Source organism: Mesonia sediminis (assembly GCF_042684705.1).
GTDB lineage: Bacteria > Bacteroidota > Bacteroidia > Flavobacteriales > Flavobacteriaceae > Mesonia > Mesonia sediminis.
The window spans coordinates 934,110-991,780 of sequence record NZ_JBHULZ010000041.1; the positions used below are offsets into that span (position 1 = coordinate 934,110).

57 protein-coding genes and 1 tRNA gene (2 of these 58 cut by a window edge) are annotated in these 57,671 nt (G+C 37.3%); 18 read left to right on the forward strand and 40 right to left on the reverse strand.

Annotated elements, in window-relative coordinates; translation table 11 throughout:
- A protein-coding gene (locus ACFSQ0_RS12350; RefSeq protein WP_379048705.1) for a helix-turn-helix domain-containing protein crosses the window boundary here: on the reverse strand, positions 1–235 show its 5' portion. 125 nt of this gene lie to the left of the window's left edge; 235 of the gene's 360 nt are visible here — the first part of the coding sequence; its start codon is at positions 233–235; its stop codon lies beyond the left edge, outside the window.
- Positions 236–329: 94 nt separating this feature from the next.
- Here ACFSQ0_RS12350 and ACFSQ0_RS12355 point away from each other — a divergent pair, with 94 nt between their 5' ends.
- A complete protein-coding gene (locus ACFSQ0_RS12355; protein ID WP_379048707.1) occupies positions 330–941 on the forward strand; it encodes a hypothetical protein in 612 nt (203 codons plus the stop codon).
- Positions 942–1,031: 90 nt separating this feature from the next.
- Here ACFSQ0_RS12355 and ACFSQ0_RS12360 read toward each other — a convergent pair whose 3' ends face one another.
- The 3 genes from ACFSQ0_RS12360 to ACFSQ0_RS12370 form a co-directional block, all read right to left on the reverse strand.
- Positions 1,032–1,391: a heavy-metal-associated domain-containing protein gene (locus ACFSQ0_RS12360; protein ID WP_379048709.1), complete on the reverse strand. Its 360-nt coding sequence runs from the start codon at positions 1,389–1,391 to the stop codon at positions 1,032–1,034.
- Between the two features lie 20 nt (positions 1,392–1,411).
- Positions 1,412–3,649 carry a TonB-dependent receptor gene (locus tag ACFSQ0_RS12365; RefSeq protein ID WP_379048711.1) on the reverse strand — a complete coding sequence of 746 codons (2,238 nt, stop codon included), beginning with the start codon at positions 3,647–3,649 and terminating at the stop codon, positions 1,412–1,414.
- A gap of 95 nt (positions 3,650–3,744) precedes the next feature.
- Positions 3,745–4,158 carry an HYC_CC_PP family protein gene (locus tag ACFSQ0_RS12370; protein WP_379048713.1) on the reverse strand — a complete coding sequence of 138 codons (414 nt, stop codon included), beginning with the start codon at positions 4,156–4,158 and terminating at the stop codon, positions 3,745–3,747.
- Positions 4,159–4,417: 259 nt separating this feature from the next.
- Between ACFSQ0_RS12370 and rpsO the strand changes: the two genes are divergently transcribed.
- From rpsO to ACFSQ0_RS12400, 6 genes are all read left to right on the forward strand, one after another.
- Positions 4,418–4,687, forward strand: a complete 270-nt coding sequence (gene rpsO / locus ACFSQ0_RS12375; RefSeq protein ID WP_379048715.1) for a 30S ribosomal protein S15 — start codon at positions 4,418–4,420, stop codon at positions 4,685–4,687.
- 164 nt (positions 4,688–4,851) lie between these two features.
- A complete protein-coding gene (locus ACFSQ0_RS12380) occupies positions 4,852–6,999 on the forward strand; it encodes a polyribonucleotide nucleotidyltransferase (RefSeq protein WP_379048717.1) in 2,148 nt (715 codons plus the stop codon).
- Positions 7,000–7,282: 283 nt separating this feature from the next.
- Positions 7,283–8,095, forward strand: coding sequence for a pyrroline-5-carboxylate reductase (proC, locus tag ACFSQ0_RS12385; RefSeq protein ID WP_379048719.1), 813 nt, complete (start codon positions 7,283–7,285; stop codon positions 8,093–8,095).
- Positions 8,095–8,883 carry a glutamate 5-kinase gene (gene proB, locus ACFSQ0_RS12390; protein ID WP_379048721.1) on the forward strand — a complete coding sequence of 263 codons (789 nt, stop codon included), beginning with the start codon at positions 8,095–8,097 and terminating at the stop codon, positions 8,881–8,883. Before proC ends, proB begins: the two co-directional genes overlap by 1 nt.
- 34 nt (positions 8,884–8,917) lie before the next feature.
- Positions 8,918–10,117 carry a glutamate-5-semialdehyde dehydrogenase gene (locus ACFSQ0_RS12395; protein ID WP_379048723.1) on the forward strand — a complete coding sequence of 400 codons (1,200 nt, stop codon included), beginning with the start codon at positions 8,918–8,920 and terminating at the stop codon, positions 10,115–10,117.
- A 157-nt stretch (positions 10,118–10,274) separates the two neighbouring features.
- On the forward strand, positions 10,275–11,138 hold the full coding sequence (locus ACFSQ0_RS12400; protein ID WP_147861450.1) for a sigma-70 family RNA polymerase sigma factor: 864 nt from the start codon (positions 10,275–10,277) through the stop codon (positions 11,136–11,138).
- 37 nt (positions 11,139–11,175) lie between these two features.
- On the opposite strand, the gene ACFSQ0_RS12405 is transcribed toward ACFSQ0_RS12400, so the two are convergent.
- Positions 11,176–12,180 (reverse strand): lipoate--protein ligase, encoded by a 1,005-nt coding sequence (locus tag ACFSQ0_RS12405; protein ID WP_379048725.1) that lies wholly within the window; start codon positions 12,178–12,180, stop codon positions 11,176–11,178.
- A 128-nt stretch (positions 12,181–12,308) separates the two neighbouring features.
- Here ACFSQ0_RS12405 and rpe point away from each other — a divergent pair, with 128 nt between their 5' ends.
- The 3 genes from rpe to ACFSQ0_RS12420 all read left to right on the forward strand — a co-directional run bounded on the left by rpe (position 12,309) and on the right by ACFSQ0_RS12420 (position 14,783).
- Positions 12,309–12,971, forward strand: coding sequence for a ribulose-phosphate 3-epimerase (gene rpe / locus ACFSQ0_RS12410; RefSeq protein ID WP_379048727.1), 663 nt, complete (start codon positions 12,309–12,311; stop codon positions 12,969–12,971).
- Positions 12,971–13,951, forward strand: coding sequence for a YpdA family putative bacillithiol disulfide reductase (locus tag ACFSQ0_RS12415; RefSeq protein ID WP_379048729.1), 981 nt, complete (start codon positions 12,971–12,973; stop codon positions 13,949–13,951). Before rpe ends, ACFSQ0_RS12415 begins: the two co-directional genes overlap by 1 nt.
- Before the next feature lie 85 nt (positions 13,952–14,036).
- On the forward strand, positions 14,037–14,783 hold the full coding sequence (locus tag ACFSQ0_RS12420) for a hypothetical protein (protein ID WP_379048732.1): 747 nt from the start codon (positions 14,037–14,039) through the stop codon (positions 14,781–14,783).
- A 117-nt stretch (positions 14,784–14,900) separates the two neighbouring features.
- Here the strand turns inward: ACFSQ0_RS12420 and ACFSQ0_RS12425 are convergent, their stop codons facing one another.
- Positions 14,901–15,737 carry a zinc-dependent peptidase gene (locus ACFSQ0_RS12425; RefSeq protein ID WP_379048734.1) on the reverse strand — a complete coding sequence of 279 codons (837 nt, stop codon included), beginning with the start codon at positions 15,735–15,737 and terminating at the stop codon, positions 14,901–14,903.
- A 102-nt stretch (positions 15,738–15,839) separates the two neighbouring features.
- Between ACFSQ0_RS12425 and ACFSQ0_RS12430 the strand changes: the two genes are divergently transcribed.
- Positions 15,840–16,883, forward strand: a complete 1,044-nt coding sequence (locus ACFSQ0_RS12430) for a flavin-containing monooxygenase (protein WP_379048736.1) — start codon at positions 15,840–15,842, stop codon at positions 16,881–16,883.
- 64 nt (positions 16,884–16,947) lie between these two features.
- Here ACFSQ0_RS12430 and ACFSQ0_RS12435 read toward each other — a convergent pair whose 3' ends face one another.
- From ACFSQ0_RS12435 to mraZ, 18 genes are all read right to left on the reverse strand, one after another.
- Entirely contained in the window at positions 16,948–17,376 is a 429-nt protein-coding gene (locus ACFSQ0_RS12435; RefSeq protein ID WP_379048738.1) for a hypothetical protein, read from the reverse strand.
- Between the two features lie 26 nt (positions 17,377–17,402).
- A complete protein-coding gene (locus ACFSQ0_RS12440; protein ID WP_379048740.1) occupies positions 17,403–18,755 on the reverse strand; it encodes an alpha/beta hydrolase family protein in 1,353 nt (450 codons plus the stop codon).
- A 238-nt stretch (positions 18,756–18,993) separates the two neighbouring features.
- The gene (locus tag ACFSQ0_RS12445; RefSeq protein ID WP_379048742.1) at positions 18,994–19,434 is read right to left on the reverse strand and encodes a hypothetical protein; all 441 of its coding nucleotides are present in this window, start codon (positions 19,432–19,434) and stop codon (positions 18,994–18,996) included.
- 542 nt (positions 19,435–19,976) lie between these two features.
- Positions 19,977–20,050, reverse strand: a tRNA-Arg gene (locus tag ACFSQ0_RS12450).
- Between the two features lie 43 nt (positions 20,051–20,093).
- Positions 20,094–20,540: a GatB/YqeY domain-containing protein gene (locus tag ACFSQ0_RS12455; protein WP_379048744.1), complete on the reverse strand. Its 447-nt coding sequence runs from the start codon at positions 20,538–20,540 to the stop codon at positions 20,094–20,096.
- Between the two features lie 11 nt (positions 20,541–20,551).
- Positions 20,552–22,537: a cell division protein FtsZ gene (gene ftsZ / locus ACFSQ0_RS12460; protein ID WP_379048746.1), complete on the reverse strand. Its 1,986-nt coding sequence runs from the start codon at positions 22,535–22,537 to the stop codon at positions 20,552–20,554.
- 38 nt (positions 22,538–22,575) lie between these two features.
- Positions 22,576–24,006 (reverse strand): cell division protein FtsA, encoded by a 1,431-nt coding sequence (ftsA, locus tag ACFSQ0_RS12465; RefSeq protein ID WP_379048748.1) that lies wholly within the window; start codon positions 24,004–24,006, stop codon positions 22,576–22,578.
- Between the two features lie 9 nt (positions 24,007–24,015).
- Positions 24,016–24,735, reverse strand: coding sequence for a cell division protein FtsQ/DivIB (locus tag ACFSQ0_RS12470; protein WP_379048750.1), 720 nt, complete (start codon positions 24,733–24,735; stop codon positions 24,016–24,018).
- A complete protein-coding gene (murC, locus tag ACFSQ0_RS12475; protein WP_379048752.1) occupies positions 24,725–26,077 on the reverse strand; it encodes a UDP-N-acetylmuramate--L-alanine ligase in 1,353 nt (450 codons plus the stop codon). Before murC ends, ACFSQ0_RS12470 begins: the two co-directional genes overlap by 11 nt.
- On the reverse strand, positions 26,061–27,170 hold the full coding sequence (gene murG / locus ACFSQ0_RS12480; RefSeq protein WP_379048754.1) for an undecaprenyldiphospho-muramoylpentapeptide beta-N-acetylglucosaminyltransferase: 1,110 nt from the start codon (positions 27,168–27,170) through the stop codon (positions 26,061–26,063). Before murG ends, murC begins: the two co-directional genes overlap by 17 nt.
- Entirely contained in the window at positions 27,167–28,423 is a 1,257-nt protein-coding gene (locus ACFSQ0_RS12485) for an FtsW/RodA/SpoVE family cell cycle protein (RefSeq protein ID WP_379048756.1), read from the reverse strand. The genes murG and ACFSQ0_RS12485 overlap by 4 nt, the downstream gene beginning before the upstream one ends.
- Before the next feature lie 2 nt (positions 28,424–28,425).
- Positions 28,426–29,766 (reverse strand): UDP-N-acetylmuramoyl-L-alanine--D-glutamate ligase, encoded by a 1,341-nt coding sequence (murD, locus tag ACFSQ0_RS12490; protein ID WP_379048757.1) that lies wholly within the window; start codon positions 29,764–29,766, stop codon positions 28,426–28,428.
- On the reverse strand, positions 29,766–30,998 hold the full coding sequence (mraY, locus tag ACFSQ0_RS12495; RefSeq protein ID WP_379048759.1) for a phospho-N-acetylmuramoyl-pentapeptide-transferase: 1,233 nt from the start codon (positions 30,996–30,998) through the stop codon (positions 29,766–29,768). The genes murD and mraY overlap by 1 nt, the downstream gene beginning before the upstream one ends.
- Before the next feature lie 2 nt (positions 30,999–31,000).
- A complete protein-coding gene (locus ACFSQ0_RS12500; protein ID WP_379048761.1) occupies positions 31,001–32,467 on the reverse strand; it encodes a UDP-N-acetylmuramoyl-L-alanyl-D-glutamate--2,6-diaminopimelate ligase in 1,467 nt (488 codons plus the stop codon).
- Positions 32,464–34,431, reverse strand: a complete 1,968-nt coding sequence (locus ACFSQ0_RS12505; protein ID WP_379048762.1) for a penicillin-binding protein — start codon at positions 34,429–34,431, stop codon at positions 32,464–32,466. Before ACFSQ0_RS12505 ends, ACFSQ0_RS12500 begins: the two co-directional genes overlap by 4 nt.
- Positions 34,424–34,744 (reverse strand): FtsL-like putative cell division protein, encoded by a 321-nt coding sequence (locus ACFSQ0_RS12510; protein WP_147861468.1) that lies wholly within the window; start codon positions 34,742–34,744, stop codon positions 34,424–34,426. Before ACFSQ0_RS12510 ends, ACFSQ0_RS12505 begins: the two co-directional genes overlap by 8 nt.
- 17 nt (positions 34,745–34,761) lie before the next feature.
- The gene (gene rsmH / locus ACFSQ0_RS12515; RefSeq protein WP_379048764.1) at positions 34,762–35,667 is read right to left on the reverse strand and encodes a 16S rRNA (cytosine(1402)-N(4))-methyltransferase RsmH; all 906 of its coding nucleotides are present in this window, start codon (positions 35,665–35,667) and stop codon (positions 34,762–34,764) included.
- The gene (gene mraZ, locus ACFSQ0_RS12520) at positions 35,654–36,115 is read right to left on the reverse strand and encodes a division/cell wall cluster transcriptional repressor MraZ (RefSeq protein ID WP_379048839.1); all 462 of its coding nucleotides are present in this window, start codon (positions 36,113–36,115) and stop codon (positions 35,654–35,656) included. The genes rsmH and mraZ overlap by 14 nt, the downstream gene beginning before the upstream one ends.
- 285 nt (positions 36,116–36,400) lie before the next feature.
- Here mraZ and ACFSQ0_RS12525 point away from each other — a divergent pair, with 285 nt between their 5' ends.
- Both ACFSQ0_RS12525 and yihA read left to right on the forward strand, forming a co-directional pair.
- Positions 36,401–37,165: an alpha/beta fold hydrolase gene (locus ACFSQ0_RS12525; protein ID WP_147861470.1), complete on the forward strand. Its 765-nt coding sequence runs from the start codon at positions 36,401–36,403 to the stop codon at positions 37,163–37,165.
- A 5-nt stretch (positions 37,166–37,170) separates the two neighbouring features.
- Positions 37,171–37,773: a ribosome biogenesis GTP-binding protein YihA/YsxC gene (gene yihA / locus ACFSQ0_RS12530; protein WP_379048766.1), complete on the forward strand. Its 603-nt coding sequence runs from the start codon at positions 37,171–37,173 to the stop codon at positions 37,771–37,773.
- Between the two features lie 5 nt (positions 37,774–37,778).
- Here yihA and gldC read toward each other — a convergent pair whose 3' ends face one another.
- Both gldC and gldB read right to left on the reverse strand, forming a co-directional pair.
- A complete protein-coding gene (gene gldC, locus ACFSQ0_RS12535; RefSeq protein ID WP_147861472.1) occupies positions 37,779–38,114 on the reverse strand; it encodes a gliding motility protein GldC in 336 nt (111 codons plus the stop codon).
- On the reverse strand, positions 38,114–39,085 hold the full coding sequence (gene gldB, locus ACFSQ0_RS12540) for a gliding motility lipoprotein GldB (RefSeq protein WP_379048768.1): 972 nt from the start codon (positions 39,083–39,085) through the stop codon (positions 38,114–38,116). Before gldB ends, gldC begins: the two co-directional genes overlap by 1 nt.
- 109 nt (positions 39,086–39,194) lie before the next feature.
- Here gldB and nadE point away from each other — a divergent pair, with 109 nt between their 5' ends.
- The gene (gene nadE / locus ACFSQ0_RS12545) at positions 39,195–39,980 is read left to right on the forward strand and encodes an NAD(+) synthase (RefSeq protein ID WP_379048770.1); all 786 of its coding nucleotides are present in this window, start codon (positions 39,195–39,197) and stop codon (positions 39,978–39,980) included.
- Between the two features lie 17 nt (positions 39,981–39,997).
- On the opposite strand, the gene dnaG is transcribed toward nadE, so the two are convergent.
- From dnaG to ACFSQ0_RS12570, 5 genes are all read right to left on the reverse strand, one after another.
- The gene (gene dnaG, locus ACFSQ0_RS12550) at positions 39,998–41,965 is read right to left on the reverse strand and encodes a DNA primase (RefSeq protein WP_379048772.1); all 1,968 of its coding nucleotides are present in this window, start codon (positions 41,963–41,965) and stop codon (positions 39,998–40,000) included.
- Between the two features lie 105 nt (positions 41,966–42,070).
- Positions 42,071–43,111, reverse strand: coding sequence for a hypothetical protein (locus ACFSQ0_RS12555; RefSeq protein ID WP_379048774.1), 1,041 nt, complete (start codon positions 43,109–43,111; stop codon positions 42,071–42,073).
- A 9-nt stretch (positions 43,112–43,120) separates the two neighbouring features.
- Positions 43,121–43,837: a hypothetical protein gene (locus ACFSQ0_RS12560; protein ID WP_379048776.1), complete on the reverse strand. Its 717-nt coding sequence runs from the start codon at positions 43,835–43,837 to the stop codon at positions 43,121–43,123.
- Complete coding sequence (locus tag ACFSQ0_RS12565; RefSeq protein WP_379048778.1) at positions 43,821–44,393, reverse strand: RNA polymerase sigma factor; 573 nt, start codon at positions 44,391–44,393, stop codon at positions 43,821–43,823. Before ACFSQ0_RS12565 ends, ACFSQ0_RS12560 begins: the two co-directional genes overlap by 17 nt.
- 68 nt (positions 44,394–44,461) lie before the next feature.
- Positions 44,462–45,439: a polyprenyl synthetase family protein gene (locus tag ACFSQ0_RS12570; RefSeq protein WP_379048780.1), complete on the reverse strand. Its 978-nt coding sequence runs from the start codon at positions 45,437–45,439 to the stop codon at positions 44,462–44,464.
- 102 nt (positions 45,440–45,541) lie between these two features.
- Between ACFSQ0_RS12570 and ACFSQ0_RS12575 the strand changes: the two genes are divergently transcribed.
- The 3 genes from ACFSQ0_RS12575 to ACFSQ0_RS12585 all read left to right on the forward strand — a co-directional run bounded on the left by ACFSQ0_RS12575 (position 45,542) and on the right by ACFSQ0_RS12585 (position 49,126).
- On the forward strand, positions 45,542–46,417 hold the full coding sequence (locus ACFSQ0_RS12575) for a choice-of-anchor J domain-containing protein (protein ID WP_379048782.1): 876 nt from the start codon (positions 45,542–45,544) through the stop codon (positions 46,415–46,417).
- A gap of 148 nt (positions 46,418–46,565) precedes the next feature.
- Complete coding sequence (locus ACFSQ0_RS12580; RefSeq protein ID WP_379048784.1) at positions 46,566–47,489, forward strand: T9SS type A sorting domain-containing protein; 924 nt, start codon at positions 46,566–46,568, stop codon at positions 47,487–47,489.
- 230 nt (positions 47,490–47,719) lie between these two features.
- Entirely contained in the window at positions 47,720–49,126 is a 1,407-nt protein-coding gene (locus tag ACFSQ0_RS12585) for a T9SS type A sorting domain-containing protein (RefSeq protein WP_379048786.1), read from the forward strand.
- 52 nt (positions 49,127–49,178) lie between these two features.
- On the opposite strand, the gene rlmN is transcribed toward ACFSQ0_RS12585, so the two are convergent.
- The 8 genes from rlmN to ACFSQ0_RS12625 all read right to left on the reverse strand — a co-directional run bounded on the left by rlmN (position 49,179) and on the right by ACFSQ0_RS12625 (position 56,189).
- Positions 49,179–50,225, reverse strand: a complete 1,047-nt coding sequence (gene rlmN / locus ACFSQ0_RS12590; protein WP_379048788.1) for a 23S rRNA (adenine(2503)-C(2))-methyltransferase RlmN — start codon at positions 50,223–50,225, stop codon at positions 49,179–49,181.
- 91 nt (positions 50,226–50,316) lie between these two features.
- Positions 50,317–51,366 carry a tRNA preQ1(34) S-adenosylmethionine ribosyltransferase-isomerase QueA gene (gene queA / locus ACFSQ0_RS12595; protein ID WP_147861498.1) on the reverse strand — a complete coding sequence of 350 codons (1,050 nt, stop codon included), beginning with the start codon at positions 51,364–51,366 and terminating at the stop codon, positions 50,317–50,319.
- Between the two features lie 491 nt (positions 51,367–51,857).
- On the reverse strand, positions 51,858–53,072 hold the full coding sequence (locus ACFSQ0_RS12600; protein ID WP_379048790.1) for a 3-phosphoshikimate 1-carboxyvinyltransferase: 1,215 nt from the start codon (positions 53,070–53,072) through the stop codon (positions 51,858–51,860).
- The gene (locus ACFSQ0_RS12605; RefSeq protein ID WP_379048792.1) at positions 53,069–53,335 is read right to left on the reverse strand and encodes a hypothetical protein; all 267 of its coding nucleotides are present in this window, start codon (positions 53,333–53,335) and stop codon (positions 53,069–53,071) included. The genes ACFSQ0_RS12600 and ACFSQ0_RS12605 overlap by 4 nt, the downstream gene beginning before the upstream one ends.
- Positions 53,332–53,661 carry a nucleotide pyrophosphohydrolase gene (locus ACFSQ0_RS12610; RefSeq protein WP_379048794.1) on the reverse strand — a complete coding sequence of 110 codons (330 nt, stop codon included), beginning with the start codon at positions 53,659–53,661 and terminating at the stop codon, positions 53,332–53,334. Before ACFSQ0_RS12610 ends, ACFSQ0_RS12605 begins: the two co-directional genes overlap by 4 nt.
- A complete protein-coding gene (gene dtd / locus ACFSQ0_RS12615; RefSeq protein WP_379048796.1) occupies positions 53,662–54,111 on the reverse strand; it encodes a D-aminoacyl-tRNA deacylase in 450 nt (149 codons plus the stop codon). It abuts the gene before it with no gap.
- Positions 54,112–54,114: 3 nt separating this feature from the next.
- Positions 54,115–55,068 (reverse strand): ribosome small subunit-dependent GTPase A, encoded by a 954-nt coding sequence (gene rsgA / locus ACFSQ0_RS12620; RefSeq protein WP_379048798.1) that lies wholly within the window; start codon positions 55,066–55,068, stop codon positions 54,115–54,117.
- Positions 55,069–55,079: 11 nt separating this feature from the next.
- Complete coding sequence (locus tag ACFSQ0_RS12625; protein ID WP_379048841.1) at positions 55,080–56,189, reverse strand: chorismate mutase; 1,110 nt, start codon at positions 56,187–56,189, stop codon at positions 55,080–55,082.
- Positions 56,190–56,310: 121 nt separating this feature from the next.
- Here ACFSQ0_RS12625 and gldA point away from each other — a divergent pair, with 121 nt between their 5' ends.
- Entirely contained in the window at positions 56,311–57,207 is an 897-nt protein-coding gene (gene gldA / locus ACFSQ0_RS12630; RefSeq protein ID WP_379048800.1) for a gliding motility-associated ABC transporter ATP-binding subunit GldA, read from the forward strand.
- Between the two features lie 353 nt (positions 57,208–57,560).
- On the opposite strand, the gene ACFSQ0_RS12635 is transcribed toward gldA, so the two are convergent.
- Positions 57,561–57,671 carry part of the coding region annotated (locus ACFSQ0_RS12635; RefSeq protein WP_379048802.1) for a T9SS type B sorting domain-containing protein on the reverse strand (this coding region is incomplete at its 5' end). 471 nt of the annotated region lie beyond the right edge of the window, so 111 of the 582 annotated nt are shown.

Here is a 57,671-nt window from a genome sequence, read left to right on the forward strand (position 1 = left end):
CCTCTTTTTCATCAATTAGTGCAGCGGATTTTTGAGGAGGTTCTACTAGCAATCTGTGCATACTAACTTCTAAAACCGCTGCAATAGCTTTTAGGCGTTGGGTTGAGATGTTGATTAACTCTTTTTCTATTTTAGCATAATTACTTTGCGACATATGTAATCTAATGGCCATATATTCCTGAGAATAGCCTTTTATTTGTCTGAGTGCTCTAATGCATTTCCCAATACCAGTCATTTTACAACTATTTTAGTCTAAAATAGAATAATTTAGATTAAAGTAAAAGAATTTTAAGAATATCTTTACATCATTATTCAATTAAAATTTTAAAATGAAAAAATTAAACTTATTGTTCCTATTAACGATTTTTGTCACTTTCTCTTATGCTCAAGAAAAATCTTCAAACGATAAAAAAACAATTACAGAAATTATTTTTAATGAAGGTAATTTTTTAGAGGGAAACTATGAATACCTCAGTGTAAAAACAAGATACAACAATACATTCAGCGGTTCAGGATTTCAGATTGCATACTCCAGAAAAGTGTACAAAAGATTTCACTTAGGAGTATCTTGGGGTAAAATTTATGCCAAAACAGATGACAATTATGAGGATTTGTTTTGGCTAGATAGCGAAACCGAAATTAAGAAATGGGAAATAGGTGTTGCCTATTTAATTATTAATCAAAAGAGATTTAAAGTTTTTAGTGAAGTAAATTATTTAGGTATGTTTTATAACGGTTTGATAGAAAGAATTATAGATTCTGAAGGAAACCCTTATAATGTAGTTACAGGAAAATCATCAGATGAGACTTTTCAACTGCAGGTACAAGGAAATATTGCCTTGTATAAAAATTTGTTTCTTACGGCAAAAATAGGATATGGGTTTGGTTATAATCAATACAAAAGTATTTCTTTAAAAACAGGCTTAGGGTATCAGTTTTAAGTCTAATCCTGGCAAAATAATTTATTAATCCTTTTAAAAAGCCTCTAAGATTTAAATCTCAGAGGCTTTAAATTTTAAATAAAGTTGTGCTTATTTATCATTTTTATGATCGTCTTTAACAGCCTCATCGCGGTATCGGCAACAAGCGTGTACGCTATTATACGCCTCGTCGCTCGCTTTTAAATCGTTTACATCATGACCCACGGCCAAAATATTTTGTTTTACCTCACCTAAATCTGCTTTCTTAGCATTATAAATCAGTTTTAACTCGTGGGTTTCAACATTCCAAATGGAGCTTTTCACTCCCTTAGTTTTAATACTTGCCTTCTCAATACGTTCTTTACACATACCGCAAACGCCATCTACAACAAGGCTTGTTCTGGCGTTTTTACTTTGGGCAAAGGCCATACTTACGGCAAAAAATAAAAGTACACTTACTATTTTTTTCATTTTAATTTTAGTTTTAATTATTAGTTCAATTTATAACGAAGTCCCATATAATACATACTACCAAAGATAGGACCATATACAAAAGTAGTATCAAAATTAGAGCCAAACGGGTTATCGGCTGCTAAAATAGGTCGGTTTTGCCTAACGTTGGTTATGTTTTCTCCACCTAAATATACTTCAAACTTTGGCGAAAACACTCTCGTAACCTGTGCATTAACCGTATTTACTTCTGGCGAAAATTCGGGTAATTGATAAGCTTGCGGATTAGAATCGGTTTGAGGAAAGCGTTGTTTCCCTAACCAATTATAAGTAACATCAAACTTCCAAGTACTATTATTTTTAATAGGCGTTTCGTAAGATAGATTAGCAAAAAACCTATGTTGTGCCGTAAGAGGCTTCAATTTCTCACCACTTAAATACTTGGTTTTTATATCATAATATTTATAAGCCAAACGCGTATGTAAACCTTTTGCAATATTATAATTAGCTTCTACTTGAAAGCTGTTGGCATAGCTTTCATTCTTTAAATTATAAAACTGAATCTGCGTAGGCGATTCCCGATCGGCAACCAACTGATTTTCAAAATCTGTACGGTAAAAATCTACCGTAATATCTGCCTTATTGCCCCATAAATTAAATCCTTGTAAAAAAGAAACTCCATAATTCCAAGCAATCTCAGCATCTAAGCCGTAAGCCCCTTCAAGATTGGAAGGATAGATTTTTATGCTTCTAGACGTAGCGAATAAATTTTGATTTTCTGCAAAAATATTGGCCAAACGCTTTCCTCTACCAATAGATGCTCTAAAAGCCGATTTACCCCAAGGGGAATAACGTATATGCAATCTAGGAGTCAAGAAAAAGCCCATACGGTTATGCTGATCTGCCCGTAAGCCTAAAGTTAAATTTAGCTTTTCTAGGTTGTCAAAATTATATTCAAAGAAAGCGCCTACCGCATTATCTGTTCGCGTATAACTTTTGTTTTCTACAAGTTCTTCGTAATCATCATAAGTAAAACTAACACCCGTTTTTATTTTGTGCCTAGAATCGCTAATGATACTATTATACATAAAATTAGTAAATATGCTATTCTGGGTTATATCATACCTACGCAATCCAAAATACGACTCTTGGTTATGGTGACTAACCGAAAATTGCGCTCCCATCTTCTGCCAAGGTAAATCTGGGTTAACATAACCGAATTTACTTGAGAAATCATAACGTTGCGTTTTTATTTCGCTTCCCCAAACTTGGTTGCCTAGTTTATGTTGCTCTGGATCAAAATTTACTTGTCCCGCCTGTTTTTCATCGGTTAGCGCCCTAATATTAAAAAAGCCAACCAAGCCTTTTTCTGTGTCGGTATACTGCCAACGGTTCATCACATTAACTTGATGATATAAGGGCATATCTAAAAAACCATCATGATTTACATCGTGTTTTTCTTGGTGTATATTTCCGTGCACGTAAAGGCCGGTACTCCATTTTTTGCTCACGGGAGTATTGAAATGGGAATTCAACTCAAATCGTTGATTAGTGGCTCCATAAAGATTTAAGAAAAACCGATCATCTTTTGTGGGTTTCTGTAACTCAACATTTATTTGCCCTGCCATACTTTCATAACCATTAACTACACTTCCTGCACCTTTAGTAATTTGAATACTCTCTACCCAAGTACCAGGAGTAAAAGTGAGTCCATAGGCTTGTGAAGCTCCGCGTACTGTAGGTATATTTTCTGTAGCAATAAGTATGTATGGGCTGGTTAATCCCAGCATTTTAATTTGGCGAGTACCCGAGATAGCATCGGCAAAATTGACATCTATAGAGGGATTTGTCTCAAAACTTTCAGACAAATTACAGCAAGCAGCCTTCAATAATTCATCGCTGCTTACGTTAATTACATTTTGAGCATCTAAAAACGATCTAGAAGTTGCTTGTTTTTTAGAAACAATCTTAATTTCATCTAAATTGCTTTTAGGTGCTAAGTCTATCTTTAAAGGAATTTTAGCATCCCTAACCGCAACGGTATCGGTTGTAAAACCAATATAACTCACCACCAATTGTTGAGATTCGCTTTTATAAGGTAAGTCAAATTTTCCGTCAAAGTCTGTTACGGTTCCTACTTGGGTGCCTAGCCAATACACATTAGCGCCGGGCAAAGGCATATTTTTTTCTCCGCGCTCATAAACAACGCCGCTTATTTTTTCTTGTGCACCCGCACAAATACCTAAAAATAGCATAAAAAGGCAGGATATTCTTTTCATTGTAATTGCTTTTAATTTTTAATTGATGTTCGGTAAAAAACATAAAAACTGCCTTCTGTGAAATCTACTAGGGCAGTCTAATTAAAAATAAAAGTCTAAATGAGCCATTGCTCATTACGCAAATAAAGCGGAGTATTACAGAATGGAGGTGTTTTGCTCCAAACTAATAAATGGAGTCTTTGCTCCTGTATTAAGCTTAAAGCGGAATTGATAGAAGTAAAAGATAAAATAGATGCCTTTGGCACTTGAATATCCCAATCTGATTGATCTTGCTTAAGTTGCTTTTGACCAGAAAAAACTTCGATAGAATCTTGGCAACAAGAATTTTCAAAATTAATTTGCTCTTCTGGGTCGGGCTCTGGACAGCAAGATTGGGTATCTAATCTAAAACTAAAATCAACTAATATCTCTGCACAAAAATGCTTTTCTACTGCAAAAGAAGTGGTAGACAGCAGTAGTACAAAAGCTATAAAAAAAGCTTGAAATTTTATGACAGCATTTTTAAACATAGCACAAAGCTATAAAAAATAAGTAACTTGCACCAATATGAATTTGACCAAACTAAAAGACAAAGTCAACCCCGTTATAATTTAATGAATAACGGATTTATAAAGTCAGACTACTTTCTCAATATCATCCTTTACAATAATCCGCTTAAAGCGGAAGTAAATAATTGCATTAACTAGAATAAATTAAAAAATTATGTTTTATATTTGCCGCTTGATAGAAAATCTATCTATGCATAATAATCATTGAAATAATATTGGAATGTATTTAAGTAAAGAAGCAAAACAAGAATTATTTGAGAAGTATGGTAGCGGAAAGAATGATACCGGATCTACCGAAGGACAAATCGCATTATTCACTAAGCGAATTGCACACATCTCAAAACATTTAAAAGGAAACCAAAAAGATTTTAACTCTGAGCGCGCTCTTGTGTCTTTAGTGGGTAAAAGAAGACGTCTTTTAGACTACCTAATGAAGAAAGACATTATGAGGTATCGTGAAATCGTAAAAGATTTAGGACTTAGAAAATAATTTTAAGGGGGCGTTTTGCCCCTTTTTTTTTACCTTGGTGTAAGAAAATAAAGAAAAAGCTACAGTAATAGTTTTTCATTGGTCATTACAACTACACACAACACACACAACCCAGGCCGTCCTGGATCCCGACGGAGACCATTGTTAACTTAGAAATAAAAAGTATGATTCCAAAAACATTTAAAGAGGTTATCGATTTAGGAGATGGAAGAGAAATCTCTATCGAGACCGGAAAATTAGCAAAACAGGCCCACGGTTCTGTTGTTGTGAAATCAGGAAATTCTATGCTGCTGTGTACCGTAGTCTCTAACTACAAACAAAGCGACGTTGATTTTTTACCTTTAACGGTAGATTATAGAGAGAAATTTGCGGCTGCCGGAAGATATCCTGGCGGTTTCTTTAAAAGAGAAGCACGACCAAGTGATGGCGAAGTGCTTACTATGCGTATTGTAGATCGCGTTTTAAGACCACTTTTCCCTAAAGATTACCACGCAGAAACGCAGGTTATGATTCAACTTATGTCTCATGACGATGATGTGATGCCAGATGCTATGGCTGGTTTGGCTGCCTCTGCGGCTATTCAGTTATCAGACATACCATTTGAGTGTGCCATTTCTGAAGTTCGTGTAGGTCGTGTAAATGGTGAGTTTATCATCAACCCCACGCTTAGCCAATTAGCTGAATCGGATATCGATATGATGATTGGTGCTTCTGCCGATTCTGTTATGATGGTTGAAGGAGAAATGAAAGAAATTTCTGAAGAAGAAATGACGGAAGCCATCAAATTTGCTCACGAAGCAATTAAAAAGCAATGTGAGGCGCAAATAAAACTGGCCGAAGCTTTTGGTAAAAAAGAAACCAGAACTTATGAAGGTGAAAGAGAAGATGAAGCCTTAGCTAAACGAATTCACGATTTGGCTTATGATAAAGTTTATGAAGTAGCCAAAGCGGGTTCTTCTAAAGCAGAACGCAGTGCAGCTTTCGCGGAAATTAAAGAAGAAATTACCGCTAGTTTTTCTGAAGAAGAGCAAGAGGAGTATGGCGATTTAATAAGCAAGTACTACAGCAAAGCCGAAAAAGCAGCAGTAAGAGATTTAACTTTAAATGAAGGTTTACGTTTAGACGGACGTAAAACAGATGAGATTAGACCAATTTGGTGTGAGGTTGATTACTTACCTTCTGTTCACGGTTCTTCGATTTTTACTCGAGGTGAAACCCAAGCGCTTGCAACGGTGACCCTTGGTACTTCGCGCGAAGCAAACCAAATAGATATGCCTAGTTTTGAAGGCGAAGAGACCTTTTACTTACATTACAATTTTCCTCCATTCTCAACTGGTGAGGCAAGACCTATTCGAGGTACCTCACGAAGAGAAATAGGACATGGAAATTTAGCTCAGCGCGCCCTTAAAGGAATGATTCCAGATAATTGCCCTTACACCGTTCGTGTAGTTTCAGAAATCTTAGAATCTAATGGTTCTTCTTCAATGGCGACCGTTTGCGCAGGAACTATGGCAATTATGGATGCTGGGGTTCAGCTTAAAAAGCCGGTTTCAGGTATTGCAATGGGACTTATTAGCGATGCCGATAGTGGTAAATATGCAGTGCTATCAGATATTTTAGGTGATGAAGATCATTTAGGTGATATGGACTTTAAAGTAACTGGTACAGCAGAAGGTATAACCGCTTGCCAAATGGATATAAAAGTAAAGGGTTTAAGTTATGAAATCTTAATTAAAGCGCTTCAACAAGCTAGAGCAGGTCGACTGCATATCTTAGAAAAAATTACGGACACTATAGACCAGCCAAACGAAACGGTTAAAGCACACGCGCCTAAAATGATTACCCGAAGAATTCCTAATGAATATATTGGTAGTCTTATTGGTCCGGGTGGTAAAGTAATTCAAGAATTACAAAAAGAAACCAACACTACTATTGTGATTAATGAAGATCCTGTTACCGAAGAAGGTATTGTAGAAATACTGGGTACAGACCAAGAAGGAATCGATAAAGTTTTAGCTAAAATAGATGCTATTACCTTTAAGCCTGAGAAAGGAAGCGTTTATGAAGTAAAGGTAATTAAACTTTTAGATTTTGGAGCTGTAGTAGAATATACAGAAGCACCAGGAAATGAGGTTTTATTACATATCTCTGAATTGGCTTGGGAAAGAACAAACAATGTTACCGATGTGGTAAATCTTGGCGATGTGATAGACGTAAAATATTTTGGTTTTGATCCTAAAACCAGAAAAGAAAAAGTCTCTCGTAAGGCACTTCTTCCTCGACCTCCAAGAGAGCAGAAAAACAAAGAATAAAAAATTATTATTTTAGAATTTTAAGCCTTCCCCATACAGGAAGGCTTTTTTATACACTGCCAAATTATCACCTCTCGGCAAATGTGTCAGTCTCTTTATTTTAAATAAACCGATTAACTTACCAAAATTCGTTAAAATTATACGTAATTCTTAAACAATACTTAAATATTTGTTTTTAAGTTAAAAAAAGTTATTATTTAAGAAGTTTTATTGCTAATTCCGACTATCGCATGGTAGTTGTAGCTATTAAGACAACAATAAATTATTAACTTAAAAATAAGGAATGAAATTATTAGTAATTGGTGGCGGTAACATGGGTTTAACCTATTCTGAAGGTATGGCTAAGTCTGCTTTAATGAATGGAAAAAAAGTTAGAATTTTTGATACCGATCCAAAAAAAATTACGAAATTAAAAGAAGAAAATTTATTTGCTGTTTATGACAATTTAGAGGAGGTACTTCCCAGCGCCGATTTGGTTTTTATCGCGGTTAAGCCTTACCACTGCGAAGAACTTTTTGAGCAAATGAAACCTCTAATCAATCCCCATCAAATTTTTGTATCATTGATGGCCGGGGTAACCATCGAAACCATAATGCAAGGTTTAGATACGCGAAAAGTCGTACGTACTATGCCTAATCTCCCTGCTCAAGTGGGTAAAGGAGTTACCTCTTACACAGAAAGCGATGCAGTTACACGTGTTGAATTGCTAACCGTTCGTAACTTATTAGATACAACCGGCGCATCTATTCACGTTGACACAGAGAATTTCATAGATGCTTCAACGGGAATTTCAGGTAGCGGTCCTGCTTATGTATTCTATTTTATGGAATCAATGCTCGAAGCAGCAAAAAAAATGGGCTTTTCAGATTACGACTCCAAGGTTCTTGTTAGTAACACCTTCGAAGGAGCGGTAGAATTATTCAATCAGTCTGACTTATCACCAAAATCATGGATGGATCGTGTAGCTTCTAAAGGAGGAACCACTAGAGCCGCCCTAGACTCTATGGAAGATAATAATGTAAATGAACTCATTAAAGAAGCGGCTTACGCAGCTTTTAATCGTGCTGTTGAATTAGGAGAAAAGAAGAACAAGTAATGACAGAAACAAAAGACATAAAACGGGTAGTAGTAAAAGTAGGAACCAATGTAATGACCAATAAAGATAATCGCATCTTAGGTCCGGTTTTAAAAGAAATCGTTCGTCAAATTGCGGTGCTTTATGAACGCGATGTCATGGTTATATTAGTATCTTCTGGATCAGCTATAGCAGGAAAAGAAGTACTTAGTCAATGCAGTATAGAAGACGCTTCTACCAGAAGACAAGTATATTCGGCTGTCGGGCAACCCCGTATGATGAGACACTATTATAGTTTATTTCACGATTACGGAATGCGCTGCGCCCAAGTTTTAGCTACTAAACGCGATTTCGCACCAGGAAGACATAGAGAAAATATGATCAATTGCTATGAAGGCTTACTATCACAAGGGGTTATTCCTATTGCCAATGAAGATGATGCGGTTTCTCTTACCATGTCTATGTTTTCAGATAATGACGAGCTGGCCAGTCTAGTGGCTGAGTTGGTAAACGCCGACCGTTTGATTATTCTAACCGATACAGATGGACTTTATACTGGGCATCCAGATGACGATGACTCCGAAAAACTTAAACAAGTGACCCCAGACCAAGATGTTGAAAAATATGTTCAAGCCTCTGAAAAAGGGGAAGGAGAAGGCAGAGGCGGAATGGAAAGTAAATTAAAAATAGCTAAGCAAACCGCACTTAAGGATATACCTACCTATATCGCAAAAGGTAAAATACCTAATGTTATTGTAGATATAGTAGAAGGGAAAAATGTAGGTACAGAGTTTATTGTTAATGACTAAAAGATTAAATGAAGTAAGAATTAAAACAAAGCTTATGCAATTATTAGAAACAGATAAAAAAAATAACGTATTAGACTCAATGATGCGAATCATTGATCAACGAAGAAAAGAAATTATAGCGGCCAATCAAAAAGATCTTGATGCATTTTCTAAAGATGATCAAGCGCTTTACGACCGATTAGTGGTAGATGAAGCAAAGGTTGACGATATGATTAAAGCTATAAAAGAAGTAAAAGTACAGGAAGATCCTGTTGGGAATAACATTGCCGAAAAAAAATTAGATAGCGGGTTAGAAATCATCAATAAAACTGCTCCATTTGGGACCATTATGATTATTTATGAATCCAGACCCGATGTTACCATTGAAGCAGCCGTATTAGCTTTTAAAGCCAATAATAAAATTTTACTTAAGGGAGGTAAAGAAGCTAAACACTCTAATTTAGTTTTAGAATCTTGCTGGCATGAGGCTTTAGCCGAAAATGATTTAAGCAAAGATTGGATACGTCTAATGCAAATGGATAGACACGAAACAAGAGATTTCCTGAAAAACCCAACTGAACCATTAGACTTGATTGTACCGAGAGGTGGAGAGCGTTTGATTAATTTTGTAAAAGAAAATGCGACTTGTGCCGTACTGATTAGTGGTAGAGGTAATAATTTTCTATACGTATCGCCAAAAGCTGATTGGGATAAAGCCAAAAAAGTTATCATCAATGCCAAAACCAATAAAATTTCGGGTTGCAATGCTTTAGATAAGGTGCTATTAGATAAAAACTTAGAGAACTACGAAGCAAAGGTAGCCGACCTTTATAGCAGTTTAAAAGAAGTAAACGTAGCGGTCTGGGCAGATGAATCAATCCACGCTTTATGCTCAGAAACGAAATTACTAACCGATAAAGAGGCTTGGTACGAAGAGTTCTTAGCGATGAAAATTTTGGTAGCTGAAGTTTCAAGTATGTCAGAAGCTATTCAGAAGATAAATAAATATTCAGGTGGGCATTCAACTGCCATTATTACCGAGGATAAAACCGAAGCTCTAGCTTTTATGGAGCAAATTGACAGTGCTGCGGTTTATCACAATGCCTCTACTCGATTTACAGATGGAGGTCAAATGGGAGTTGGTGCAGAACTAGCCATTAGCACAGACAAACTACATCATCGTGGCCCACTAGGTCTTAAGCAATTGGTCACCAATAAATATTATGTATTTGGCGATGGCCACATAAGGGTATAATTAAAAAAAGCCAGAACAAAAAAGCCTTAAAATCAATTAAATGAGTTTAAGGCTTTTTTTATGTGCACTCAAAATAAAAATGTATTACTTTTGTAACCTTTTTCAAAAAGGCACGTATAACCTAATACAAGCATTAATTTAACTGGGAGCATTTTAAATGAGACAACTTAAAATTACAAAGCAAGTAACCAATAGAGAAACCGCATCTTTAGACAAATACTTGCAAGAAATTGGTAAGGTAGATTTGATTACCGCAGAAGAAGAAGTAGAGTTAGCACAACGTATTAAAGCAGGTGATGACCGAGCTTTAGAGAAATTAACCAACGCTAACCTTCGTTTTGTGGTATCGGTAGCTAAACAATACCAAAACCAAGGACTTACCCTTCCCGATTTAATCAACGAAGGAAATTTAGGATTAATTAAAGCCGCAAAACGATTCGACGAAACGCGTGGTTTTAAATTTATCTCTTATGCCGTTTGGTGGATCAGACAATCTATACTTCAAGCTTTGGCTGAGCAGTCTAGAATTGTACGTTTACCCTTAAACAAAATTGGCTCAATTAATAAGATTAATAAAACATTTGCCTTTTTAGAGCAAGCCAATGAACGCCCACCAAGTGCCGAAGAAATTGCCAAGGAATTAGATATGACCGTAAACGACGTTAAAGAGTCATTGAAAAATTCAGGTAGACACGTTAGCATGGATGCACCTTTGATAGATGGTGAAGATTCTAATTTATATGATGTATTGAAATTTGGTGAGTCTCCAAATCCTGATAAAGATTTAATGCACGACTCTCTAAGAACTGAAATTGAGCGAGCGCTTGAAACTTTGACTCCGAGAGAAGCCGATGTTTTAAGACTGTACTTTGGCTTAGGCGACCAACAACCTATGACCTTAGAAGAAATAGGAGAAACTTTTGATTTGACCCGTGAACGCGTACGTCAAATTAAAGAAAAAGCTATACGCCGACTTAAACATACCTCAAAAAGCAAAATACTAAAAACCTATTTAGGATAAATAAAAAACCGCCGATTGGCGGTTTTTTTTATTCGGTTTATTCTTCATCTTCTCCGTAAAGAAGTTCTATAAAATCATCCTTAGCCAAATCACCAAAATAGTTCTTGAGATTTACCTCGCTTAATGCCTCTTTTATATCGGGCAGCGTATAACGAACATTTAAAAGCTTATACTCCAATTCATCAACGGGATCTTTACTAAAAAAGTCTCCATATATCTTAATAGCCGCTATATGTCCTTTTTCTACATAAATTCGGAGATCAATTATACCAACCGGAAATTTTTTCTCACGTCGAATATTAAATTTAGGCGACTTACCATAATTCCAGCCCCATTGATCATATTTTTCCTTTTTTAGTTGGTGTACTCCGGCCCACTCTTCATCGGTAAGCTGATAAATACTAAAATCTTCTTTCTCTTTAAACAGGCCGTCTATAATTTTTTGCTTAAAATCTTCAATACGCATAGGTTCTGGTAAAAACTCTGTAATGTTGGTCACTCTACTACGCACTGATTTATGTCCTTTAGATTGAATTTTACTCATTTTAACCTGAAGTGCTTTGGCTACTTCATTTAAATTGGTATCAAATAATAAGGTGCCGTGACTAAACATCCGCTTGACGCTAGAAAACTGAGCATTACCCGATATCTTTTTCCCCTTGGCCAACAAGTCGTTTCTACCTTCCATCTTTGCAGGAACCCCCATTTCGTTTAAAATGTTTACGATAGGTTGCGTAAAATTTTTAAAGTTGTTCAATCGTTTCACATCATAATCGGTAATAAAGCTAAAGTTCAGATTCCCGTGGTCGTGATATACCGCTCCCCCACCAGATATTCTTCTCACCACATGTATACCTTTTTCTTCAATATAACTCGTATTAATCTCTTCTAAGGTGTTTTGATTTCGCCCAATAATTATTGATGGCTCATTGATATAAAATAAAATAAAATCTTCACCTTGTTTAGAGTGGCGTAACATGTACTCTTCTAAAGCAAGATTTAGATAAGGGTTTGTATTTCCTAAATTGTCTATTAAAATCATTTTGGTGTGGTATTTTCAAACACTAAAAATAATATTAAAAGCGCGGTATGAAAAGAATAAGCATTTATTTATAACCATTTCTTGAGGCTAATGCTTATTTTTGCAAAAACGCAACAACACAACAAAAAATGAATGCAACAAAAATTGCCCCCTCTATTTTAGCAGCCGATTTTGCCAATTTACAGCACGATATCGAAATGGTAAATAAAAGTCAGGCCGACTGGTTTCATATTGACATTATGGACGGCGTATTTGTACCCAATATAAGTTTTGGCATGCCTGTTTTGCAAGCCATAAGTAAACACGCTAAAAAAACCATAGATGTGCATTTGATGATTGTAGAGCCAGACCGTTACATTCAAACCTTTGCCGATTTAGGTGCAGATAATTTAACGGTACACTTTGAAGCCTGTACCCACCTACACCGCACTTTGCAAGCCATTAAAGCTGCAGGGATGAAAGCTGGGGTAGCCTTAAATCCGCACACGAATATACAACTGCTTGAGGATGTAATTCAAGATATCGATTTAGTATGTGTGATGAGTGTAAATCCGGGGTTTGGCGGTCAAGCATTTATCGAAAATACTTATACAAAAGTGAGGGCATTAAAAGAGCTTATTATTTCGAAAAAAGCCAATACCTTAATTGAAATTGACGGTGGGGTTACAGACAAAAATGCCAAAGCACTAGTTGAAGCTGGTGCTGATGTATTGGTTGCTGGTAGCTTTGTATTTAAAAGCAAGCAGCCAATTGAAACCATAGCTAACTTAAAAGAAATTACCCAAAAATAATGATTTTAGATTGTCTGATAATTGGTGCAGGCCCTATTGGATTGGCTTGCGGCCTTGAAGCCCAAAAGAACAATTTATCCTATATTATTCTAGACAAGGGTACTTTGGTAAACTCTCTCTACCATTACCCCGCCAATATGACTTTTTTCTCGACATCAGAAAAATTAGAAATAGGCGGGATTCCTTTTATCAGCAATAATCCTAAGCCCACCAAGCAAGAAGCATTAGAGTATTACCGCCGAATTACTACTGCGAACGATTTGGCGGTGAACCTTTTTGAAGCTGTTTTAGAGGTAAGACCATCTAATCAAAGTAAATATCCTACTTTGTACGAAATAAAGAGCACAAAAGCCACTTATAAAGCCAAGAATATAGTTGTAGCAACTGGTTTTTATGATATACCCAATAAATTAAATGTACCTGGCGAAGATTTACCAAAAGTAAATCATTATTACAATGATCCCCATTACTATGCTCAACAACATGTTGCGGTAATAGGTGCAAGCAACTCGGCCGTAGATGCCGCCCTCGAGATTTACAGAAAAGGCGGTATGGTAAGTATGATTATTCGAGGTAAACAGATTGGAGAAAGGGTAAAATACTGGGTGAGACCAGACATTGAGAACCGCATAAAAGAAGGTAGCATTAAAGCCTACTTTAATGCCGAGGTTACGCAAATTTTTGAAGATGAAATAGCATTGCGAACCCCCACATCAACTATAACCATTCCAAACGATTTTGTTTTAGCACTAACCGGTTACCAACCCAATTTTAATTTTCTCAAAGATTTAGGAATTGATTGGGCAGACAAAACAAAAAAGATACCTTTTTACGATGAGCGCACGATGGAAACCAACCAAAATGGAATTTATCTGGCCGGCGTTATTTGTGGCGGTTTAGAAACGCATAAGTGGTTTATTGAGAATTCAAGGATACATGCCACCCTAATAATTCAAGACATTGCAAAAAAACAAGATTAAATACAAGGTTGATTAACAGTTGATTAACACGTCAAACGATTTAGGTTTAATATCTTTACAAGACTAACAACCAAATCAACCTATTATGAAACCTTTTAACACCGCAGCGTGCAAAATGCTGGGCATGTTCTTAGCATGCAGCATTTGCCTCCCCGTCTTGTATTCCTGCTCAGACGACGACAGCATCACTCCCAACAGCATGGGAAAATTAGAAGTACAACTCACTTCAGATGTTAACAATTTTAGCAACAAAACATCAAATCCTAATAACATTGAAATAGATCAATTCTGGGTAAACTTATCGGATATTGAGATTAAATTAGCTGATTATGATGATATCAAAGAGAATGATGGTTATTACGATGCCAGTATGAATCCCAAACTTCAAGGCCCGTTTTTAGCTAACTTAATCAATCCTAGACCAGTAAATTTAGTTGATATTACTATACCTAATGGGTTATATGAAGAAATAGTGTTTTCTTTTGATTCACATAAAAATCCCGAAAATGAAATGTACCAAAAAAGCATTCAAATAACGGGAAAAATAAAGGGTAAACCATTCATTTTTTGGCACGATTGCAGCAATGACATTCGGCTTAAATATGGTGCAAATAAAGAGTTTATAACCGTTGAAGAAAATCAAGTAAAGCTTCTCGTTAACTTTGATAGCTATCTCGCCTTTAACTCAAATTTCATCAATTTAGATGATATAAAAGATGGCGATGGCGATGGTATATTTACTATTTCACCCCTAGACAATGATGGTAATAATTTGATTGCCGAGCGAATTAAACTGATTCTTTTACAACATGTAAGTTTAAAGTTAAATTAGTTTTTTTCAACTAAAGGCGGCAAAATTCTGTATACTTAATAATATTTCATACAAAGCTCATACTAACTAACCCATAAGCGCTCTGTATCAATAGTTATAAATTTTTTGCCGCTTTTTTTAATGATTCATGCGGTAATTAAGCATTTCCCTGATTTTTATATATAAATCGGGGAATTCTTGTTTTAAATGCTGCGGCGATTCAATAAAATGCTCAACCAAAACCGCAATAAACTCAAATTCATTAGTAAAAGCATAATTTCTAAAAAACTTTGAGTGCAACACATAATTCCTATAGGAGTCCGTCTTAAGCTTGTTTATAATCTCTTTACTGGCATCTATAAAAATATCTCCACTAATACTAGACTCTTTATAACTATTGATTTGGATGACATGGATAAATTCATGAATGCCCAGATTAACATTGTCGCTGCGATGTTCAAAACCCAGAAGAAAGTCTTTCCAACTTAAAACCATAGTTTTTAAAAGCGGATTAAACTCCCCCTTGTGATCCTGTTTTGTGATTGTTGAGCGATAGATTTCTGGATAAATCAAAATTTTTTGCAAGATGGGTAACTTATAGCGACGCATCCCAAAAGTAAGCATGACAGCAGTGGCCGCCACATACAATTCTACTTCTGGAGTGATCACAAACCCTGAACGACCTTCAAAAGTTTTATGCTTCAGAAAACCACTTACCCTATGGTCAAAAAAAAGTTGCTTTCGCGGATTTAATTGACGATAAAACGAAAAACGTTTACTAATAAATTGCTTTTGGTCTGGAGTAAGTTTGCGCAAAGGCCAATAAAAATGGATAAATAAGGGTTTATTGGTGCGCGTAGCATAAATATATTCTATCGTTGAAAAGATCTTACCCAATAAAAATAGCACAAAGAATATCAAGAGCGCCCCCAGCACAATGATTAAAAAGTAAATATTTATTTTTTCTTCTTCCAAACTAAATTTTTTTCGAATATAGAGTATTTTTTAAGCTCTATTCCATTTCATAATTTGGTTTTTTTAAATTTTTACGTTATCATGAGCTAATACCTATAAAATATGAAAGACTTTATTATTGTAGGCGCTGCTCAGGCAGGTCTAGCAATGGCGTATTACCTACAACAGAACAATCAATCTTTTTTAATGGTTGATAAAGAAAGTGAAATAGGAGCTTCTTGGTTAAATAGATGGGACTCATTAAAGCTTTTTACACCAACTGAGTTCAATCATTTACCTGGATTAGATTTTCCCGCTCCTAAGGGCCACTACCCTAACAAATATGAAGTCGCTGAGTATTTTAAAACCTACGCCAATCATTTTAATTTCCCTATTGAGTTAAACACCTTAATTCAAAAAATTTATAAAAAAGACGAGATTTTTCATCTAAAGCATAATAATGGGATTTACCAAGCTAAAAATGTAATTATTGCCACAGGACCTTTTCATATTCCTTACACCCCACCTTGCGCAAAAAAAATTTCTAATGAAATTTGTCAAATGCATAGTAATTATTACCAAAACCCAAAGCAATTAAAAGCAGGCAATGCTCTAGTAGTAGGTGATGGCGATAGCGGTTTTCAAATACTTGATGAAATCTCAAAACAAAGCCAACATACCGTTTATTTTTCAGGAGAAACCAATATTAAAAGTTTACCCCAAGAAATTTTAGGCAAAACGCTATGGTGGTGGTTTACAAAAACTGGTTTCTTATCTTTTAGCAAAAATAGTTTTATAGGTAAGAGAATAAGCAGTAACCGCCAGCCTGTTATTGGCACCAACGTAAAAGAGATACTAAATAGAGAAAATGTTATACCCGTAGGTAGAACGACCGATGCAGATGGTAAACGCATCGAAACCGAATTAAAGACCTTAGAAGATGTTAAAAATATTGTTTGGGCAACGGGTTATCGGCCTAATTTTGAATGGATTGAAGGCTTAGAGCTTACTCACGAAGGTTATCCCAAACATCACAGAGGAGTGAGCACAATGAAAGGCTTATACTTTATAGGCCTTCCGTGGCTGCATACCCGCGGTTCTGCAACTTTAGGTGGCATAAAAAAAGATGCAGCCTACCTGGTAAAAAAAATACAGAAAAAGCAATAGTTGGTTTAATAAAAAAAAGGTGGCTGCAATTGCAGCCACCTTTTTCTTTTTAGAAAGCCTTAGCCTAATTGTTTAGAATTTCTTTAGCGCGGCTAATGCTTCTTAAAACGTGATCTCGCATGTCTTCCACAGCGGGTTTTTCGTTTATTAAGCTATCCGTGCGTTGCCTTAATTCTTCTAGATCAAGATTTTCGATTTTGTTAACATCTGGAAATTTGGAAGAAAAATCTTGCATCCATGTCATCATATGCTTATGTGCTGCCTGCAATTCTTTTTGTGCTTTTATATAATTTTCTGATTCTGATGTGCTATCAATTTTTTCTTCTAATTGCTTAAGCAGAGTGTTTATTTCTCCCATTTTTGGCATGGCTACATCGTGAGCATCAAATACTTCTTGTAGTACCTCATCGTGTTTTTCTTTAAGCGCCTTTCGCTCATTGCTACAACTTATAACAAATAAAGCTATAAGTGGCAAAATAAGTAATTTTTTCATATTGAAATTTTATTCAAATATACTTATTATCTCTTAATATTGCGGTTAATAAAATCTAGAATATCTTGCAAAACTATAGGGTCGATGGTCTGCTCAATCTGCCCATATTCGGCAGGTAATCCCGTTTTAGCTTTCTGAAATAAATGATTTAAATCGGGATAATTCTTCACGACAACATTTGCTGAACCTCCTTTGCTGTTAGCGTTTTGTATGGCTGGCAAATTGTCTTTAGCGTTGACCTGCAAATCTAGCGCACCATTTAAAGCCAATATAGGCACTTCTATTTTACTCCAATAAAGAGCCGGATTGGTTTTAATTAAACTTCGAATACCCGGACTCAAAAATTGCTGTTTTAATTCATTTCGCTTTTGAGCGGAATTTATTTTTTCTTCATTAAAAAAATCATTTACAGCCTGATTCAAAGCGGTTTCTTCGTCTATATTCTTTATTAAATCAAACATTCTCTGATTGAATTCTAATCTTGGCTGCACTTGTTCTTCAGTAAAACCAAGTGCCAAGCTTAGCTCTTTATTTTGGGTGATAAGCAGCTCATCTAAAGGTACTCCGGGTCCCGCCAAACTAACTATAAAATCAACATTTGCATTATCACTAGCAAGTATAGCAGCAACCAATCCGCCTTCACTATGACCGATTAAACCAATCTCTTTTATCTGATCATGGTTTTTTAAAAAGGAAAGTGCAGAAGCCGCATCGCTTACTAAATCAGATAAGCTTGCTTTACTAAAGTCGCCAGTAGATTCACCCACCCCTCGATCATCGTAGCGCAAAACAGCAATGCCGTTTCTAGTCAAAAAATCGGCTATTACCAAAAATGGCTTATGCCCCATTAAGCTTTCATCACGATCTTGAGGACCACTACCACTTAATAAGATAGCTGCAGGAAAATCATCGGTAGCGTTAGGCAAAGTTAAACTACCTGCCAAACGTACACCTCCTTCTTTATTTTTAAAACTTACCTCTTTTACTATGTAAGGAAAAGGTTCTCGTGGTTCTTGAGGCCGTAATTGAGCAGGTTTTGTTCTAGTTAAGTTTAAGGGCGTGCTAAATCCGCCTTGAGCGAAGGTACCAAAAAGAGTATCCATTCTAATTTCTCCACTATAACGCAACGCAAGTTGTGGTGCTTCTAAGTGTAGTTTATCCCCTTCAATTCGGGTAACTTTAACTGGTATTCCCTTTGCGTTTTGGTCAGGACTATCCATTGTAGTGGTAAAACCTTGTGTTGTTTTATTGATATGAAAACTTAAGTTTAAACGTTGACCTCCCGCCTGCAACACTCCATACCAGGAGCCTTCAAACTCTTGTGCAGTCATGGCTGTTGTAGATGCAATCAACAAGATTAGGGTAAAATAATATTTCATAAGTATGATTTTTAAATAAGATGTTCTATAAAAGTAATATTACCTGAACAAACAAATGCTATTCATAGAGATTTATTTATATATACCCTTTACTGGGTATTTTAAAAAAAAGGAAAATGCATAATTTTGACACGCTAATTAACCAATTATAACCGCCGTAATAGTTGTTTAATTTTTATTAAACCAGTTTTAAATTAGGGTAACTACTAAATTTTCGAGTTTGCGGCGGTTTCTATTATTACTGAACTCGATCTATTATAACGCAAAATTCGGCTTCTAATCCATTTGCAGTCAAATCAAATCGCATTTCATCTCCTACCGTGTTACCAGTTCGCTGGCAAATTACATTTACATTATATACATTCCCATTTAAACTAAGCGTTCCAGTTCCTGTTGCATTTAACCCTACAGTAGTGGTTAAAAAGTAAAAACTACCAGGTTGAGCGGTTTTATAAATTTCAACTTCTGGCCCGTTCGATGAAGAGATAAAAAAATCGGTGTATAAATCGGCTTCTGGAATAAGAATGCTTGTATTGTTATTTGTGTCTAAATAAGAAAAACCTTGGTAAGCGCATTGATTTTGGTTTGGTGCGTTACCGTCGTCATTATCGCAGGCTACCGAAGAAACGACTACCACAAGGCAAAACCCAAAGCCAACCAATCTATTAAGCACCTTCATAAATTACAATATTTAACTTAAAGTTAAAAAATAAACACAAAAAATATGTGAATATTTACATAATTCACCACATCAGATTAACGGATTTTAAATTAAATGAATCTAATAATTGTGTTTTTTCATAAAATTATAGTTGAACTAGAGATGTTAAACGATTTCATCTAGAATTTATGTACTTAAAAGTTAAGTCTAATCTGGTAGTTTTTACACTTTAGGAATAAAATTGATGAGTAAAAATGTTTATAACCTTTAAAAGAGAGCTCTTTATAAGTTTATATCAAATGCTTAGATAAAGTTGATCTCAATAATTAATAGAAATTCTTCATGCGCGTTATGAGGAAGTTTAAGAAAATTTAAAAGGGCGACACAACGGGCGACACAAGAAAAAAATAACCTCTTGAAAAACAAGAGGTTACGAACTAAAAAAGTGACCCCGGCAGATTGGCTACGCCTTCCTGACAAAGCTCCGCTTTGAAAATAAAAAAATCCCACTTTCAAATTCAAACAAGCTTGATTTGAGGTGAGATTTTTTTATTTATTCGTGACCCCGGCAGGATTCAAACCTGCAACCCTCAGAGCCGAAATCTGATGCGCTATTCAGTTGCGCCACGGGGCCTAATAGCTATTTAAGCAGCGCAAAAATACCTAATATAGTATACTTATGCTAATTTTTTTCTAACAATTGCCGAAATGGTTTTCCCATCGGCTTTTCCCATCATTTTTTGGCTGGCTATACCCATTACTTTACCCATATCTTGCATTCCAGACGCTCCTACTTCTGTAATTATAGCTTGCACTTCGGCTTCAATCTCCGATTCATTAAGCTGCTTGGGTAAAAATTGCGCGATAATCTCAGCTTCGGCTAATTCTGGCTCTGCTAAATCTTCACGTTGTTGACTTTGGTAAATTTCTGCGCTATCTCTACGTTGCTTCACTAATTTTTGCACTATCTGGATTTCTTGCTCTTCAGTCAAATCCGTCGCATTAGCCTCTGTCTTAGCTAAAATCAATGCATTTTTAATAGCACGCAATGCTCCTAAGGCCATTTGATCTTTCGATTTCATGGCCTCTTTCATTTTTATCATCACTTGTTTTTCTAAACTCATAATTTTTGTATTTAATCTACATTATCGTGTAAAAACGAGTTATTTGTTCTAAAATTCAAATCATCTTTTGAAGAACCATTTACACTGGTTCGAGATAGCTTTGTGTCGCCTGTGGTTTCTCCTTCTTCTAAATCGAGACCGGCTCGCTTATAGGCTGGCATTCGTTCAATTTCTTCTATAGATGAATTATTCCTAAACTTATAGTTAAACTCCTTCATGCGCTTACGTCGCTCTGCCGCTCGTGCAATAAGATCTTGCGATATTGGGTTTTCTAAAGGATCGATTTCTTCTGCATCTGTTGGCTCTTCTACCGGATTATTTTTATTCTCAAAAGAAGCGGCCTCAACCTTACTTATAGGTTCAGAAACAGGCTGTTTAACTTCAATTTGAGTCTGTTGCCTATAATCTTCCTCTGGAGCTCTATTTTCTTGGAACTGTTTTTCCTCCTCCATATAGTCTTCTAAACTATAGCGTTTTACCCCTCCAGTTACATTAGGATTTGGCGCAGATGGTGTTTGCTTCTCGTTCGGCTCTTCCTCAAGCCTGTGAATAATTTTAGATGATGTAGGTTCTACTTCTGTAGGTGTTTTTGCAGTCTTCTCCGAAATAGATGAAGAAGTAGGCTTTGAAGCTATGGGATTAATAGGGAAATCAAATGTAAAATTTACATGTTCTTTCTCCTTATCCTCCTCAACTTGTCTTTTCTCTTCTACTGGCTCTTGTTCTTTGGTTGTATTCTTAGTTGCATCAACAAAAACAAAATCATCTGTATTCGCTTCCGCGGAAGCTTGCACTTCTTGTTCTTGCGCATTAGTAGACTCTTGTGGTTCTTCAAGCTCCTCTTGCTCAAATAGCGTGTGCACAACTCTCTCTTCCTTCTCTTCTTTAGGCAAAGGTTCGTCTATCGCAGAAGAACGTAATTGGAAGCGTTTCTCGCTTAAATCCTGAACTACTTTCTGCTCATCCTCTAAGGTGTGAATAATCTTCTTAGCCTCTGTATTAACAATTACATTTTGTTGTTCTACATCAAAACCAGTAGCAATTATGGTTACCGAGATAGACTCATCAAGGTTAGAGTCTTCCCCTACACCCATAATGATGTTTGCACTATGCCCAGCTTCATTTTGAATATGATCATTGATTTCTCCAATTTCATCGATAGTAATTTCTTGGGAGCCCGAAACAATAAGCAGCAACACGTTTTTGGCGCCCGTAATTTTATTATCGTTTAATAAAGGTGAATCTAGTGCTTTAATAATGGCTTCTTGAGCTCTATTGCTACCTGAGGCGGTTGAAGACCCCATAATGGCCGTACCGCTATTACTCAATACCGTTTTAGCATCACGTAAATCTATATTTTGTTGGTAGTGATGTGTAATTACTTCTGCAATTCCTCGTGAGGCAGTAGCTAAAACTTCATCGGCCTTAGAGAATCCGGCTTTAAAGCCTAAATTACCATAAACCTCACGAAGTTTATTATTATTAATAACAATAAGCGAGTCTACTTGTTTTCTTAATTTTTCTACCCCTTGTTGAGCTTGATCATTTCTTGTTTTACCTTCAAACTGAAATGGAATAGTTACAATACCTACGGTAAGAATTCCCATCTCTTTAGCCTGTTGAGCAATGATTGGTGCGGCTCCAGTTCCGGTACCTCCACCCATACCTGCGGTAATGAATACCATTTTTGTATTGGTATTAAGCATGCTCTTAAGGTCTTCAAAACTCTCTAAAGCGGCCTGCTCTCCAATTTCTGGATTAGCACCTGCTCCTAACCCTTCGGTTAGGTTTACTCCTAATTGTAACTTAATAGGAACCGGACTATTTTCTAGGGCCTGCGCATCGGTGTTGCACACTACAAAATCTACTCCTTTTATTCCTTGTTCAAACATATGATTAATGGCGTTTGAACCGCCGCCACCAACGCCAATCACTTTGATTACGTTAGATTGATTTTTGGGTAAATCAAATGAAATGTCGAATTCTGTGCTGCTCATAATTCTATATTTTGGGTGTTATGCTTCGCTTATTTACTTTATTCTACTTTATCTAAAAAATCTTTTAAGGTGTCAAACCATTTTTCGAAAATGCTCTTGCGGGCCACATTACTGGCTTTCACCTCTTGCTCTTGTTCTTCTTGATGGGTTTGCTCTAGTTGTTCGCCTTCAATTTGCTCTTCCTTTTCTGAATCATTATCAATATTAACAGTGTCTTCGCTGTTAACACTTTTAACACCTTGATGATTCTCGGCGTGTTTACGGCGAAGTTCGGCTTCTAATCGCTCTTGTTTTTCTTGCTGTTTACGCTCTAGACTGTTTAAAACTAGACCTACAGCCGTGGCGTACATAGGACTCGTGGTTTCTTTATTGCTATCGCCAGCAAGATGTTCATTGGGGTACCCTATACGGGTATCCATACCAGTTACATATTCAACCAATTGCTTTAGGTGCTTTAATTGTGCGCCGCCACCGGTAATAACTATACCTGCAATTAGTTTTTTCTTTTGTTCCTCGTGACCGTAATTTTTTATCTCTAAATAAATCTGTTCAATAATTTCAACCGCTCGGTAATGAATAATTTTTGATAAATTTTTTAACGATATTTCTTTGGGTTCTCTTCCGCGTAAGCCAGGAATAGATACAATTTCATTTTCTTTATTTTCTCCAGGCCAAGCCGAACCGAATTTCACCTTTAGGAGCTCTGCTTGCTTTTCAATAATGCTGCAACCCTCTTTAATATCTTCGGTAATTACATTTCCTCCAAATGGGATTACTGCCGTGTGGCGTATGATACCATCTTTAAAAATAGCCAAATCAGAAGTTCCTCCTCCTATATCCACCAATGCAACACCGGCTTCTTTCTCTTCTTGACTTAATACCGCTTTGGCGGATGCTAATGGCTCTAAGGTTACTCCCTCTAGTTCTAATCCAGAGCTTTTTATACAACGACCTATGTTTCTGATAGATGAGATCTGACCTACCACCACATGAAAATTGGCCTCCAATCTACCGCCGTACATACCGATTGGCTCAGTTATTTCGCCTTGACCGTCTATTTTATATTCCTGGGGCAAAACATGAATAATCTCCTCGCCTGGTAACATAACTAATTTATGTACCTGGTTACACAAGGTTTCTATATCTTGAGCACCAATTACTTCTTCGGCATTCTCACGGGTAATATAATCGCTATGTTGTAAACTTCTGATGTGTTGACCCGCAATACCCACTACCACGTCTTTCACTTCAATTCCGGCATCGGCAACTGCTTGTTCTACGGCATGTTGTATAGATTGTATGGTTTGGGTTATATTATTTACCACGCCACGATGCACTCCTAAGCTTTTAGATTTACCAACACCCAAAACTTCGGTTTTACCGTATTCATTATACCGACCAATCATAGCTACAATTTTGGTTGTACCTATGTCTAGCCCTACTGCGATTTCTTGATCATTTACTTCCATAACCAGTTTCTATACCTTTTTGGTAGCAACTACTTGCTGTTTGTAATTTAATTTTATACTCTCGTACTGCTCCAACTTTTTATTTATAAATGCGGTTTTATAAAACGCCTTAAATTTTCTTAATTTCTCTGCTAGCGCTGTACTATCCCCTAAGATAGTTTCAAAATCATAACCACGCACATAAAATCGAATCTCTTTTTTTTGATCTACCTCTATCGAAACAACCTGATGTTTTAAAAAACTATCTTGATTAATTTCTTTTAATAAACCCCGCACATAACCTAAATCTTGTTGCCCAGAATACTTCACAATGGGCACTCTAGCCGTATGGTTTTTTGATAATGGCATCTTATTAGCATCTTCATCGATATAAAATGATGCATTAGCATACACTCTAGCCAATGGTTTTCTTTGTTGCACTTCAACGTTAACATCCCCATTTACAGTTAGATACACCTCTGCGTTTTTAACCAACGGATGTTCGTCTATACGTTTTTCTAAAACTTTCAAATCTAAACTATCTTTAGGTATTTTATCAATAGATTTTTCATTTTGTAAAACAATTTTTTCTATCTCTTTGGCGCTGATAAACTTTTCGCTATCCTTAACAAAAACTACCTGCAATTGATCGAATTTTCTAGCATGGTTACGCTGCTGTGTAAATCCGTACAGAAACACAATCAAACTCAATAATGCAAAGCCTTTTATGTAATTCCAATTAATTTTCACGTTTTAACGCTTTTTTAATTTTTTCGGCTTCTAGCCCTATATCTCCTGCTCCTAATAATATAACCACCTCGGCATCCGACTGAAGCACTTCCGAAACTAAATCGGTTTTTTGAATGCATTTTTTTTGCACATTTTCTATATCCGAAAGTAGCATCTCACTGTTTACTCCAGGGATGGCTTGCTCGCGTGCAGGGTAAATTGGCAATAACAATACTTCATCAAAAGCTGCCAAACTTTCCTGAAATTCTGTGGCAAAGTCTTGTGTTCTAGAATATAAATGCGGCTGAAAAACAGCTAAACATCGCTTATTAGGGTACATCTCGCTTACCGCCTGATGCATCGCTTTAATTTCTTGAGGATGATGCGCGTAATCCTCTATTAATACACGGGGTTTATGGCAATGAATGCTAAACCTCCTTTTAATTCCTTTAAAGCTTCTTAGTGCTGATGCCATATGCTTAGGTGCTACCCCAAAATGCAGAGCCATGGCCATTGCTAGTGCTGCATTTAATAAATTATGCCTACCTGGCAAAGCAAATTCAAGATCCCGTAAAACCCCATTGGGTGTTTTAAAATCAAAAATATACTTGCCCTCACGCACGGTATACTGAAGAATTTGATAAACACAAGTAGCCGAAAACCCTACCGGCTGCCCTGGTATTGCTAATCCTTCTATTTTAAAACAGTTTTCGGGCTGCTCTATCTTAGAAATAAATGCGCGGTAACTAACTTCTAATGACGCTTTATTTTTATAAATATCGAGATGATCGGCATCTAAACTTGTAATGCCAGCGATACTCGGACTTAGATGCATGAATGAGCGATCAAATTCATCGGCTTCAACCACAATTGCCTCGTTGCCCTCGTTTAAATAATTGGTATTGTAATTTTCGGTAATACCACCTAAAAAGGCCGTCAAACGTACCTCTGCTACTTTAAGAATATGTGCTAAAATACTAGTAGTAGTGGTTTTACCATGTGTACCGGCAACAGCCAACGTAGGGTGATTTTTTGTAATCTCCCCTAAGAGTTGAGCTCGTTTTAGAATGGGAAATTGGTTGGTCTGGGCATAAGACAATATTATGTTAGTTTTAGCCACGGCTGGGGTAAACACCACTAATGTATTGGCTTTACTTAAACCTTGCAACAGACTTAAGCCAGCCTCTTCGTGGTAAACTACTTGAGCACCTTCATCCTCTAACTCTTGAGTAAGTTGGGTACGAGTACTATCATAACCATAAACCTTATATTTACCACCGGCATAATAACGTGCCAGGGCGCTCATCCCTATACCGCCGATACCTAAAAAATAAAGGTTTTCTATGTTACGAAAGTTCACCATACTTTTCTTGTATTAATTGTTCAATTTCATCTACTATTTGTGCGGCCGCATGAGGTTTTGCTAACTGCTTAAAATTAAAACTCAATTCGCGTTGTTTGTGTTCATCTTGTACCAATTCAGAAAGAACTTCTTGAAACTTAGTCTCTAAATCTTTCTCTTTGATATATAATGCAGCTTTTTGTTGTGCCACAGCTTCGGCATTTTTGGTTTGATGATCTTCTGCTACATTAGGAGAAGGTATAAATAGCGTTGGTTTTCCTACCACACTTAATTCACTAACAGCACCTGCACCTGCGCGAGAAACAATAAAATCTGCTGCAGCATAAGCCATACTCATTTCTTCTATAAAAGGCACTACCCGCACGCTTTGGCTAGTTAAATGCTTATATTGCTCAAAATATAATTTACCGGTTTGCCAAACTACCTGTAAACCTAATTGTGCAAACCATTCTACATTTTTAGCGATTTCTTGGTTGATACGTTTTGAGCCTAAACTACCACCCAATACAAGAAGTACTGGCTGTTGCAGATTTAAACCTAGTTTAACTAAAGCTTCAGATTTTGAAACACTAATACAAGTAATTTCTTTACGGATTGGGTTTCCGGTATAAACTATTTTTGATAAGGGAAAATACCGCTGCATATCAGGATAAGCCACACAAATTTTATCTACAGATTTCCCTAGCCATTTATTGGTAATACCAGCGTAAGAGTTTTGCTCTTGAATTAAGCTGGGTACTTGCATCATACTGGCCATTTTTAATAAAGGTCCGCTGGCAAATCCTCCCGTGCCAATGGCAACATGCGGCTTAAAAGTTTTTAAAATTTTTCTAGAAGCCGATAAACTACTTAATAATTTAAACGGGAAACTTAGGTTGTCTAAACTCAGCTTACGCTGGATACCGCTAATCCATAATCCTTTTATGGCGTATCCTGCTTGTGGCACTTTTTGCATTTCCATTTTATCCTTGGCGCCTACAAATAAAAATTCAGCTTCTGGATAACGAACCTGAAGCTCATTCGCTATGGCTATAGCGGGATAAATATGCCCGCCTGTTCCTCCTCCTGACAATATGATTCGTAACGGCTTCATAGGGTTTCGCTTAGTATTTCCAATGGATTCTCTTCTTGATTATATCCCGATTTTACATCGTCTTGTTGATCTTGTATATCGGTTTTATTCCTTAACGATTCGCGTTTTGCACACACACTTTGTACCATTCCTAAAGCCACACAAGTCATCCATATAGAAGACCCACCACTACTAACTAAAGGTAGGGTTTGCCCCGTTACCGGAAATAACTCGGTAGCCACTCCCATATTAATCAGAGCTTGAAAAACAATAGGTAATCCAACGCCAATTATCAATAGTTTACCAAATATACTGGGGGCTTTTATAGCTACAACCACCAGTCTAAATAATATGAGTAAATAAGCGAATAGTACCAGAAATCCGCCTACGAGCCCCATTTCTTCAACAATTATCGCATAAATAAAATCTGATGACGACTGTGGCAAGAAATTACGCTGTACACTTTTACCTACACCTACCCCAAAAACACCTCCTCTAGCGATGGCTATTTTGGCCTTTTCAACTTGATAAATTTCTTTGTCATCTGCACTGGCAAAATTTTCAACCCTACTAATCCAAGTATCTACGCGGTTAGGAAACAAACCTGGAAAGGCTTTTGCGGATAACATAAAAACACTTAAAACAATTATGCCAGCTAACAATATAATTCCAACATATTTCAACGGATAGCCTCCAACCACCACCAGCATGAGTACCATCGCAAATAAAATGGCGGTCGTACTAAAATTGGCTGGTAAAATAAGTACCAAAACAGCAGCTACCGGAAGCCATAAATGTATCATACTCGATTTAAAAGTGATTTCTTTATCGGCTATTTTAGATAAATAACGCGCCACAAATACCATTAAGATAACCGATGCAGCCGTAGAAGTCTGAAAGGTTTTATTGATTAACGGAATTTTGATCCATCTACTTGCATTGGCACCATCAATGGTAGTTCCTTGAAAGAGCGTATAAACCAGTAGAATAACAACTAAAGGCAAGGCTAGCACCGACAAGCCTTTAAAGTAATTGTATGGAATTTTACTCACCGCAAATATCAAGAAAAAGCCAATAAGCAAGTGGGCAAGATGATTCAACAAAAAGCTCAAAGTATTTCCATTGCCATAGATATAGGCCAAATTACTACTTGCACTATATACGGGAATAAAAGAAAACAACCCCAATAACACTACAACAGCCCATATAAGCTTATCCCCTTTTAAAAGGTGAAAGAAATGAAATTGCTTTATGTTATTCTTTTTAGCGCTCACTATTATTTTAATTTTAACACTGCTTCTTTAAACTGATTCCCTCGGTCTTCATAATTTTTAAAAAGATCAAAACTAGCACAAGCAGGCGATAACAAAACCGTATCGCCAGGATTTGCCAAATTGAAAGCTTGGTCTACAGCTTCTTGCATATCTCGGGTTTCAACTATGGTATCTACACAGTTGTTAAACGAGTTTATTATTTTTTGGTTATCTACCCCCAAGCAAACAATCGCTTTTACCTTTTCGTTCACTAGCGGCAGTAATTCTGTATAGTCGTTGCCCTTGTCTACGCCTCCTACAATCCAGATCGTATCGGCTTTAACACTATCTAATGCATAATAGGTGGCATTGATGTTAGTTGCCTTAGAATCGTTGATATAGGTTACTTTATTTTTATTAATCACACGCTCTAACCTGTGCTCTACTCCGTGAAAACGCTGTAAACTTTCTTTAATCGTTTGTTTTCTTATTTTTAAAAGTTGTGCCACTGCAGAGGCTGCCATCGCGTTTTTTGTATTGTGAATTCCTTTTAAGGCGATATCATCTTGAGCCATAGTAAAATGTGATTCGTTTATTTTGATATGAAGCTCATCGTCTTTTAAAAAAGCTCCATTACCCGATAGCTCCTTAGAACTTAAGGGGATTTTTATAGATTTAATTTCGTGCTGAGACAACCATTTATTAATCACGGGGTCATCGGCATCATAAATAAAATAATCCTGTTGTGTTTGATTTTTTACAATGCGAAATTTAGCTGCGATATAAGATTCAAATTGATTGTGATAGCGGTCGAGATGATCGGGAGTTATATTGGTTAAAACGGCTATATGAGGCTTAAAAGTCTCTATTCCGTCAAGCTGAAAGCTACTCAATTCTAACACATAACAATTATTACTTTTACGGGCTACATTTTTGGCAAAACTATCGCCAATATTCCCAGCAAGAACAGCATCTATCCCAGCATTTTGTAAAATATAATGAATCCAAGAAGTAACCGTAGTTTTACCGTTGCTTCCGGTTATACCGATGAGCATAGCGTGTGTATGCAAACTAGCAAACTCAATTTCTGAAATAACCTTAATTCTAGCTTCTCTTAGTTTTACCACCACTGGAGCATCCTCAGGAATCCCTGGACTTTTCATCACCAGATCGGCTTTAAGCAAGCGTTCTATACTGTGCTGATCTTCTTCGAATGCAATATCTTCTTGTTGTAAAACTTGTTTATAGCGCATTTCAATAGTCTGCAAACTAGATACAAAAACTTCATACCCCTCTTTTTTCCCTAAAAGAGCAGCTCCCATTCCGCTTTCTCCAGCACCCAATATAACGAGTCTCTTTTGCATTATCTTATCTTTAAGGTTACAATGGTTAAAATGGCTAAAAATATACCTACTACCCAAAAACGAACTACAATTTTACTTTCGTGGATTCCCTTCTTTTGATAGTGGTGATGCAGGGGTGACATTAAGAAAATTCGTCTCCCCACTCCTGTTTTTTTCTTGGTGTATTTAAACCAAGCTACCTGTAATACTACCGAGAGGTTTTCAATAAGAAAAATACCACATAATAGAGGTATTAATAATTCCTTACGCGTGGCGATGGCCAAAACGGCTATAACGCCTCCAATGGTTAAACTGCCGGTATCACCCATAAAAACCTGAGCGGGATAAGTATTGTACCATAAAAAACCAACCAATGCTCCTGCAAAAGCAGTTATAAAAATGGTCATTTCACCAGATCTAGGAATATTCATGACATCCAGATATTCTGAGAAAATAACGTTACCCGATACCCAAGCAAAAATCCCCAATGTAAGAACAATAATGGCCGAAGAACCTGCTGCTAGTCCGTCTATTCCATCAGTCAAATTGGCTCCGTTAGAAACAGCGGTAACAATAAAAATCACAATAGGAATAAAAATCAGCCATGCATATTTTTTGTAACTCGGATTAATCCAACTAATCAAGCTCGAATAGTCAAACTCATTATCTTTTACAAATGGAATGGTTGTAGTAGTGCTTTTCACCTCTTGTATTTGAGGTTGACCCTCCTGGGCTTTATTGGTTTGCACAGATTTTGTTTCTGATAAAACACTAGACCTAACCGTTATATCGGGATGTAGGTACATGGTAGCCCCAATTATAATACCTAAACCAACTTGCCCAATCACCTTAAACTTGCCCTGCAAGCCTTCTTTATTTTGTTTAAATGTTTTGATATAATCATCTAGAAAACCTATTGCTCCCATCCAAAGGGTGGCCACAATCAAGAGGATTACATAAATGTTGTCTAATTTTGCAAATAAAAGCACCGGTATAAGAGTAGCTAAGATAATGATGAGTCCTCCCATAGTAGGAGTTCCTGCTTTTTCGGCCTGACCCTCAAGTCCTAATTCACGTACCCTTTCACCCACTTGTTTCCTTAAAAGGTACTTGATAATCCTTTTACCGAAGATAGTTGAGATCAACAAAGAAAATAAAATAGCCAAACTGGCCCTAAACGAAAGGAATTGATAAAGTTGTTCGCCAGGGAAGTCGAAATGCTGTTCTAGATATGCAAATAAATAATATAGCATAGTTATTTCTTTAGTTGTATTAAAAATTCTTGTACGACTTTTAAATCGTCAAAATCAGTTCTTACGCCATTTATTTCTTGATAAGTTTCATGACCCTTTCCGGCAATTAAAATAATATCTCCATCTTGAGCCAACACACAAGCGGTTTTAATCGCTTCTTTTCTTTGAGTAATGGCTAAGCATTTGCCAATATTTTGGGGCTCTACCCCAACCTGCATCTCTTCAATTATTGTATCGGGGTCTTCGGTTCTGGGATTATCACTCGTAAAAATAACCCTATTGCTACTAGCCGTAGCGACTTGAGCCATCACGGGACGCTTAGTTTTGTCGCGATCTCCGCCACAACCAACCACCGTTATTAAACTTTCATTATTACTACGTATAGAATTAATGGTTTGTAGCACATTCTTAAGTGCATCGGGGGTGTGGGCATAATCTACTATAGCGGTAACTTTTTGCTTTGGTGATACCACATATTGAAACCTCCCGTTAACCGCTTTAAGTTTACTGATTTGTTTTAGGTTCTCTAAAACAGGTATACCTAATAAATCGGCCGTCGCAAAAATCGCTGCTATATTATAAGCATTGAAAGCACCGATTAAGGTAGTCCACACTTCTTGATTATTCAATTTAAGCAATAAGCCAGTAAATTCATTTTCTAAAATTTGAACTTTATAATCGGCAAGTGTTTTAAGGGCATAGGTATATTTTTTTGCTGGCGTATTTTGCAACATAAATAAGCCATTCTTATCGTCTATATTAGTAATAGCGAAAGCACTTTTATCTAATTCATCAAAGAATTGCTTTTTAACATCTCTATACTCAGCAAAAGTCTTGTGATAGTCTAAATGGTCGTGTGATAAATTGGTAAATATACCTCCGGCAAAATGCAGACCTGCCGTACGGTGTTGAGCTATACCATGTGAGCTTACCTCCATAAAACAATAATTTACACCAGCATCAACCATAGCGGCCAAATGTTTGTTTATGGTAATAGAATCTGGGGTAGTCAACTTTGTTGAATACTCCTCTTCATCAACCATAATTTTGATGGTTGAGATAAGCCCTACAGCATAACCGGCATTTTTAAACATTTGGTACAACAAACTTGATACGGTTGTTTTACCATTGGTACCCGTCACTCCAATTAACTTTATTTTCTTTGAGGGCGAATCATAATAATTATTAGCTATTATGGCTAATGCTTTTTTTGAATCTGCTACTTGAATATAGGTTACTCCTCCCTGTATCTGTTCTGGAAAAACCTCACAAACCACTGCAATTGCGCCTTGATTAACCGCTTTTTCGATAAACTTATGCCCGTCGACTTCGGTGCCCTTTATGGCCACGAAAACATCATTAAGCTCTACCTTGCGGCTATCAAAATGCAAGTTTGTAATGGCTATTTGGGTATTGCCTTTTGTGCTCTCAATGGGCACACCATATAATATGTCTTTTAAGGTAATCAACTTGTTAATAAATAAATGGTTTGATTGGGTTTAACATCAGTATAAGCCTCTAACGACTGCTTTTTCACTTCTCCAGTACCTTTTAAAACTACACGAAGACCTAAATTTTCTAACAGAGCCACAGCATCCATTGCTGGCATACCAATAACTTTAGGCACTTTGGTTTTAAACTTTTGTGCCGTCGTATAATATTGCTCAAATTCTTGTTTTACTTTTTTGTTTTCTACTTCAAGCGATTCAAATTCTTTAGTGATAGGCGTATCGGTATGAATCGCATGTGCGATTTCTTTGAAAACAGGAGCCGCAACGGTACTTCCATAATAGCCTAATTTTCTATTGGGTTTTGTAATAACAACAATGCAAGAGTACTTAGGTTGTTCTGTAGGGAAATACCCTACAAAAGAAGCGATATATTCTTTTTCTTTTTGGTTTGAACCATAATTCGTTAAGCAAGTTCCGGTTTTACCCGCCATTGAAAACTCCTTGCTATAAATATTGGTTGCGGTACCCTTTTTCACCGTATTCTCCATTAACTTTTTCACTTTAGCAGCGGTCTCTTTTGAACAAATGGTGTTCCTCACCTCAGGTTGTTGGTAATGCGCCACCAACCGGTCTTTGTCTTTTACTTGTTTAATCAAACGTGGTTTTACCATTAAACCATCATTAGCTATAGCATTATAAAAGCTAAGTGTTTGCAAGGGGGTTATAGTTACTCCATAACCAAAAGACATCCAGGGGAGTGTAGTACCGTACCAATTTGCGTCATCTGGATGCGGTATATGAGGTTTTCCTTCTCCCTTAATATCAAGACCAATACGATCATTCAAGCCCATATAACTTAAACGATTAACCAATTTTTCTGGATTATGCTGATAGCCTTGAGTTATAAACTTTGAAAAAACAGTGTTAGAAGAAACCTCAAAAGCTCGGGCCACCGAAATCTTTCCGTAACCTCCAAAACGAGAATCCCTCACCGCACGATCATAGTATAAAACCTTTCCGCCATCGGTATCAAACACGTCACTGGTATCTACCACCTTATCTTCAAGCGCTGCCACTAAAGTCATTAGTTTATATGTAGAGCCAGGTTCCTGCGCTTCCCATACGGCATAATTACGTTTTTCATAATAAGTCCCTAGACTGGTTCGTGCTAAATTGGCCATGGCTTTAATCTCGCCTGTTTTGGTCTCCATAACCACCACTGTTCCGTGGTGCGCTTCATACTTTTCTAATTGCCTCAACAGAGCGTGATGCGCCACATCTTGCATATTGATATCTATGGTAGAGTACACATCTAGACCATCTTGTGGTTCTAGTTCGTTTGCATCTCCAATAGGTTTCCATTGCCCTTTGGCTATCTTCTGTTTTAAACGTCTTCCGTTTTTCCCTTGCAAATACTCATTGTAAGCTCCCTCTAATCCGGCTTGACCTCTACCTACTGTACGTTCACCTATTTTACCTAACGGCAGCTCTCTAACCGTTCGCTGCTCGGCAATAAATCCGCCTTTAAAAGCCCCCAAATTAAACATAGGGAATTCCCGTAGTTGAACATATTGGGTATAGCTCACCCCACGGGCTACTAGATAGTACCTGTTTTTGGTATTCCGAGCTTCTTTTAATTTATTGATATAATGGCTGGCAGGCCGATTGAATAATTTACCTAGAGCTTTAGCCAGCGGACGTAAATTTTTATTGAAATTTTCTTCGGATACAGTAACAGCGTCAAATCGGATATCATACTCGGGCACAGAAGTGGCCAGAAGGTGACCGTTACTGTCATAAAGATTACCTCGATTTGCTGGAATTTCAAAATTCTTAAAAATGCGTTTTTCAGATAGGTCTCTGTATTTTTCTCCTTCTACTACCTGTATTTCAAAAAGCTTATACCCTACCCCTATAGCAAAAATAAGCATAAAGCTTGCTACAACTATAATTCGATTGGTTATTTGCTTTTCGTTAGTCATTCAAATAAACGATTATTTTTTTGGGCGGATTTTTTGCTGGCCCCACCCCTGTATTTTTTAATTTCTCTTCTAAAGTAGACTTCATCTTTAAAGTCATTAAATTTTTTTTAGCCGCTATAGACTCACTTCTCAATTCACGCACTTCATTATTCATTTTTGCTATGAGATGCACTTTTCGCTCTGCACTATGCGAAGAAGCAATCATTATTAAAGCCAATAGCGTACAAAAAATAATAAACCACCAGTGTTTACTTGCCTCTTCACTTAAGAGAAACTTGCCTCGCAAAAAATCATACACCCGCTCTCTACTCATACCTCCTGCTATTTAACTTATAAACGCACGCCTACTCTAAGTTTTGCACTTCTTGCCCGATTGTTTTCTTGCACCTCTTGTGGGGTAGGCACTATTAATTTTCCTACCTTCTTAAACGGCACCTCAACACGCCCAAACATATCTTTCTCAGGCTCACCTTGAAACAAGCCATTTCTTATAAATCGCTTTACCAAACGATCTTCTAACGAATGATAAGATATCAAACTAATACGACCGCCTGGGTTTAACAATTCTGGCGTTTGCAATAAAAATTCTTTTAAAGCTTCGATTTCCTGATTTACCTCGATTCTAATAGCTTGATAAATTTGCGCTAAAATTTTAAACTCCTTTCCCCTAAACAATAAAGGGGTCAACAAATCATTTAATTGTTGCGAAGTAACGATTGGCGCATCTTTCCTAGCCGCTACGATTGTTCTTGCAAGTTTAGGAGCATTTTTCAAATCGGCGTAAGCGTAAAACATGTCTCTCAACTGCTCTTCATCATACGTATTAATCACTTGGTAAGCCGACAAACTATCATTCTGATTCATACGCATATCTAATCGCCCATCAAAACGCGTAGAAAATCCGCGTTCAGCTTCATTAAATTGATGAGATGAAACGCCAAAATCACCAAGAATACCATCTACTTTTTTAACCCCATAAAAGCGTAAAAAACGCTTGATATACCTAAAATTCTCTGGTATTAAGGTAAAGCGACTATCCTCTAATGCATTGGCTTGCGCGTCTGCATCCTGATCAAAAGCAAAGAGCCTCCCTTGGTCGTTTAGCCGATTCAAAATCTCTTTTGAATGACCACCACCCCCAAAGGTTACATCTACATATGTACCGCTAGGGTCTATTGCCAAACCATCTACGGTTTGGTGCAACAATACGGGTTTATGATATTCATAATTGCTCATCTCGATCTCCCATTACTTCTTCGGCTAGACTGGCAAAATCATCTGCAGAATTACCAATAACCTGTTCATACTTTTTCTTATCCCACAATTCAACGATAGTCATCTGCGATGAAAGCACCACTTCTTTTTGCAATCCTGCAAAATTAAATAAGTCTTTTGGCACCAATAAACGACCTGCAGCGTCTACCTCTATGATCTTCACACCGGCCGTAAATCGTCTTATAAAATCGTTGTTCTTTTTCTTAAACCGATTCAGCTTATTAATCTTCAACATCATTTCTTTCCACTCACTCATCGGGTAAAGTTCTAAGCATTGATCAAATACAGCACGCTTTAAAACAAAGCCATCTTCTATTTCGGGCAACAACTGCTTTTTTAGCGCTGCAGGTAGCATTAGCCTACCCTTGGCGTCTATTTTACACTCGTATGTCCCGGTTAAATGAAGCATTAAATCGATTTGAATAGTCAAATATATTGAATTTTTATCCACTTTTTACCACATTTCTCCACATTGTTAATAAGTTTTTGAAACTTAAAGCCTTAAGCCATAATTTACGGTATTTAAACGAGTGGGAAATTGTGGAGCATAAAGCCAAATTTTAAGGCTTATTTTAGATTTTGGATTTTAAAATTGCCACAATTAACAGTACCTTTAGCCTTAGGTTTCTTTTAAAAGTAGATTGTTTTTAACAATAATACCTATATTTGCTAACGCTAACAGCAAGACTAGTGCATGGAACAAGACATCAAAACCGAAGGCAAGTTTAAGTATATAGAATTAGGGGAAGGAACTCCCATCGTGATTTTACACGGCCTCATGGGCGGATTAAGTAATTTTGACGGAGTAGCCAACTATTTCCCAAAACAGGGTTATAAAGTAGTAATTCCAGAATTACCACTTTACACTTTATCATTGCTTAAAACCAATATTAATTCATTTGCGAAATACTTAAAAGATTTTATAGATCACAAAGGCTGGTCTGAAGTTATTTTGCTTGGAAACTCCCTTGGCGGCCACATTGGTTTATTAGCCACTAAAAAATTTCCCGAAAGGGTTAAGGCCCTGGTAATCACAGGAAGTTCAGGTTTATACGAGAGCGCTATGGGAGAAAGTTACCCCAGAAGAGGTGATTATGAGTTTATAAAGAAAAAAGCTGAGAATGTTTTTTATGATCCTAAGGTTGCCACAAAAGAAATCGTAGACGACGTATTCAATACCGTGAACGATAAAAATAAATTAATACGTACTCTAGCCATTGCAAAATCGGCTATACGTCACAATATGGCTAAAGATTTGCCTAAAATGAAAACGCCTACTTGCATCATTTGGGGAAAACAAGATAATGTTACTCCGCCCGAAGTAGCGGTTGAGTTTAATGAATTACTACCCAATTCTGATTTATTTTGGATAGACAAGTGCGGGCATGCGGCAATGATGGAGCACCCCGATACCTTCAATACCATTTTACACGACTGGTTAAAAGCAAAATCCATATAATTTATATGAAGATTACCTCTGCAGAATTTGTAATGAGCAATAGCCAAGTAAAAAAATGCCCGGCTAGCCAATTACCTGAATATGCTTTTATTGGGCGCAGTAATGTAGGAAAATCTTCTCTCATCAATATGCTAACCCAGCGTAAAAACTTGGCTAAAACATCGGGAAGACCTGGTAAAACGCAATTGATTAACCACTTTTTAATCAATAAAACTTGGCATTTGGTAGATTTGCCTGGTTACGGATATGCTCGCGTTAGCAAAAAAGCTAAGAAAACCTTTCAAAAGTTTATTACCGATTATTTTAAAGAACGTAAGCAACTGGTATCTGCTTTTGTTTTGGTTGATGCCAGACACGAACCACAGCCTATTGATTTAGACTTTATGATTTGGCTAGGTGAGCATCAAATTCCATTTAGTATTGTGTTTACGAAGCTTGATAAATTAAAGCCCAATGCAATAGAAAAAAACATTGGGCACTATAAATCTGTTTTACTGCAATACTGGGAAGAAATACCTCCGTATTTTCTCACTTCTTCATCAAAGAAAATGGGTGGTGAGGATTTGTTAAATTATATAGATGAGATTAATCAAAGTTTAACTGACTAAGCTACTTACTCCTTTTTAAGTTCAAGTTTTTCAGCAAAATAATCACAAAAATCTTTCATAGTTTCCATCATCTTTTCGTCATCTGTAGCACGATAAAAAGTATCGCTCATAGCTACTAGCGTTTGATGAAAAAACACCTTCATTTCGTCTACCGGCATATCTTTAGTCCAAAGATCTATTCGCAGGGTTTCCTGCTTTTGACTGTCCCACAAAGAAAGCATCATAGCTTTAGATTGTGCATGACGCACGCCCCCGTCTTCTGCACTCCAATGTAAAGACTCTGGCACATTATTTTCATCTACCTCAACATGTATTTTTATTTCAGACTGTTTTGTACTCATTATTCTGGTTTTCTAGGTTTATAATTTGATTCTTGAAATAATTTTTGAGCCGGCAATTGCAAAACCTGCTTTAAACTAATATCGGGATGCTTTTCGGCAAATTGCCGAACGATTTGCCAGCCGATATACTGCCCCAATTGAGGCGGACTTTCCTGATCGAGCTGCAAGTAAAATTTACTAAAGGGTGCGATGTTAATGAAACGCTCTCGCAATTGCACATCGGTATCGTAGAGCAACTCTTTTTGTAAAAAATATTTCCAGATTTGCGCTTCATTGTTATGTGCCCACTGCATTTCATCTAAAGTATATCCTATACGGTAAGCCTCTTTGGTATGCGGTATCACCAAATCTTTAAGGTACAATTGCTTGCCATAATACAGCATCTGCTCTAAAAAAGTTCTACCCTTAGGCTTAGGCACTAATTGGCGGGCATAACTCCCAGCTATATCACTCAGCAACATTTCACTTTTAAAATTTTTCTTTAGAAAAACCTGTAAACCGTCATAAAAGAAATGATCTTCACCTAAATAGGTGTCTAACGCAATCAGCATTAAGCTATCACTAACCACTACCTTGTTTTTATAATCAACTTCTGAAGTAATGCCTACTACTCGCGGCGCTTCAAAACCAGGAAAATAATATTTAAAATGCTTAAACAGATGAGCAATATCTTCTGCCTCTTCCTGCATAACGGGAAAAGCTTTCTTAACCTCGGCGTGCAGTTCTTGGTTAATGGTATCGCGCATCATATTTACCCAAACTGAATCGTGAAAACGCTCTGGAAACAAAAACGGATAATCTCTTTTTAAGCGCGGCAAATCTTCTGGGGTTGCCTTACCAAATGCCAAATCGAACCGATCGATTTGCACCGAAATATCTATTTCCTCTATCGCCTGTTCTACCGCTGATTCCCGATTACAACTTACAAGCAGCAACACTACAATTAGCAAAAGATACCTGGATTTAATCATAAACAATAGGTTTGTTTTTTCGCATTAAAAGCGATATAATTTTATTCCTAAATTTTTCGCCTTATTTTTGGGGCAAAGGTAGTTTAATTTCTCTAAAAACCCAGCGACTATGCAAACAGATAAGGTAGCTCAACACATTGTAAATTGGCTTAAAAATTATAGTACACAAGCAAAAACCAATGGCTTTGTTGTAGGTATTAGCGGCGGTATTGACTCTGCCGTAACTTCAACTTTATGTGCGCAAACAGGTTTGCGTACTTTATGTATTGAAATGCCAATACACCAAGCGGCTAGCCAAATGCAACGCGGGAAAGAACACATTCAAAACCTTAAAAGAGAATTTAGTAACGTTAGTTCGCTCGAAGTCGATTTAACCCCAAGTTTCGAAAGCCTTAAAAATAGTTTTCCTAGCACACCCGACACCGACCAACTCGCTTTAACGCTTGCCAATACTAGAGCTCGTTTGCGCATGACCACCTTATATTACTTCGCAGGTTTACACGGCTATCTTGTGGCGGGTACTGGAAACAAAATTGAAGATTTTGGTGTAGGCTTTTTTACCAAATATGGCGATGGTGGTGTAGACCTTAGCCCTATTGCCGATTTACTTAAAAGCGAAGTTTATGCGCTGGGAGAATACCTTAACGTAGCACCGAGTATTCTAAAAGCAGCACCTACCGACGGACTTTTTGGAGACAGCCGAACCGATGAAGATCAACTTGGTGCGAGTTATGACGAGCTCGAATGGGCTATGGCATATACCGCCAACCCAACAAATCATAAGTTAACCCCAAGACAAGAAACTGTATTAAATATTTATACTCGGTTAAATCGGGCCAATTTGCATAAAATTAATCCTATACCGGTTTGTAACATTCCACCACATTTAAAGTAATTATTACCTATGCGTTTTTAAATCACCCGGTTTAATTTATCGGCAATCATCTTTTTTAAACCGTTATAATCGTTGATATCCTCAAGGATATTGGCATGGTGGTTAGCTCTATTTTGCAAAACTTCCTGCATTAACTCCTGCACTTTTTTCTGCACCAATAAATTGCGCAAATGCAAAATGGTTTGCTCTACCTCCAGAGGCTCCAATTCTTGAATATCTCGCACAAAAATGTTTTGATCTTCCCAACGGCTAAGCAAGTTTTTCTCTTGGTTCATAACCAATGAACTTACCAATTGCGCGTGCTCCGGCTCTAGCTCTCTAATAAAAGCAGCAATATCTAGGCTTGTGGTTTGGTTGAGTGTATCGATTAACTTTTGATAGATCGCTTTAAATACGGGATGGGTAAACTCAATCTCATCTTCTTGCAGATCTAAATAAATTTTCTCGTATACTTTGCGGCTCACCTGTTCAGTTTTTAAAAACTCCTCTCCGTCTTCATCTTCTTCTATATAGGTTTCTTTAAACTCACCTTCGGCTGCGCCATAATGCAGTAAAAGGTGAATGATATGCTTTTCTAGTTCGTGTTGTCTATTTACCTTGGTTTGCTGGGCTTGTTCTTTGACTACCTGCATACCACCCGATGGCGCCGGTGCCTGCTGAGGCTTATGTTTGGCTTTTCTAGATTGACCCGCGGTTAACTGGGCTAACGAACTATACAAAACATTCTCTGAAATATCCATGATGCGCGAGCACTCTTGCAGGTATATCTCTTGCTGAATACGGTCGGGTATTTTTGCGATACTTTCAACCATATCGCGAATGGTAGCGGCTTTTTGAATGGGATCGTTAGCGCTTTCTTTCATCAGCAAAGAGGCTTTAAAACTGATGAAATCTTGGGCTTTATTATTTAAAAAGGCTTTAATATCTTCGGTAGGATGCTTTCGTGCAAAACTATCGGGGTCTTCTCCTTCTGGGAAAGTACATACTTTAACATTAAGTCCTTGCGCTAGAATTAGATCAATTCCGCGTAAAGCGGCTCGCATACCTGCTTCATCCCCGTCAAACAGAACGGTAATGTTCTTTGTTAGTCGTAAAATCAACCGTATTTGTTGCTCGGTCAAAGCCGTACCCGAAGAAGAAACCACATTTTCTATACCCGCTTGATGCATTTGGATGACATCGGTATAGCCTTCTACCAAATAGCAACGATCTTCTTTTGCCATACTTTGTTTAGCGTAATGCAATCCGTAAAGGACTTGACTCTTATGATAAACCGGACTTTCAGGTGAATTGAGGTACTTGGCTGCTTTTTTATCGGTACGCAAAATACGTCCGCCAAACCCTAGTGTTCGCCCAGACATCGAATGAATAGGAAACATCACCCGACCCTTAAATCGGTCAAACTGCTTGTTCTCCTTTACAATACTCAAACCGGTTTTCTCGAGCAATTCAAGTTTATAGCCTTTTTGAATGGCTTCTTGTGTGAAAGCATCCCAAACATCTGGCGAATAGCCTAAATGAAATTTCTTGATGGTATCTTGAGTGAAACCGCGTTCTTTGAAATAAGATAAGCCTATACTTTTACCCAACTGGGTTTCGTGCAGCATACGCTCAAAATAATCGCGGGCAAATTCATTGATTAAGAATAGGCTTTCACGTTCGTCGGCTTGCGCTTTTTCTTCATCGGTTTGCTGGGTTTCTTCAATCTCAATCCCATATTTTTTTGCCAAGTATTTTATGGCTTCGGGATAGTTAAAATGCTCATGCTCCATTAAAAAAGCCACTACATTACCTCCTTTACCACTACTAAAGTCTTTCCAGATTTGTTTTACTGGCGAAACCATAAAACTGGGAGTACGTTCATCTGTAAACGGACTCAAGCCTTTAAAATTACTTCCCGATTTTTTTAATTGTACAAAATCGCCAATAACCTCTTCTACTCGAGCGGCATCAAAGACTTGATCGATGGTGGATTTTTTAATCATAAGCGATTGGATGTTTAGAAGCCAAGCGGGACAAAATTAAACAATATGAAACAAAAAAAAAGGAAACCCAAGGCTTCCTTTTTTACTTTACTTTTTCTGAAATAGTTAAAAACTAAAACGCAAACCTAAAGCTACTGCATTTTGATCTACGGCATTGTCTTTAAAAACCGTATTCAATTCATATTTAGCATATAAAGAAACAGAATCATAACCAATATAGGCACTTAATCCGTAAAGAAAGTTATTGGTATTATAGCTTTGGTTACGCTTTTCTTTTCTGTTTTTACCATTCTCCTCAAACTTTAGTTTTTGGATGGTATTCAAGTTCAAGCCTACAAAACCTCCTATACCCATCTTAAATTTATCTGTGCTAGTGTAACAAGCAGTACCCTTGTCAAAATATTTATGGGCTTTCCCGAATTCTAAATGAATAGGAATAACCAAATTATCCATACGTAGTTTAGCTTTGTCTAATTCTACCGGAAACTCTTCTAAAACGGTTTGATCACCGTCTTCAACAAAATATTGATTGTCTTCTGGTTTTAATCCGTTAAACTGAAGGGAAGCTCCATAACGCAAACGCAACCACGCGTTTTTATCTAATACGGTTTGCCACTCATAACCCATTTCAAAAAACCTACTCCCCGCAATTTTATAAGGCGAGTCGTCTATTGAACCATCTATCAAGGCGTTGCTCAAACCAAAGGCCATGGTAAAACCAGAAGTAGTACGCTTGAGAACAGCGTCTTTTTCATCGTATTGTTTATTGTCTTCTTTATCGTTATCTAGACCGATGCCCAAGGTAAGTTCTGTCGCCTTATAATCGTCGCTATTTCTATTGATCAAAGCAATTTGCTCGTCGATGATAAGCATCTTACTAGCGATGTTCTGAGCCGATTTTTGTGCAGCTGCCTCTTTGCGTCTTTGCGCCTCGGCCGCTGTAATTTTATTTTCGGCCTGCATTTGCTCAATGCGCTCAATTTGCTTTTTTAAATACGCCTTTTCTTCTTCTTGCACCCTGCTTTTTTGGGCGTTTAATTGCTCAAGTTTTTCCTTGGCTTCGGTTTTTATAATTACCTGAGCTTGGGTTAAGGTACCGCCCAACAAAGCGAATACGACCATTAATACATGTAGTTGTTTTTTCATAAGATTCAATTAAAGTTTAACAATTGCATTTTTAATATTTTCTATTCTCTTTTGCAGCGCATAATATATCTTTTCTCTGAACTGCAAATCTAATTCACGTTCAACCTCCTGCAGCAGTGCATTAGCATCTACACTATAGATTTTTGCTCCTTTTTGGCGCTCCATTTGCACTAATGCTTTTTGCAAAGCCGCTTCGATTTGCGCGTCATTCCAATGAGTAGTAGTAAGCTGTACCTTTTCTTGAGGTAAAAGCGGTAGCAGGCTATCGGGTTGAATTTCATTCGCCATTTTTTGTTCAGCCTTAGCGATTACAGGAAGAGCTTTGTTTGCTTTTTCTTTACGGATTAAAGACTGCTCTGCATTAAAATCTGATTTATTCTGTTTTTGCTCAGCCGTCTCGCTGAGGCTTTGCTGAGAAAAGAGCTGTTTCAATTCATCGGCAGATTTGAATTGCGGCTTACCCTCTATCTCCTCTTTTATGGTGTTTTTTACAGGTTGTTGTTTGGGTTGTACTACATCTATTTCAGGCACTTGTTGCGATTGGTTAACCAGCCCCGTTAGCACAACTCCCAATAAAAAGCTTGCCGCTACGGCATAGAAGAAAAGTCTTTTACGCTTGCGCTTAGCTTTGTCATTGAGTTGATGTTCAATCTCAAACCAAGCGCTACTCGAGGGGGTAATCTCTCTATTTTTTAGCTTTTTAAGCTCCTTATCCCATACTTCCATCTTTCCAACTATTTGAATTCTTAATAATGTCTTGCAACATTCTTTTGGCTTTGGCCAATTGTGATTTAGAAGTACCCACGCTAATGTTACAGCACTCGGCAATTTGTTTATGCGAAAAATCTTCAACCTCAAACAAAACAAAAACACTGCGGTAGCCAGCTGGTAACAAGTCTAAAGCCTGTTGCAAGTCATTGGCAATTTGTTGCCTATCAAGACTGGGTTGTTCACAAGCCTGCTGCGACAGGTTCTCTAGTGTTTCTTCATACACAAGGTTTTGTTTTTTGCGTAAAAAATCTATGGCCTCTCGCACGACAATTCGGCGTATCCAGCCTTCTAGACTGCCCTGGTCGTCAAATTGGTTGATTTTGGAAAACACTTTTACAAATGCCCTAAGCATGCTATCTTCTGCAAACTGCAAATCTTTGATGTACATACGCGCCACACTAAGCATCTTTGGAGCGTACCGCTCGTAGAGCCGTTTTTGCTCTCTTCGGTCTTGCCGCCTAAGTTTATTTAGGTTAAAGGATTCTTTTTTATGTAAACGTATGACTTTCACTCTCGTGTGGACTTCTATTTATATAGACGAAAGTAAAAGTAAAAAGGTTGCCTGAAGTATAAAAAAAATTATTTTTTTCTTTCAATCACATAGTTTACCATCAAAAGCAATGAAGATTTGTAGGGCGAATCGGGATAATTTTCTAATATTTTAAGTGCACGCGAATGGTAAGACTTCATCACTTTTACCGCGTAATCCAATCCGCCTTGAGCTTTCACAAAAGCAATAACCTCTTTTACCCTTTTGCGGTCTTTATTATGATTTTTGATGGAGTTTATCAGCCAGTTTTTCTCTTTGGGCGAAGCTTGGTTGAGAGCATAAATCAGCGGAAGCGTCATTTTTTGCTCCTTAATATCTATACCGGTGGGTTTACCTATTTTTTCTTGTCCATAATCAAATAAGTCATCTTTTATTTGAAAGGCCATACCTATGAGTTCGCCAAATTCGCGCATAGCCTCAACGTGTTGCGAATCGGGTTTTACAGCGGCCGCCCCTATACTACAACAAGCTGCAATAAGCGTGGCTGTTTTTTGTCTTATAATTTCGTAGTAAACCTCCTCTGTTATATCAAGTTTGCGTGCTTTTTCAATTTGTAGCAATTCTCCTTCGCTCATCTCCCGCACCGCTACCGAAATAATTTTAAGCAAATCAAAATCTTCATTATCTATAGACAATAGCAAACCTTTTGATAACAAAAAGTCGCCTACTAAGACAGCTATTTTATTTTTCCATAATGCATTAAGTGAGAAAAAACCGCGTCGCCGGTTAGAATCATCTACTACGTCATCGTGCACCAAGGTTGCGGTATGAATAAGCTCAATAACCGATGCCCCTCGATAGGTGCGGTCGTTTACTTCGCCTTTTGCAACCATTTTAGCGACTAAAAAAACAAACATAGGGCGCATTTGCTTTCCTTTTCTGTTTACAACATAGTAAGTGATCTTATTAAGTAAAGCTACACGCGAAGACATAAACAGTCTAAACTTATCTTCAAACAAGCGCATTTCGTGCTCAATGGGCTGTTTTATCTGGGCTATAATCTTCATAGAGCACAAAGGTACAGATCTTATGTTTTAAAAATGTGTTAATTTGTAAGCAATACAATAAAATTTTCATTAACTTAGGTTATCAACTTAAAAACATGAATTATGAAAAAAATTACTTTAAGCCTTGCAGCTCTTGCTGCTGCTTTTACAATGCAAGCGCAAACCACCTTGTTTGAAGATGATTTTGATTCCTATACTGACTTCGCCATCACCAATGTAGGCAATTGGACGCTTACTGATGTTGATCAACAAATTACTTATGGTTTCACTGGTGTTACCTTTCAAAATGCAGGTGATCCAATGGCCTTTATAGTATTTAATAGTACGGCAACCACTCCACCAATAACGCCTACCGCCGATGCGGATTGGGACGCAAGAAGTGGCACAAAGGCTATGACCTCTTTTGCGTCTCAAAACCAGCCTAATAACGACTGGATGATTACACCAGCTATTACTTTAGGAGCCAATGGCAATGAATTAACCTTTTATGCAAAAGCTGCAGATAACACATTTTCTAACGAAGTTTTTGATGTAGCAATTTCAACAACAGATACGCAAACTTCTAGCTTTACCACGCTATTAGCAAATCAAGTACCTACTGCCCTTACTTGGCAAAAATTTACAGTTAATCTAGATAATTACGCCGGGCAAACGGTTTATTTAGCTATAAACCATAAAGGGAATGATCAATTTGGATTTCAAGTAGATGATTTTAAAGTAGTCGAAGGAGCCTTAAGTACTGATGATAAAGAATTTGAAAATTTCAATTATTTTGTATCTAACAATATTTTAAATCTAAATGCCAAAACAAACATCGAGCACGCCAAAGTGTTTAACATTTTAGGTCAGCAGGTTATTACTAAAAACCTAGCGGCTCAAAATGCCGAAATCAATTTGAACAACTTGAATGACGGCGTTTACTTGGTACAAGTAAGCATTGAAGGTCAATTAAAATCTTTTAAAGTGATTAAAAAATAATTTTCACTCCTTTAATAAAGCAAATGAGGCTATTACTAATTAATAGCCTCATTTATTTTACACCTCTTTTACATCAATTCTAAATTAATTTTTGGATACTCACTAAATTTTATGTAAATTCACGGCTTAATTTAGTAAACTTAACCTTATGAAAAAAATTACTTTAACTTTTGCTGCCTTAGTAGCAGCGTTCACAATGCAAGCGCAAACAACTGTTTCTTTTGAAACTAGCGAAGGTTTTACCGCTGGCTCAACTATCGATAGCCAAAATTCTTGGGTTGTTCAAGACCCTTTAGACCCTCAGTTTACTGTAGATAACACTATGGCTTCAGACGGTACAAACTCCTTAAAAGCCACTGCAACGAATCAACAGTACCAAGATAATGATGGTAATTTAGTTAATGTAGGTGCTATAAGCCCTGTAAATGTGATCAATGACTCGAAAGTAGAGGTTTCTTTTGATCTTTATGTAGAGTCTCCACCAGCAGGCGGTAATGCTTCTGATGTTAGAATTTCTCCGCAGTCACCTTCTCAAGGTCAAGTTACGGCAGTAGTAAAATTTGATTATCAAAACAATGTTCAAGTTGTAGATAATGCAGGAGGCAGTAATGCTTGGCAACAAGCTTCAACTTATGCTTTCGATACTTGGTATAATTTTAAAATGGAGTTTGATTTTACCAATAGTGAAATTAAATATTACTTAGATAACACTTTAGTATATACAGGAAACGTTTGGGCGGCAACTAATATTGAGAACTTTTATATTGCTTTTGACAATTACGAAAATGGTTTCTATTTTGATAATTTAGTTGTAGATACGACTTTAGGTACAGAGGTTCAAGAAAAAGTAAACTTCAAGCATTTTGTTGATGCCAATGCGGTACTAAACATCAATGCAGAAAATGCAATGAACAATGTAGCGGTATTTAACCTTTTAGGTCAAGAGGTAATCAATCAAAACGTAGAGGCTAAAGATGCTCAAATCAACTTGAATAGCTTAAACGCTGGCGTATACTTAGTACAAGTAAACATCAACGGTCAAAAAGAAAGCTTTAAAGTGATTAAGAAGTAATTTACGCTTAACACTAATAGTTTAAAGGCTGCCTTTTAGGTAGCCTTTTTTTATGCATTATAAAATGATTTTTATGGGTGTTTTTTTTTAAAGCCCCACTTGTGTCAGGTATTTGGATTAGATAAATTATATAGAACAACAACTCTATCTTATTTTTAATTTACAAACAATTATTTTTTTTATGATAAGATTTAAGTATATTCACAAAACAATTGTTAAAACAAATTATCATGAAAAAAATTACCTTACTACTCATGCTTTTTACCGGTTGGCTGTATGCTCAGTCTGACTGTAACAATGCGCAAAGTATTACCTTAAATTTTAATGCTTCCCTTACCGTGAATGCAACAGGGGTTTCGGGAACCGCAACCACCACTACTTGTAACCCTGCTTATTACACCGCCTCCGACATTACCAGTAGCGGTTGGTATACCTTTACACCAACTCAAGACCAAACCATTACCGTAACTTCACCTGCACCTGCTTCGGTAAGCAGCACAGATTATTTCCCTTCTTTTAGTGTTTATGACGGTAGCTGTACAAGCTTAAATTGTCTCGGAGGTAGCTTGGTAACCACCCCAGACGGTGGAGCAACCTTAAACGACCCAACCGTATCTTTTGTTGCTTATGCCAACACTACCTATTATATAGCATTTGATAATTATTATGCTAATGCCGGTTTAGGAAGCACCAACGCGTTTACTTTTGATGTGGTGAGTTCATCTACAGTGGCCACATTACCCGATGCCGTTACTACACCCTCACCAGCCGATGGCGCTACACAAGTAGGCGTAAGTATGAATCCTCAAAATCAACCACAAGTAGGTTTTTCTTGGGTTGCTGCTACAACAGGAGGTACACCCGACGAATATGAATTTTACTTAAGTGACCCAACCGCTACAGATCCTACACAGCTTAACTTGCTTGGTTCAACACCAAACACTTCGGTAAACGTAACCGGCATTCAAGAAGGAGAAACCTATTATTGGCAAGTAGTGGCCAAAAATGCTGCAGGAACAGCGACTAACTCTGCTACCTGGTCTTTTACAACGGGTGATAGCAGTATTGCGCCAGATCCTGCCGCCAATCCAACTCCTGCAGATGGCGCCACAGGCGTAGTTTTATATACCGATAGCCAAAACCAACTTAGTGTAGATTTAACTTGGGAGGCAGCCGCAACAGGAGGTGCTCCAACACAATATGAATTTTACTTAAGCGATCCTACCGCTACAGATCCTACTCAGCTGAATATAATAGGTAATGTAAATGGTACCAGCACCACCTTAAGCAATGTAACTTACGGCACAACTTACTACTGGCGCGTTATACCTAAAAACGATGTTGGTGCTGCTGTAAATACGCCTACTTGGAGTTTCACTACAGAAGGAACGGCTGGTTTAGAACAAGCAGAGGCATTAAGCCATACTTTCTATACGCAAAACAAGCAGCTATTCATCAATACCACGCAATTATTAAAAGAAGTAAATCTTTATAACCTGCAAGGTAAGCAAATCAAAACCATTAAAGTTAATAAAGAATCGGCACAAATAGACCTTAGTCAGTTAACACCTGGTGTTTATTTTGCTCGATTAAACATGAATAACAAACAAGCAAGCTTTAAATTTATGGTCGAGTAAATCTCGCCCACCAACACCTAAAAAAGAGGCTGTCTAAAAAGGCAGCCTTTTTTTATTTTGAAGATTTATTAGCGAGTTGCCCACAAGCAGCATCAATATCTTTACCTCGTGAACGTCTAACTGTTACCGTTATACCTGCCTGTTCTAAAGCACGCTGATAAGCCGAGGTAACTTGAGCATCGGCTTGTTGAAAAGCACCATCATCTATGGGGTTGTATTCTATGATATTCACCTTACAGGGGATGGCCTTACAAAATTCAACCAATGCAGCAATGTCTTTTGGTTTGTCATTGATGTCTTTCCAAATTAAATATTCATAGGTTACTCTTCTCTTTGTTTTCTGGTACCAATAAATTAAAGATTCTTTTAAATCTTTTAAAGGAAAACTAGCATTAAAAGGCATGATTTGCGTGCGCACTTCATCAATAGCGGAGTGCAGAGAAACAGCCAAATTAAATTTTACCTCGTCATCGGCTAATTTTTTTATCATCTTAGGCACCCCAGAGGTAGAAACCGTAATACGCTTTGGCGACATTCCAAGCCCTTCGGGAGAGGTTATTTTTTCTATAGAGGCCAATACGTTTTTATAATTCATTAATGGCTCTCCCATACCCATATAAACAATATTAGATAAGGGTATACCATTGTACAATCGGCTTTCTTGGTCTATAGCGACTACTTGATCATAAATCTCATCGGCATTCAAATTACGCATCCGCTTTAAGCGGGCTGTAGCGCAAAACTGACAATCTAAACTGCAACCCACTTGTGAAGAAACGCAAGCGGTTGTTCTAGAAAAGGTAGGAATCAATACAGACTCTACCGTTAGACCATCGTGTAGTTTTACGGCATTTTTAATGGTGCCATCGTTACTGCGCTGCATTTCATCTACCTGTATGTGGTTGATCACAAAATGCTCTTCTAACAATTGCCTTACCTCTTTAGAGAGGTTGGTCATCGCATCAAAATCATGCGCCGCTTTAGACCATAACCACTCATACACTTGATTGCCTCTAAAGGCTTTTTCGCCAATAGAAACAAAAAAATCTCTCAACTGCTCTTTGGTGAGCGAACGTATATCTTTTTTCTCTTTTTTCACGCTGCAAAGGTAGATTTTTATTTATGCTTACTAAAATTTAAACAAAAAAACCACACCGAAGTGTGGTTTTACTAGATTGTGTGCGTTGCAGTTATAAAATTAACATCGCATCGCCATAACTATAAAATTTGTATTTTTCTTTAATGGCTTCTTTATAGGCTTTTTCCATTAATTCGTGCCCCATAAAGGCCGAAATCATCATTAAAAGCGTTGACTTTGGCGTATGAAAATTAGTAATCATACAATTGGCAATACTAAAGTCATAAGGAGGAAAAATAAATTTATTGGTCCAACCCTTGAACTCGTTCAAGGTACCATTTGATGATACCGCACTTTCTAAAGAGCGCATAACAGTTGTACCAACCGCACAAACGCGACGCTTATCTTCTATACCCTTATTTACAATTTGAGTAGTTTCTTTGGCAATCTCTGCCTCTTCACTATCCATTTTATGTTTAGACAGGTCTTCCACTTCAACAGGATTAAAAGTACCTAATCCTACGTGAAGCGTAACTTCGGCAAGATTTATCCCTTTAATTTCTAGACGTTTCAACAAATGTTTAGAAAAATGCAAGCCAGCGGTTGGGGCAGCTACTGCTCCTTCTTGCTTGGCATATATGGTTTGATAACGTTCTGCATCTTCTGGCTCTACTTCCCTTTTGATGTATTTGGGTAGCGGTGTTTCCCCTAAATCATTTAATTTTTTTCTAAACTCTTCATAAGATCCATCATATAAAAAGCGTAGGGTTCTTCCTCTAGAAGTAGTGTTATCGATAACCTCGGCCACTAAACTCTCATCTTCACCAAAATACAACTTATTCCCTATTCTTATCTTTCTAGCAGGATCTACCAAAACATCCCATAATCGGGTTTCGGCGTTAAGCTCTCTTAATAAGAAAACCTCAATACGAGCCCCTGTTTTCTCTTTGTTTCCAAATAAACGGGCCGGAAACACTTTCGTGTTATTAAAGACCATCACATCATCGGTATCAAAATAATCGATAAGATCTTTAAACATTTTATGCTCAATTTTTCCCGATTCTCTGTGTATTACCATCAAACGGGCTTCGTCACGATGCTCAGAAGGGTATTCTGCTAATAACTCTTTAGGTAGTTCAAAATTGAACTGCGAAAGTTTCATTCCCATAGTTTCATTTTTAAAAGAACGCAAATATACAACCTCAGACTAGGGGTTGTCAAGTAAATCGACATGTTTTTTACCTAAATTATAGCGGGTTAGCTTTCGCGGATTCAAAACCTGCTGTTATTTTAAATATAATGCCTCTATTACTGCTCTTGATGCCAAAACTAACAACCCTTTGCAATTGAAAAAATTGAAAAGAGGGAATAAAAAAAACAGTACATCAATAAGATTCTGAAAAAAGATAGGCTAGTACCTAACAAAAGTTGCTGTACTTTTTAAAACAACATAAAGAGCTTATTTTTAAAAGTTGTACAACTCTTGAAAAAATATTGTACAATTTTTTTATAAATATTGTACAATTTTTACCGAAATATTGTACAATATTTTTTTATAAGTCGCAGAGCAAATTATTACTTCCTAGGCAGCGTATCTTTAAAACTTGCCTATCTTTTATTTGATTTACCCCTAAACTTCTATAAACCTGCCTTTTAATTAATTAAAAAGCCCATTTTCTCCCAATCTTTCCAAAAGCTTCGGTAAGATTTGGCTACCACTGTTTCATTCTCTATCATAAGGGGTACTTTTAAAGCTAAGGGTGCAAAAGCCATAGCCATACGGTGATCTTGGTAGGTTTTTATAGTAGCGCTTTGCAGCGGATTTTGTTGGCGGCTCAAATGTAAACTTGAACCGGTAATACGTAAAGTCGCCCCTAAGCGCTGCATTTCATTTCTTAAAGCTTGTAGTCTATCGGTTTCTTTTATTTTTAAACTTTGCAAGCCAGATAAATCACAGCTCATCCCTAAACCCAAACAGGTAACTACTAAGGTTTGTGCCAGATCTGGGTTGTTGATTAAGTCTAGGCTAAGGTGGGTGGGAATTTCTTTCTCTACTCGTTGCAGTTGTAAACCTTCGGATGTTTCTCGGGTTTCGACCCCCAGTTGTTCGTACCAAGAGACTAAACGGGCATCTCCTTGTAAACTTGTTGTTTTAAATCCGTAAAGGAAAATTGTAGAACCTACAGGCGCTAAAGCCAAGGCACTATAAAAATAAGAAGCCGAGCTCCAATCGGGTTCAACATTAATCTTTTGCGGTTTAAGCTGCTGGGGTTCAATTAATATTCGTTTTTCCTCTACCGCTACGTGCACCCCCAATTGCGTCAACAGGTCAATAGTCATTTGCACATAAGGTTTTGAAATGAGTCCGCCCTGTAAATGCAAGTCTAAACCCATAGGAAGTTGATGCCCTACCAATAGTAAAGCCGTGATAAACTGACTGCTAATATCTGCTTTAATATTTATTTGAGTAGTTTGTTGACAAAACCCATGAATTTTAACGGGTGGGTAGCCTTTGGCACCCAGGTAGGTAACTTTAGCTCCCAACTGCCGTAAGGCTTCTACCAAAGGTGCCACCGGTCGCTGCTGCATGCGTTCGCTCCCGGTTATAATTTTTGTAACTTTTTGTTGCGTAGCAAAATAAGCTAGTAAAAAACGCATAGCCGTACCGGCATGCCCCACATTAATATGTTCTTCTTGACTTTGCAGGGCTTTAATAAGCACTTGAGTATCGTCGCTATCCGATAGGTTTTCTAAAATCAAATCTGGACAAAACTGCTGAAGTATAAGCAAGCGGTTGCTAATGCTTTTAGAGCCACTAATTTTAATCTTTGCCGCTATAGGTGTTTTACTATGCTCTAGCCGTATCATTTTTTGTGCTTATCTTGTAAGATTTGCTTGCGGTAGCGTAAAAAGCTAATGATAAATCCGTAAAGTGCCCCACCCAAAAGGTTCGCGATGATAAAACGCCATTTTGTGCTTCCTTGCCACTTAGCTTCTAAAAATTGATCCCAATGCATCGAATAACCAAAAGCGAAATCAATTGCATTGTACAGCAAAACAAAGGCTAGGCCGATAAAAAGCACCGATTTCCAAAAATTGGGTGCTTGTAGTATTTGTTTAAAAGAACTCATGATTTAAGTTTTTGGTTCTGATGGTGCCTATCGTGATCGCGTTTGGTTTTAAGGTCAAGCTTTTTATCGAAAGCTTCTTGCAGATTTACACCGGTTTGATTAGCCAAACAGAGTACCACAAAAACCACATCGGCTAGTTCTTCACCTAAGTCTTTATTTTTATCGCTTTCTTTTTCACTTTGCTCCCCATAACGGCGGGCGATAATACGGGCCACCTCTCCTACCTCTTCGGTAAGCTGAGCCATATTGGTCAATTCATTAAAATACCGCACTCCGTGCGTTTTAATCCAATCGTCAACTGCTTTTTGTGCGTCTTGTATATTCATTTATCTGTTTTTGGTATCTATATTTAGGGTGACTGGTCCGTCATTGACTAGGCTAACTTGCATATCGGCACCAAATATGCCGGTTGCCACCCGCTTATCGAGTTGTTTTTCTAATGCCTTTACAAATTCTTCGTAACGTGTTTTAGCCAGCTCAGGGCTAGCGGCGTCAACAAAACTGGGGCGATTGCCCTTCTTAGTATTGGCATAAAGGGTAAACTGACTTACCACCAGCGCATCACCATCAATATCGATTAGGGATCGATTCATAGGTTTATGTTCATCACGGAAAATTCTCAGTTGGGCAATTTTCTTGCTTAACCAAGCAATGTCATCTTGGGTATCATCATCACAAACCCCCAATAAAATTAACAAACCTTCTTGAATAACTCCAGCGATATGGTTATCTACCTCTACGCTAGCTTGGCTCACCCGTTGTATAGTCGCTCGCATATTTTAGTTTTTATAAATATCTACTCTATAATTCTCGTCTTCACCTTGTATCAACTGCAAGTAAGATTTATACCGCGACCAGGCAATATCGCCTTCTTCTACGGCATCTTTAACCGCACATTTGGGCTCTTCGAGATGCAGGCAATTGTGAAATTTACAATCTTTTTTACGAGCAAAAAACTCAGGAAAGTAGTGGTCTAGTTCTTCTTTTTCCATATCTACCACTCCAAAACCTTTGATTCCTGGAGTATCGATTATTTGTCCGCCTTCAGGCAAATCAAACATCTCTGCAAAGGTAGTCGTATGTTGGCCTTGCAAATGTTGGTTAGAGATTTGCGCCGTTTTTAAATCTAAGCTTGGCTCAATCGCATTGATTAAAGTAGATTTACCCACACCACTATGACCCGCTAAAAGGGTCTTTTTATCTTTAAGAAGTTCTTTTACTTTTTCAATATTTTTACCGCTAACCGCCGATGTACCTATACAAGTGTAACCAATTTCACGATACAACAAAGCCAAATACCGAATTTCATCTTTTTCATCTTCGGTATAAGCATCTATTTTATTGAACAAAATGGTGGTTGGTATTTGGTAAGCCTGTGCGGTTACTAAAAACCGATCGATAAAAGAAGTAAAGGTAGGCGGATTATTAAGCGTAACCATTAAAAAGGCTTGGTCTAAATTGGAGGCTATGATATGCGTTTGTTTAGACAAATTAACCGATTTACGTACGATATAATTTTCTCTAGGTTGTATATCTTGAATAACTCCTGTTTCTTCTTCTTTGTTTGCTTCTAATTGAAACAAAACATGATCGCCTACAGCAACAGGGTTGGTACTTTTGATTCCTTTTATTCTAAATTTGCCTTTGATGCGGCACTTATAAAAATTCTCCTCTTCTTTTTCTTTGACTAGATACCAACTTCCGGTTGATTTATATACGATTCCTTCTTTCATAGGCTTTCCGCTTAATGGCTATTTGCTTGCTTTGCACTAGTAGTATGTAATATTTTTTGTTGGTGGGCTATAGACTCTTGATGTATTGCCTGAAAGAGTCTGTACACAAATTCTTCAGCTAGACCTTTATCTACACCCAAATTTATCATTTTTTGTAATATGGCCTGCCAGCGTTCTGGTTGTAAAATAGCCACATTATGCGTCTTTTTTACCGCTCCAATTTTATCGGCAATTTGCATACGATCGATAAGTATCTGAATCAGTTGTTCATCTAACTTATCAATTTGAAGGCGCAACCGACTTAAAGATGTTTCATAATCTTGATTTGATGAACTTTTCTTTCTCACCTTTAATTTACGGGTATAGGCCGCGAGCGTTTCTGGCGTTATTTGCTGTTTAGCATCGCTCCAGGCTTGGTCTGGATTAGGATGGGTTTCAATCATCAATCCATTATAATTTAAATCTAAGGCGGTTTGGCATAAATCAAAAATCAACTTCCTATCGCCAGCGATGTGAGAAGGATCTAAAATTAAGGGTAAATCGGGGAGTTCTTGCCTTAGGTCAATAGGTATTTGCCACTCGGGTATATTTCTATACAAACTATCTTTATAGCTAGAAAAACCACGGTGAATAGCACCCAATTGCTCTATACCGGTTTTATAAAAACGTTCTAAGGCTCCTAGCCATAAACTTAAGTCTGGATTAATAGGATTTTTGACCAGTACTATTTTGTTAGTCCCTTTAAGCGCTTCGGCAATTTCTTGAACGGCAAAAGGAGAAACACTGGTACGTGCACCTATCCATAAAATATCAACTTCGTGCTTTAAAGCTAGATCTACGTGAATAGGGTTGGCCACCTCGGTAGTAGTAAGCAAACCGGTTTCTCTTTTAGCTTTTAAAAGCCATTTTAAACCCAGCGCACCCACGCCTTCAAAGTTGCCAGGTCTGGTACGGGGTTTCCAAATACCCGCACGCAATACATTGGTGTCTGTGTTTTGCAATGCTTTTGCTGTGACCAGTACTTGCTCTTCGGTTTCGGCACTACAAGGACCAGCAATTAACAATGGCCGATCTAAATTAAAAGCTTTCAACCAATCGTTCATTGCAGCATTACCAGACATTTCCTTACTCATATTTCAACTTTTTTACGAAGATACTTTATTCTCTAGTATAAATAAAAGTAGGCTTTCAATAAAATATGTAAATTTACATTCTTAAACCAATAACATAAACGAATTATTTATGGGGATTCTGGTAAAAAATCTGAGTAAATTTTATGGCCAACAACAAGCCCTCCAAGAAATTTCTTTTGAAGTTAAAAGCGGAGAGGTAATTGGTTTTTTAGGACCAAATGGCGCAGGAAAATCTACTATGATGAAAATTCTTACCGGTTATCTTCAACCTAGTACAGGCTCGGCTTTTGTAGAAGGTATAAATGTACAAGCAAATCCTATAGATGTACAAGCTTTGACCGGTTATTTGCCCGAGCACAACCCTTTATATGAAGATATGTACATACGGGAGTATTTATTATTCCACGCTCGTATTCATAAATGTTCAAAACAACGTATTCAAGAAGTAATCGAACTCACGGGATTGCAACCCGAAATAGGTAAAAAAATTCAAGCGCTCTCAAAAGGTTATCGCCAACGAGTGGGAATTGCAACAGCCTTGTTGCACGATCCGAAAGTGCTGATTTTAGATGAACCCACCACAGGTTTAGATCCCAATCAATTGGTAGAAATAAGAAATCTTATCAAAAGTATTAGTGCCGATAAAACTATTTTTCTTTCCACCCATATTATGCAAGAGGTTGAAGCAATGTGCAGTCGGGTGTTGATTATGAACAAGGGCGAATTGATAATTGATAAGCCCTTAGCGGATTTACAACATGAAAAGAATCAAATTATTCAAGTGGTTTTTGATCAAAGCATTAGCGAAGATAGCTTTGCCCACCTGCCGCATTTAATATCAACCGAACAAATAGATGCCCGCTCCTACCGTTTAAAATTCGATACCGAAACGGATATGGGTGGCGAGATCTATGATTTGTCTCGAGCCAATAATTGCAAAATCCTTTCTTTATCCAAAGAACAGGAGAGCCTAGAAGACTATTTTAGAAAAATAACCTCCCACTAAAATCCTGTACTATAGGTTTTTGAACCTCTATTAATTATTTTTCAAGTTCAAAGGCTGGTTCTTTGCAACTGCTTACCTCAGACAAATGTATTGTCTGAGTATAGGTTGCTTTACAATAACAAAATGCTTTTCCTGTTGTAGTACAAACTGTGGTCATCCTTCAAACTCCGCAATGATTTTATTCAATTCAATAAACCCCTAAGAGTGTTAAACTATTCCAATGTTTTGAATTCATAATTAGGCAGACTCTAAACTATTTAAGGCTATCTTTTTGAGCAATAAATGCTATTAAAATGGCAAAAAAAAGGCTGCTCTTTTAGGAGCAGCCTTTTCTTAATTTAGGGGTAACTTGATTATCTCTTCAAGGTAAAGTGACCTTTAAAGGTATCTATACGCTCTTCACCGGTTGGTAAAATTTGCTTGTATTCTACACTAAACCAGTAGTCATTTGATGGCATTGGCTT

Coding starts and splice junctions, on each gene's coding strand:
- ACFSQ0_RS12570 (WP_379048780.1), bottom strand. CDS start 45,439: ATGAAGATTATAGCCCAGATAAAACAGCCCATTGAGCACGAAATGCGC.
- ACFSQ0_RS12400 (WP_147861450.1), top strand. CDS start 10,275: ATGAGACAACTTAAAATTACAAAGCAAGTAACCAATAGAGAAACCGCA.
- ftsA (WP_379048748.1), bottom strand. CDS start 24,006: ATGGAAGTAAATGATCAAGAAATCGCAGTAGGGCTAGACATAGGTACA.
- ACFSQ0_RS12355 (WP_379048707.1), top strand. CDS start 330: ATGAAAAAATTAAACTTATTGTTCCTATTAACGATTTTTGTCACTTTC.
- ACFSQ0_RS12505 (WP_379048762.1), bottom strand. CDS start 34,431: ATGACTAACGAAAAGCAAATAACCAATCGAATTATAGTTGTAGCAAGC.
- gldC (WP_147861472.1), bottom strand. CDS start 38,114: ATGAGTACAAAACAGTCTGAAATAAAAATACATGTTGAGGTAGATGAA.
- mraZ (WP_379048839.1), bottom strand. CDS start 36,115: ATGCTTCATTTAACCGGGACATACGAGTGTAAAATAGACGCCAAGGGT.
- rpe (WP_379048727.1), top strand. CDS start 12,309: ATGAATGCAACAAAAATTGCCCCCTCTATTTTAGCAGCCGATTTTGCC.
- ACFSQ0_RS12610 (WP_379048794.1), bottom strand. CDS start 53,661: ATGAATATACAAGACGCACAAAAAGCAGTTGACGATTGGATTAAAACG.
- murC (WP_379048752.1), bottom strand. CDS start 26,077: ATGGTGAACTTTCGTAACATAGAAAACCTTTATTTTTTAGGTATCGGC.
- rsmH (WP_379048764.1), bottom strand. CDS start 35,667: ATGAGCAATTATGAATATCATAAACCCGTATTGTTGCACCAAACCGTA.
- queA (WP_147861498.1), bottom strand. CDS start 51,366: ATGAAACTTTCGCAGTTCAATTTTGAACTACCTAAAGAGTTATTAGCA.
- ACFSQ0_RS12365 (WP_379048711.1), bottom strand. CDS start 3,649: ATGAAAAGAATATCCTGCCTTTTTATGCTATTTTTAGGTATTTGTGCG.
- ACFSQ0_RS12600 (WP_379048790.1), bottom strand. CDS start 53,072: ATGATACGGCTAGAGCATAGTAAAACACCTATAGCGGCAAAGATTAAA.
- ACFSQ0_RS12585 (WP_379048786.1), top strand. CDS start 47,720: ATGAAAAAAATTACCTTACTACTCATGCTTTTTACCGGTTGGCTGTAT.
- ACFSQ0_RS12360 (WP_379048709.1), bottom strand. CDS start 1,391: ATGAAAAAAATAGTAAGTGTACTTTTATTTTTTGCCGTAAGTATGGCC.
- rpsO (WP_379048715.1), top strand. CDS start 4,418: ATGTATTTAAGTAAAGAAGCAAAACAAGAATTATTTGAGAAGTATGGT.
- ACFSQ0_RS12445 (WP_379048742.1), bottom strand. CDS start 19,434: ATGAAGGTGCTTAATAGATTGGTTGGCTTTGGGTTTTGCCTTGTGGTA.
- nadE (WP_379048770.1), top strand. CDS start 39,195: ATGCAAACAGATAAGGTAGCTCAACACATTGTAAATTGGCTTAAAAAT.
- mraY (WP_379048759.1), bottom strand. CDS start 30,998: ATGCTATATTATTTATTTGCATATCTAGAACAGCATTTCGACTTCCCT.
- ACFSQ0_RS12380 (WP_379048717.1), top strand. CDS start 4,852: ATGATTCCAAAAACATTTAAAGAGGTTATCGATTTAGGAGATGGAAGA.
- ACFSQ0_RS12430 (WP_379048736.1), top strand. CDS start 15,840: ATGAAAGACTTTATTATTGTAGGCGCTGCTCAGGCAGGTCTAGCAATG.
- gldA (WP_379048800.1), top strand. CDS start 56,311: ATGGGGATTCTGGTAAAAAATCTGAGTAAATTTTATGGCCAACAACAA.
- ACFSQ0_RS12435 (WP_379048738.1), bottom strand. CDS start 17,376: ATGAAAAAATTACTTATTTTGCCACTTATAGCTTTATTTGTTATAAGT.
- ACFSQ0_RS12395 (WP_379048723.1), top strand. CDS start 8,918: ATGCAATTATTAGAAACAGATAAAAAAAATAACGTATTAGACTCAATG.
- ACFSQ0_RS12420 (WP_379048732.1), top strand. CDS start 14,037: ATGAAACCTTTTAACACCGCAGCGTGCAAAATGCTGGGCATGTTCTTA.
- ACFSQ0_RS12580 (WP_379048784.1), top strand. CDS start 46,566: ATGAAAAAAATTACTTTAACTTTTGCTGCCTTAGTAGCAGCGTTCACA.
- proC (WP_379048719.1), top strand. CDS start 7,283: ATGAAATTATTAGTAATTGGTGGCGGTAACATGGGTTTAACCTATTCT.
- ACFSQ0_RS12370 (WP_379048713.1), bottom strand. CDS start 4,158: ATGTTTAAAAATGCTGTCATAAAATTTCAAGCTTTTTTTATAGCTTTT.
- ftsZ (WP_379048746.1), bottom strand. CDS start 22,537: ATGAGCAGCACAGAATTCGACATTTCATTTGATTTACCCAAAAATCAA.
- ACFSQ0_RS12510 (WP_147861468.1), bottom strand. CDS start 34,744: ATGAGTAGAGAGCGGGTGTATGATTTTTTGCGAGGCAAGTTTCTCTTA.
- ACFSQ0_RS12575 (WP_379048782.1), top strand. CDS start 45,542: ATGAAAAAAATTACTTTAAGCCTTGCAGCTCTTGCTGCTGCTTTTACA.
- proB (WP_379048721.1), top strand. CDS start 8,095: ATGACAGAAACAAAAGACATAAAACGGGTAGTAGTAAAAGTAGGAACC.
- dtd (WP_379048796.1), bottom strand. CDS start 54,111: ATGCGAGCGACTATACAACGGGTGAGCCAAGCTAGCGTAGAGGTAGAT.
- ACFSQ0_RS12625 (WP_379048841.1), bottom strand. CDS start 56,189: ATGTCTGGTAATGCTGCAATGAACGATTGGTTGAAAGCTTTTAATTTA.
- dnaG (WP_379048772.1), bottom strand. CDS start 41,965: ATGATTAAAAAATCCACCATCGATCAAGTCTTTGATGCCGCTCGAGTA.
- yihA (WP_379048766.1), top strand. CDS start 37,171: ATGAAGATTACCTCTGCAGAATTTGTAATGAGCAATAGCCAAGTAAAA.
- ACFSQ0_RS12525 (WP_147861470.1), top strand. CDS start 36,401: ATGGAACAAGACATCAAAACCGAAGGCAAGTTTAAGTATATAGAATTA.
- rsgA (WP_379048798.1), bottom strand. CDS start 55,068: ATGAAAGAAGGAATCGTATATAAATCAACCGGAAGTTGGTATCTAGTC.
- gldB (WP_379048768.1), bottom strand. CDS start 39,085: ATGATTAAATCCAGGTATCTTTTGCTAATTGTAGTGTTGCTGCTTGTA.
- ACFSQ0_RS12440 (WP_379048740.1), bottom strand. CDS start 18,755: ATGAAATATTATTTTACCCTAATCTTGTTGATTGCATCTACAACAGCC.
- ACFSQ0_RS12405 (WP_379048725.1), bottom strand. CDS start 12,180: ATGATTTTAATAGACAATTTAGGAAATACAAACCCTTATCTAAATCTT.
- ACFSQ0_RS12555 (WP_379048774.1), bottom strand. CDS start 43,111: ATGAAAAAACAACTACATGTATTAATGGTCGTATTCGCTTTGTTGGGC.
- ACFSQ0_RS12455 (WP_379048744.1), bottom strand. CDS start 20,540: ATGAGTTTAGAAAAACAAGTGATGATAAAAATGAAAGAGGCCATGAAA.
- ACFSQ0_RS12560 (WP_379048776.1), bottom strand. CDS start 43,837: ATGGAAGTATGGGATAAGGAGCTTAAAAAGCTAAAAAATAGAGAGATT.
- ACFSQ0_RS12605 (WP_379048792.1), bottom strand. CDS start 53,335: ATGAGTTCTTTTAAACAAATACTACAAGCACCCAATTTTTGGAAATCG.
- murG (WP_379048754.1), bottom strand. CDS start 27,170: ATGAAGCCGTTACGAATCATATTGTCAGGAGGAGGAACAGGCGGGCAT.
- murD (WP_379048757.1), bottom strand. CDS start 29,766: ATGCAAAAGAGACTCGTTATATTGGGTGCTGGAGAAAGCGGAATGGGA.
- ACFSQ0_RS12415 (WP_379048729.1), top strand. CDS start 12,971: ATGATTTTAGATTGTCTGATAATTGGTGCAGGCCCTATTGGATTGGCT.